Here is a 55,320-nt window from a genome sequence, read left to right as displayed (position 1 = left end):
TGGATCGCTGGGGCATCCAGGAGGTCTACGGCATGCACAACTGGCCGGGCATGCCCGTGGGCAGCTTCGGCATCCGCCCGGGGGCCTTCTTTGCTGCAACGGACCAGTTCGAGATCGACATCGTCGGCCGGGGCGGCCATGCGGCCAAGCCGCAGCAGACCGTCGACCCGATCGTCGCCGCCTCGCAGGTGGTGACCGCGCTGCAGTCCATCGTCAGCCGCAATGCCGATCCGGTCGAGCAGATCGTGGTCTCGGTCACCTCGTTCGAGAGCTCTTCCAAGGCCTTCAACGTGATCCCCGCCAAGGTCACCCTGCGTGGCACGATCCGCACCATGTCCAGGGAAAGCCGGGCCCTTGGCGAAGAGCGTGTGAAGGCCATCGTGCCCTCGGTCGCCGCCGCTTTCGGCGCCAGCGCCGAGATGACCTGGCTGCCGGGCTACCCGGCGATGGTCAACACCCCCGAACAGACCGAGTTCGCCGCCGAGGTCGCCCGGTCGGTGTCGGGCGATTGTGCCGAGGCCGAGATCACCATGGGTGGCGAGGATTTCGCCTATATGCTGGAAGAGCGCCCCGGGGCCTATATCCTGGTCGGCAACGGCGACAGCGCCGACGTCCACAACCCCGAGTACAACTTTAACGACGACGCGATCCCCGCGGGCTGCTCCTGGTGGGCCGAGATCGTCGAAAAGCGCATGCCGGCCTGAGGACTGCTGCCGGGCACGCCTCCGGCGGGAGTATTTTCAGCCTGGTGATGATGCGGGGCGTCCGGCTTTCCGGGCGCCCTTTCGCATGTCTCAGGCCGTGCGGCGGTGGCGCGGCAGCGGCAGCTCGGTCCAGAGCAGGCAGGCGAGGATCAGCCCGACACCCAGCCAGCCGGTCGGGGGCAGGCGCTCTCCGACCACGAGGATCGCTAGCAGGGCGGCGATCACGGGTTCGAACAGCGAGATGGTCGTGGCCTGGCTGCTGGTGATGCGCGACAGGGCCTGGCCGAAGGCGAGGTAGCCGGCGAACATCGGGACCAGCGCCATGTAGGCGCCGACCGCAAGGTTGCCGGGGCTTGCGAGGAAGGGCGCGCCGGTCGCCGCCAGCACCGGCATCAGCAGCAGCCCGCCCAGCCCGAAGGTGGCGCCCATGGCTGCCGGCGCCGCGATGCCCTGCTGCATCAGCCGCCGCGCCGTCCAGGAGTAGAGCGCATAGCTGCCCCCCGCCGCCAGGCCGAGCGCGACGCCCAGGGGCAGGTTCGGCGCCTGTTCGGGTCGGCCGCCCTCGGTCGTTGCCAGCAGCACCATGCCCGAGAGGCCCAAGCCGACGCCGGTTATCCAGCGCGGGCTGAGGCGGCTGCCCTCCAGCCGGGTCTCGATCAGCGCCGCGATGGCCGGGGCCGAGCCGAGGGAGATCACCGTGCCGACCGTCACGCCCGCCAGACGCATCGAGCCGTAGAAGGCCAGCGGAAAGAGCGCCACCGAGAGGGCGCCGATCACCAGCAGGGGCCAGTGGGGGGCCAGCAGGGCGCGTGCTTGAGAGATCCGGCGCAGCGAGATCAGCGCCTGCAGCAGCCCGCCGATGCCCATGGCCGCTGCGCCGATGGCAACGGCGGGCACATCCGGGGCGAAGCTGGCGGCGGTGCCCGTGGTGCCCCATGTCGTGGCGGCGAGCAGGCAGAACAGCACACCGGCGGTGCGGGATGTGGCGGGGGCGCTCATGCGGTCGCCAGCAGGCGGGCGGCGATGGCGCGGGCTTCGGCGACGCGGGCACCGGTGCCGTCCAGACCGGCGCGCGCCATGGCGCCTTCCAGCAGGTAGGTCAGATGGGGAACCAGCGTGGCGGCGCGGGCGGGATCATCGGGCAGCAGCAGGGCGAGGGCCTGCCCCAGCAGGGCGTCGACCTCCTCCTTGTGACGGCGCACGGCGGCGCGCCCCGGATGATCGGCGACCAGTTCCGCGGCGGCATTCAGCAGGCCGCAGCCGCGGAAGCCGCGCCGGTAGGCGGCCTCGGCATGGTCCTGGTAGGCGTCGAAGATGGCCAGCACCCGGTCGGCGGGGCTTTCCGCGCGGGCCGCGCGCTCTGCGTGCAGGGCGAGCCATTCGTCGTGGCGCGCCTCGATATAGGCCGCGACCAGCTCTTCCTTCGAGGCGAAGTTGTTGTAGAGACTCTGTTTCGCCACCCCGGCCCGGCGGGTGATCGTGTCGATTCCCGTCGCCGCCAAGCCCTCGTTGTAGAACAGGTCCGCGGCGGCGCGCAGCAGGCGTTTGCGGGCAGGGCGGGAGGTGGTCTCGGGGCGGGGGCTGTCGGTCGGCATGGGAATCCCTGGGTAGACTGGTCTACCTAGTTATGCGACGCGGCAGCTGTCAAGCCTCGGGGGGCTGCTCGTAGAGTTCCAGTGGCAGCCCGTCGGGATCGGCGAAGAAGGTGAAGCGCGCAGCCGTCAGCGGGTCGGTGCGGATCTCTTCCACCTCGACGCCATGGCGGGCCAGCGCAGCGATTGCGGCGTCGAGGTTTTCGGTGGCGAAGCAGAGATGGCGCAGCCCCTGCGCCTCGGGGCGGGTCGGACGGGGCGGGGCACCGGGGAAGGAGAACAGCTCGATCTGGCCGCCGCCGGGCAGGGCGAGGTCCAGCTTCCAGCTGTCACGCTCGGCGCGATAGGTCTCGGCGATCACCGAGAGGCCCAGCACCCCGGTGTAGAAGGCGCGCGAACGTGGATAGTCGGCGCAGATCAGCGCGACATGGTGGAACCTGGTCAGCATGGCAGCCCCCTTGGCGGCAGGGTAGTGGCAGGCTCAGCCCTCGGACAAGAGGCGGCGATAGATCGCGTTCAGCGCCTCGGCCTCCTGCTCGATCCGGCAGCTTTGCAGCACATGGGCGCGCGCCGCCTGGGCGTAGCCGGCGCGCAGGGTCGCATCGTCCAGCAGCCGGGCGGTGGCCTTGGTCAGGGCGTCGAGGTCCTCGATGTCGACGATGCTGCCGGCGACGCCATCGGGGATGAAGTCCTCGAAGGCGCCGGCGCGGGTGGCAACCACGGGCACGCCGCAGGACATGGCCTCCATCGGGGTCAGTCCGAAGCCCTCCCAGCGTTGCGGCGCGATGTACAGATCGAGGGCGCGGAACCAGCGCGAGATGTCCCAGTGCGGATCCTCGGGCAGGAAGAGTACACGGTCCGAGAGGCCCGCCTGTTCGACCTGGGCCTTCAGCCCGGCGTGGAAGTCCTGGAACTGATCGGTCACGCCGCCCATCATCACCGCCGTGACGCCAGGGCGGTCGGGCAGCAGGCGCAGCATGGACTGGATGAACAGGTCATTGCCCTTCTGCGGGCGGATGCGCCCGAAGCAGCCGACGAGGGTCTGCCCCTCGGGCAGGCCCAGCTCCCGGCGCAGTGCGGCCTTGTCGGTGGCGGGGCAGAACAGCTCTGCGTCGATGCCGTGATGCTGCACCACCGAGGGCACCTCAAGGAAGCTCTGTGAGCGGGCCGAGGTGGCCACCACCGCGTCCATCTGGCGGATCATCCACTTGGTGAAACCCTTGTGGTCGCGCTGCGCCGCCGAGGTGAACATCAGCTTCAGCCGCTTGCCCAGAAGCCGCTTCAGGGCGATCCCGGCCAGCATCTCGTTGTTGCGACGGGCGTGCCAGACCCGGGGGCCCGAGGGGCCGCGCCGGGACATGGTCAGCAGTGCGCGCACCGGCACCTGGGGCACGTCGGCGGGCACTGCGGGGCCACTCGACACGATCGCCATGTCGCGCGCTTGCAACGGCACCAGGCGATAGACCGTCGAGGTCACCCCGGACATGCGTTTCTTGAAGTTCGGCGCGATCACCTCGGTTCGGGCGATATCGGGCTGGGTCATGGAAGGTCTCCCGCTTTGGGGGATACCTATCCCAGCGGGCCGGCGTCGGGAAGGGGGGCGGGGGTGAGCGCGTCCAGCAGCTCTTCGGCGACACGGGTCAGCTGCGAGCCATGGCCGCGCGACAGGGTGGCGGCGGCCTCGGACATCTGCTGCAAGGCGGCCGGGTCCGAGAGCAGGCGCACCACCTCCCGGCCCAGCTCGGAGGCATCGGCGACCTCACGGGCGGCGCCGCTGGCGTCGAAGGTGGCGTAGACTTCCGAGAAGTTCTCGTAGTGGGGGCCGTGCAGCACCGGCGTGGCGAAGCAGGCGGGCTCGTAGGGGGTGTGGCCGCCGACCCTGGCGAAGGAGCCCCCCACGAAGACCAGCGGCGTCAGCTCATACCAGAGCCCCATCTCGCCCAGGGTGTCGGCCAGGTAGACCTCGGCCCCGCGGGGTGCCTCTTTGGCAGAGCGCTGCGCGAGGGAGAGCCCCTCGGCGCGGACCAGCGCGGCGATCTCCGCCGCGCGCGTCGGGTGGCGGGGGATCAGCAGCAGGCGCAGGCCGGGCAGGGCAGCACGGGCCGCGACATGGGCGCGCAGCACTTCGGCTTCTTCGCCCGGATGGGTGGCGGCGGCGGCCCAGAAGGGGCCGTCAAAGGCGGTGCGCAGCTCGGCCAGCGTGGCGGCGTCCACCGGCGGCGGGGCGATCATCGCCTTCAGGTTCGGCCCCTGCGCCACGCTCTGCCGGTCCGCGCCCAGCTCGTTCAGCGCCTCCAGCGTGGCGCGGTCCTGGGTGCGCACCAGCGTGAACTGGCTCAGCAGGAAACGGAAGGTCTCATCGAAGCGCCGCCAGTTCTTCAACGAGCTTTTCGACAGCCGCGCATTGACCAGTGCCAGCCGCATCCCCGAGGCCCGCGCCTGCACGATCATCTGCGGCCAAAGCTCGCTTTCGACGAAGATCCCGGCATCGGGATGCCAGTGGCGGAAGAAGCGGCGCAGGGCGCGTGCGGTGTCCAGTGGTGCGAACTGGTGGATCGCCCGCTTCGGCAGCCGCCCGGCCAGCACCTGCGCAGAGCCGGCGGTGCCGGTGGTGACCAGCGCATGGGCCTCGGGGGCCAGCTCCAGCACCTTCTCGATCAGCGCCAGGGCCGAGACGCTCTCACCGACGCTGGCGGCATGGAACCAGAATAGCTGGCCCTCGGGGCGGGCGCGGGTGGCGCGGCCCATGCGTTCACCCTGCCGTTCGGGGGCGATGCCCTCGGCGGTCAACTTGGCGCGCACGCGCCGCCAGGCCAGCGGCGTGGCCAGCGAGGCGAGGACGGCATAGAGGTGATAGAAGGGCGTCGGTCGCGCCTGGGTCGTCATTTACCCGCCCGTATGGCTCATGTGACGCGAGACCTGCCCGTCGGCACGCTGACGCGAATAGTCGAAGTCGTGACCCTCGGGCTTCAGCCCGATGGCGCGGCGGATGTCCTGTTCCAGCGGGCCGTCGTTGCCCGGATGATTGCGCAGGGCAGGGCGCAGGTCCATCATGTCTTCTTGGCCAAGGCACATGTAAAGCTCGCCCGTGCAGGTCATCCGCACGCGGTTGCAGCTTTCGCAGAAGTTGTGGGACAGCGGCGTGATGAAGCCGATCTTCTGGCCGGTCTCTTCCAGCCGCACGTAGCGGGCCGGGCCGCCGGTGCTTTCGGGCAGATCGGTCAGGGTGTAGCTTTCGGCCAGCCGAGCGCGCAGGTCCTTCATCGACCAGTACTGCCCCACGCGGTCCTCGTTGCCGAGATCGCCCATGGGCATGACCTCGATCCAGGTCAGGTCCATGCCGCGCGTCGCGCAGAACCGGGTCAGGGTCTCGACCTCGTCCTCGTTGAAGCCCTTCAGCGCAACGGCGTTCAGCTTCACCTTCAGGCCCGCCGCCTGCGCCGCATCCAGCCCGCGCAGCACCTGAGGCAGCCGGCCCCAGCGGGTGACGCGGGCGAATTTCTCTTCGTCCAGCGTGTCGAGCGACACGTTCACCCGCCGCACGCCGGCGGCGTAGAGATCGGCGGCGAAGCGCTCGAGCTGGCTGCCGTTGGTGGTCAGCGTCAGCTCGCGCAGGGCGCCGCTGTCCAGATGGCGCGACATGGCCCGGAAGAAGGTCATGATATCGCGCCGCACCAGCGGCTCACCGCCGGTGATGCGCAGTTTCCGCACCCCGAGACGGATGAAGGTCGAACACATGCGGTCCAGCTCTTCCAGCGTCAGAAGCTCCTTCTTGGGCAGGAAGGTCATGTTCTCGGCCATGCAGTAGACACAGCGGAAATCGCAACGGTCGGTGACCGAGACGCGCAGGTAGGTAATGGCGCGCTGGAAGGGATCGACGAGAGGCTGTGTCATGGGCAGAAACTAGGCGCGCGGCGCTCCGCCGACAAGGGATGTTTCGGCGATTGCGCCCTCGGGGGCATGCGATAGGCTGGCGTCATGAAAGTCCTGATCCCGCTTCTGATGATTCCCGCCCTGGCGGCCTGCCAGTCCCCGACCCTGTTCCAGGGGCTGCGCAGCGACCCGCCGGTCGGTGCCGCCGCGCCGGGGGGCGAGAGCTATTCTTCCAGCGGTGAACCCTGGGTGCTGCGGCCTCTGGCCCGTGACGGGTCGGGCGGCGGTGCCGAGGGCGAGGCGGTGCCGACCGCCGCCGCCGCGACACCCGGGGCCACCGGGCTGCTCGGCCGGTCCATCGCCTCGCTGGGGGCCGCGACCGAGCCGGGGCTTTGGGTAAAGACACCCCTGGTCAGCGCCCCGGCGCAGGGGCGGGTGCGGGCGCTGGACACCGGGCGCGAGATCGCGGTCGAGCTGCGCCCCGCCGAAGGCGCCAGCGGTGCCCGGCTTTCGCTGCAGGCGATGCAGGGCCTCGGCCTGCCGCTGACCGCGCTCTCCGAGGTCGAGATCTACGGCGGCTGAGCCTCAGTCGCGCAGGTATTTCCCGGCTTCCTTGCGGGCAAAGCCGCGCATCCCGTCGCCATGGGCATCGAGGAAGGCGCGCACCCGCTCGGCGTCATGCTTGGAGAGATCCCGCAGCCACCAGGCCACCGCCTTCTGGATGAACCAGCGGTCGTCGGCGACATAGTCCGCCGCCCAGCCCAGCACCTTCTCGCGCGCGGCCATCTGCGCCGCATCGGGGTGGTTCAGCCGCGCCAGGCCGAGGGTGATCACCAGCGCCGCGCGCTTGGTCCAGAGGTGGTCGTGGGTGGTCCAGGCGGCGATCTCGTCCAGGCGCGACAGGTCGGCCATGACGCGGCGCTGCCCGGCCATGCAGGCGTGATCGGCAATCGCCCAGGCGTCGAACTCGGGCACCCAGGAACAGATCATCCACCAGGCCTCGGCATCCGAGGGCTTGATCCGCGCCTGGGTCAGCAGCTTGGCCGCCACCACCCGCGCCTCGTGGATGTCGCTCTGCCAGAGCGCCGAGGCCAGCGACAGCCGCTCGGGCAGCGAGAGCGCCCGCCGCCAGTCCTGCGCCAGCTCGTTCAGCACCGGGTTGGCGACGCCGAGGTAGGGCCGCGCGACCTTGTGATAGGCCGCCATGCCGTCGGCCTTCTCGGGCTCGGCATGGGTCTTCAGCAGCTCAAGGGCCGCCTCAAGAGTGGTTGGCGCGCTCATTCCACGGTCACCGATTTCGCCAGGTTGCGGGGCTGGTCGACATCGGTGCCCTTGGCGACGGCGGTGTGATAGGCGATCAGCTGGGCAGGCACCGCATAGAGGATCGGCGCCAGCACCGGGTCCACCTGCGGCATCTCGATGCTCTGCCAGATCCCGTCCTGGGCCGCCGCGATGCCCGCCCGATCCGAGATCAGCAGCACCTGGCCGCCACGCGCCATGACCTCCTGCATGTTCGACACGGTCTTGTCGAAGAGGCCGTCGCGCGGCGCCATGACCACCACCGGAACATGTTTGTCGATCAGCGCAATGGGGCCGTGCTTGAGTTCGCCGGACGCATAAGCTTCGGCGTGGATGTAGCTGATTTCCTTCATCTTCAGAGCGCCTTCCAGCGCCAGGGGATACATCAGCCCCCGGCCCAGGAACAGCACGTCCGTCGCCTCGGCCAGCTGCATCGACAGCGCCTCGGCATGGGCGCCATCGTCCAGCGCACGGCTGATCACGGCCGGCAGGCCCCGCAACGCCGAGGTCAGGTCGGCAAGCCGCTCGGCGCCGATCTGACCCTTCTGGCGCGCCGCTTCCAGCGCCAGCAGCAGCAGCACGGTCAGCTGGCACGAGAAGGCCTTGGTCGAGGCCACGCCGATCTCGGTCCCCGCCAGGATCGGCAGCGCCAGGTCGCTTTCCCGCGCGATCGAGCTTTCGGCGACGTTGACCACCGAGAGCACGTGATCGGCCTTGCCGGCGCAGTAGCGCAGGGCGGCGAGGGTGTCGGCGGTCTCGCCCGACTGGCTGACGAAAAGCGCGGCGGTGCCGGGGGTGATCGGGGGCTCGCGGTAGCGGAACTCAGAGGCCACATCGACCTCGACCGGGATGCGGGCCAGCTGCTCGAACCAGTATTTCGCGGTCAGACAGGCATAGTAGGCGGTGCCGCAGGCCACCAGGGTCAGCCGCTCGATGCCTGTGAAGTCGATCCCGGCGCCGGGCAGGGTGATCTTGCCACCGGCATCGAGATAGTGCCGCAGCGCCTCGCCAAGCACTTGGGGTTGCTCGGCAATTTCCTTGGCCATGAAGTGCTTGTAGCCGGCCTTGTCGACCCGGGCGCTGTCCAGCGTGACCTGCTTCATCGGCCGGTCCACGCGTGCGCCGGCGACGTCGCGGATCTCGATCCGGTCGCGGGTGATGACGGCCCAGTCGCCTTCTTCCAGGTAGGTCAGCTGGTCGGTCAGCGGCGCCAGCGCAATTGCATCCGAGCCGACGAAGTTCTCGCCCTCGCCATGGCCGATGGCCAGCGGAGAGCCCTTGCGGGCCGCGATCATCAGATCCTCTTCGCCGTCGAAGAGGAAGAGCAGCGCGAAGGCGCCTTCCAGCCGGGGCAGGGTGCGTTCGACGGCCTCTTGCGGCGTGAGCCCCTCGGCGACGTATTGCGCGGCCAGCATGGCGACGGTCTCGGTGTCGGTCTCGGTCTCGGCGACAAGGCCCGCCTCGGCCAGCTCGGCGCGCAGTTCGCGGAAGTTCTCGATGATGCCGTTGTGCACCACGGCGACGCTGCCATGGCGATGGGGGTGGGCATTGACCTCGGTCGGAGAGCCATGGGTGGCCCAGCGGGTGTGGCCGATGCCGGATTTGCCCGCCAGCGGGTCATGCACCAGCACGTCCGAGAGATTGACCAGCTTGCCGACCGCGCGGCGACGGTCCAGCTGGCCGGCGTTGACCGTGGCGATGCCGGCGCTGTCGTAGCCGCGATACTCCAGCCGCTTCAGCGCCTCGACGAGGAAGGGCGCGGCCTCGTGTTTGCCCAGATACCCGATGATTCCGCACATTATTCCGCCTCTTTGGCCTGACTGGCCTTCTTGTATTTCAGCATTTCGAACAATTTGCGCGCAAAGCCCGGTTTGTTCACCTGCTTGGCGCGGCCAAGCGCCAGCGCGCCCGGTTCCACGTCCGTGGTGATCACCGAGCCAGAGCCGGTCATTGCGTCATCGCCCACCGAGACCGGCGCCACCAGCATGGTGTTCGAGCCGATGAGGGCCCGCGCGCCGATCCGGGTCTGGTGCTTGAAGACGCCGTCATAGTTGCAGGTGATGGTGCCCGCGCCGATGTTCGTGCCCTCGCCGATCTCGGCATCGCCGATGTAGGAGAGGTGGTTGACCTTGGCGCCGCGATCCAGCCGGGCCTCCTTGATCTCGACGAAATTGCCGATCTTGACGTCCTCGGCCAGCTCGGCGCCGGGGCGCAGGCGGGCATAGGGGCCGATGACGCCGCCGCGCGACACGTGGCAGCCTTCGAGGTGGCTGAAGGCGCGGATCCGCGCGCCGTTCTCGACCGTGACGCCGGGGCCGAAGACCACGTTGGGCTCGATCACCGTGTCGCCGCCGATGAAGGTGTCGAAGGCGAAGTAGACCGTGTCGGGGGCCTGCAGGGTGACGCCGTTCTCCATGGCGTCCGCGCGGGCACGGGCCTGGAACAGCGCCTCGGCGCGGGCCAGTTCAGCGCGGGAGTTCACGCCGAGGGTCTCGGCCTCGTCACACGTGACGACGCCCGAAGAGAGGCCCCGCGCATTGGCCAGCGCCACCACGTCGGGCAGGTAGTATTCCCCGGCGGCATTGTCGTTGCCGACGGCGCTCAGCAACTCGAAGAGCAGCGGGCCGGGGGCGCAGAGAAGGCCGGAATTGCAAAGGGTTATGGCGCGCTCTTCATCGGAAGCGTCCTTGAACTCGACGATGCGGTCAAGGCGGTCCCCGTCCATCACCAGGCGCCCATAGCGGGCCGGATCGGCAGCCTCGAAGCCCAGCACCACCACGTCGTGGCGGGCGCGGGCCTCGCGCATGGCTTCCAGCGTTTCGGGGCGGATGAAGGGGGTGTCGCCGTAAAGGACGATGACGTCGCCCTCGAAGCCATCCAGCACCGAACGCGCCTGCTCGACCGCATGGGCGGTGCCCTTCTGCTCTTCCTGCAGGACGATCTGGGCCAGCGGGCAGGTCTCTTCGGCGGCCTTCGTCACCGCCTCGGCGCCATGGCCGGCGACGACGACCAGCCGCGAGGGATCCAGCGTCAGGCCCGAGGTGATCGCATGGGCCAGCATCGGCGCCCCCGCGATTTCATGCAGGACCTTGGGCAGGTCCGAGTTCATCCGTGTGCCCTTGCCCGCAGCCAGGATCACCAGTGCCGTGCTCATCTTGCCCCCTTGCCCGATCTTTCACCGGGTCAGCTTGCCTGTTGCCATGGCTCCGCGCAGAGAGGCCCGCGCGGCCATCGGCCATTGTTCTTTCTCGGCGCCCGTTTTATCCGAGAACCCAAAGGGCGCAAGGCCACGGGGGTCGGGGCGCGATCAACTTGGGTTTCGCTCCGCAACATTGGCGGCGAAAGCCTGCCGGGCCGGACCCGGGCGGAAGGAGCGCGGATGCGGGCGGTTGTCTTCGATCTGGACGGAACCCTGGCCGATACCAGCGGCGACCTGCTGGCGGCTGCCAATGCCTGTTTCCGCGCCGAAGGGCATGGCGACGTGCTGGGCGCCGCGGATGCCGGCACCGCGCTGCGCGGGGGGCGTGCCATGCTGCGCGCCGGCTTCGAGCGGCTCGGGATCGCCGGGGACGAGGACGAGATCTCGCGCCTCTATCCGCAGTTGCTGGCGGCCTATGCGGCGGATCTCTCGACCCACAGCCGGATCTATCCCGGGGCCATGGAGGCGGTGGAGCGGCTGAAGTCGGATGGTTTCGCGGTGGCGATCTGCACCAACAAGCCCGAGGCCCATGCCCGCCAGCTGTTGCAGGATCTCGGCGTGCTGGCGGAATTCGGTGCGCTGGTCGGGGCGGATACGCTGGCGGTGAAGAAACCCGATCCCGAGCCCCTGCGCGAGGCCGCGCGGCGGGCCGGGGGCGATCCGGGGCGCTGCTGCCTGGTCGGGGATACCGTGACCGACCGCGAGACGGCGCGGGCCGCCGGTGTGCCCTCGATCCTGGTGGAATTCGGTCCTGCGGCTGACCAGATGGCGGCGCTGCAGCCCGAGGGGCTGTTGGCCCATTTCGATGACCTGCCCGGCGTGGTGGCCGGGCTGAACCTGTGAGGGCCAAGGCATGAGCGAGCGTTTCACCGGCAGTTTCACCCAGCAGGAGCCGATCCCCGAAGAGGCGATCGAGGCCGCCGTCCGCGTCATGCGCTCAGGCCGTCTGCACCGCTACAACACCCTGCCTGACGAAGTGGGTGAGGTGGCGCTGCTGGAGAAGGAGTTCGCCGAGCTGACGGGGGCACGGTATGCCTTGGCCACCGGCTCGGGCGGGATCGCGATCACCACGGCGCTGCGTGCGGTCGGGGTGAGGCCGGGCGAGCCGGTGCTGACCAATGCCTTCACCCTGGCCCCGGTGCCGGGCGCCATTGCCGCTGTCGGCGGGCGCCCGGTCTATGTGGAGGTGACCGAGGACCTGGTGATCGACCTCGATGACCTTCAGGCCAAGATCGGCGCGGCGCGGGTGCTGCTGCTGTCGCACATGCGCGGCCATCTCTGCGACATGGACCGGCTGATGGCGATCTGCGACGCGGCGGGCGTCAAGGTGGTCGAGGACTGCGCCCACACCATGGGGGCGGCCTGGAACGGGCAGGCCTCGGGGCGGCAGGGGCTGGTCGGTTGCTACTCGACCCAGACCTACAAGCACATGAACTCGGGTGAGGGCGGTTTCCTGATCACCGATGACGCCGAGGTCGCGGCGCGGGCGATCATCCTGTCGGGCAGCTACATGCTGTACGGGCGCCACCTTGCGGCGCCGGGGCCGGAGGTCTTCGAGCGGGTGAAATACGAGACCCCGAACATCTCGGGGCGGATGGACAACCTGCGCGCGGCGGTGCTGCGCCCGCAGCTGAGGACGCTCGGGGCGCAATGCGCGGCCTGGAACGCGCGCTACGGCGTGGTCGAGGAAGGGCTGCGCGGCACCCCGGGCCTGAAGATCGTCGAGCGGCCCGAGGCCGAGACCTATGTCGGCTCGTCGATCCAGTTCCTGCTGCCCGGCTGGGCCGAGGAGGCGGTGCGCGAGGTCCTGTCGCGTTGCGCCGCGCGGGGGGTCGAGCTGAAATGGTTCGGTGCCGCCGAGCCCCTGGGCTTCACCTCGCGCTACGACAGCTGGCGCTACGCGGAGCATGCGCCGATGCCGCAGACCGACCGGGTGCTCTCGGGGCTGATGGACATGCGCCTGCCGCTGACCTTCAGCCTGAAAGACTGCGCCCAACTGGCGCGGATCATCCGGGCAGAGGTCGGAGCAGTCTACCAGGCCCGGGGCTGAGCGCTTCCTGCCTGACGTTGCGTCCCCTCTGGTCGGGCGTGACCCAGTCGCGCGCCTGCGGCGCAAGCGATCCCATGCGATTTCAGGGTGAAATCGCCGTCAGGCCCGGGGCCGGCGGCGGTCCGCCTGTCCGCGCGCGCCGCTTGACGGCGGGGGCAGGAGCCTCCTAGGGTGAACGAGTGTTCATATGGGAAGGAGGAGCCCGATGTTCACCGCATCGCTCCGCATGGATCTTGGCGAGGACGTGAATGCCCTGCGCGAGGCCGTGCATGACTGGGCCCAGGCCCGGGTGAAACCGCTGGCCGCCGAGATCGACGCCAGCAACGCATTTCCCGCCGCGCTCTGGCGCGAGATGGGGGACATGGGCCTGCTGGGCCTGACCGTCGGGGAAGAGTACGGCGGCACCGGCCTTGGCTACCTGGCCCATGTGGTCGCGGTGGAAGAGATCGCGCGGGCCTCGGCCTCGGTCTCTCTCAGCTATGGCGCCCATTCCAACCTCTGCGTCAACCAGATCAAGCTGAACGGCACCGAAGAACAGAAGCGCCGGTATCTGCCCGGGTTGATCTCGGGCGAACATGTCGGCGCGCTGGCGATGTCGGAACCCGGGGCGGGGTCGGACGTGGTCTCGATGAAGCTGCGGGCCGAGAAGAAGAACGACCGCTATGTGCTGAACGGCAACAAGTACTGGATCACCAACGGCCCCGATGCCGACACGCTGGTGGTCTATGCCAAGACCGACCCCGAGGCGGGCAGCAAGGGCATGACGGCCTTCCTGATCGAGAAGAGCATGGCCGGGTTCAGCACCTCGCCGCATTTCGACAAGCTGGGGATGCGGGGTTCCAACACCGCCGAGCTGATCTTCGACAATGTCGAGGTGCCCTTCGAGAACGTGCTGGGCGAAGAGGGGCGGGGCGTCGCGGTGCTGATGTCGGGCCTCGATTACGAGCGCGTGGTGCTCTCGGGGATCGGCACCGGGATCATGGCGGCCTGCCTCGACGAGGTCATGCCCTATGTCGCCGAGCGCCGCCAGTTCGGCCAGCCGATCGGGAATTTCCAGCTGATGCAGGGCAAGATCGCCGACATGTACGTCAAGCTGAACTCGGCCCGCGCCTATGTCTACGAGGTGGCCCGGGCCTGCGACCGGGGCGAGGTGACGCGCGCCGATGCGGCGGGTTGCGTGCTCTATGCCAGCGAAGAGGCGATGGTGGTGGCCCATCAGGCAGTGCAGGCGCTTGGCGGGGCTGGCTTCCTTGCCGATGCGCCGGTGGCGCGGCTGTTCCGCGATGCCAAGCTGATGGAGATCGGCGCAGGCACCTCGGAGATCCGCCGGATGCTGATCGGGCGCGAGCTGATGGCGGCGATGACATGATCCCTGGAGGCGCCCCTGCCGGTATCGGACGTGGTCGCGCCGCAAGGATCGGCCCCGGGCTGACCGGTCTCGGCGGAGCGGACGGTTCGGACCCGGGGCATGGCGACCCTACCCGGGTCCCACCGGACGGGGCCGCGGCCAGCCCTATATCCGGCTCAGGGCCTTGTCGGGTCGGCGAGGCACGGGCTCTGCCTGTCGCAGGGCGTGGTGACCGGGCAGGTCCGGGCGATGGGATCCGGCACCCCCGGAACCCGGCGCGGCATGTCCCGCGCAAGGAGATGGGAACGAGATGATGAAGACATGGATGATCCTGCTGGCGGCGCTTGCCGTGCCTGCCGGCCCCGCGATGGCGCAGGAGCTGACTTATTCCGACGAGGCGACCGAGTCCTGCCTGGCGCAGGTGGACGAGGGCGGCGACCCGCGCGGCTGTATCGGGCGCTCCGCGGAGCTCTGCATGGAGACCAGCGAGGGGGGGTATTCCACCGTCGGCATGGGGGGCTGCCTTGATCGTGAACGGGACTACTGGGACGGGATCCTGAACGCGCGCTACGGCGCCTTGCGCCAGCGCGCGGGGGACTTCGATGCCGCTGGCGGGCCCGGCGGCACCGAAACCGCCCTGCGCGACATGCAGCGCGCCTGGATCGCCTTCCGCGACGCAACCTGCGCCTTCGAGGGCAGTCAATGGGGCGGCGGCACCGGCGCCGGGCCGGCTGCGGTATCCTGCCTGATGCGGATGACCGGGGAGCAGGCCCTTTATCTCGATACCGCCTGGTCGGAGGGCTGAGGGCAGATGAAACTGGCTTCGCAGATCCTCACCGGCTCGGAGGACTTCCGCGCCAATCTTGCCGCCCATGAAGCCGCGTTGGCCGAGATCCGCGCGGCGGCAGAGCTGGCCGCGGCGGGGGGCGGAGAGAGTGCCCGCGCCCGCCACGCATCCCGCGGCAAGATGTTGCCGCGCGACCGGGTGGCGGGGCTGCTGGACCCGGGCTCTCCTTTCCTCGAAGTTGGCGCGACGGCGGGGCATGATCTTTATGACGGCGCCTCGCCCGGCGGCGGGATCATCGCCGGCATCGGACAGGTCGCCGGGCAGCAGGTCATGGTGCTTTGCAACGACGCGACGGTGAAGGGCGGCACCTATTACCCGATCACGGTGAAGAAGCACCTGCGCGCCCAGGAGATCGCCGAACAGAACCATCTACCCTGCGTCTACCTTGTCGACAGCGGCGGGGCGAACCTGCCCAACCAGGACGAGGTCTTCCCCGACCGCGACCACTTCGGGCGCATCTTCTACAACCAGGCGCGGATGTCCGCCAAGGGGATCGCGCAGATCGCCGTGGTCATGGGCTCCTGCACCGCCGGGGGCGCCTATGTGCCGGCCATGTCGGACGTGACGATCATCGTGCGCGACCAGGGGACGATCTTCCTGGCCGGGCCGCCGCTGGTGAAGGCCGCAACTGGCGAGGTGGTGACCGCCGAGGACCTTGGCGGCGGCGACCTGCACACCCGGCTCTCCGGCGTGGCGGATATCCTGGCCGAGGACGACGCCCACGCCCTCGCTCTGGCCCGCGCCCAGGTGGCGGCGCTGAACAGCGTGGCGCCGCAGGTGACCCGCATCGCCCCTGAGGACCCGGCCTACGACCCGGCAGAGCTTCTGGGCGTCGTTCCGGCGGATCCGAAGATCCCCTATGATGTGCGCGAGGTCATCGCGCGGCTGGTCGACGGGTCCCGCTTCGAGGAATTCAAGGCGCGCTTCGGCGAGACGCTGGTCTGCGGCTTCGCCCATATCGACGGCTGGCCCGTGGGCATCATCGCCAACAACGGCGTGCTGTTCTCCGAAAGCGCCGTGAAGGGTGCGCATTTCGTCGAGCTCTGCTCGATGCGGAAGATCCCGCTGCTGTTCCTGCAGAACATCACCGGCTTCATGGTCGGGCGGAAGTACGAGGCCGAGGGGATTGCCCGGCATGGTGCCAAGCTGGTGGCGGCGGTCTCCTGCACCTCGGTGCCGAAGCTGACCATGGTGGTCGGCGGCTCCTACGGGGCGGGGAACTACGGCATGGCGGGGCGGGCCTACAGCCCCCGCTTCCTGTGGACCTGGCCCAACTCGCGCATCGCCGTCATGGGCGGCGATCAGGCGGCGGGGGTGCTGGCGCAGGTGCGCCGGCAGGCGCTCGAGCGCAAGGGCGTCGACTGGTCCGAGGCCGAGGAGGCCGAGTTCAAGCGCCCCATGCAGGAGCAGTTCGCACGGCAGAGCCATCCGCTCTATGCCTCGGCGCGGCTCTGGGATGACGGGGTGATCGACCCGCGCCGCAGTCGCGACGTGCTGGGGCTGAGCCTTGCGGCGGCGATGAACGCCCCGATCGGGGAGAGCCGCTTTGGCGTGTTCCGCATGTGATGTCGCGCGGGGCGCGCCCGGGGCAGGGGGCGCCGCCCCGGTCAGGCCGCGCGCCCGTCCGACGCAAGCTGACAGGGGCAGGGCGCCGCGCCCGTCCCGGAGGAAGGCAGGATGATCCGCACACGACTGACAGAGAGATTCGGGATCGACCATCCGGTCGTTTCCGCCCCCATGGCCCGGGTGGCGGGGGGGCGGCTGGCGGCGGCGGTCTCGGGCGCCGGGGGGCTTGGGCTGATCGGCGGTGGCTACGGCGAGGCCGACTGGATCCGGCACGAGCTGGCCGAGGCGGGCAATGCGCGCACCGGCATGGGTTTCATCAGCTGGAAGCTGGCGCAGGCCGGCGCCCCGGGCGAGGCCCTGCTGGCCGAGGTGCTGGCGCGCGATCCGGCGGTGCTGTTCCTGTCGTTCGGCGAGATGGCGCGCTTTGCCGCAATGGCGCAGGACGCCGGGGTGCCGGTGATGGCGCAGGTGCAGGACCTGGCGCAGGCGCGCGCCGCGCTCTCCGCCGGGGCGGTGGCGCTGGTCGCCCAGGGCAGCGAGGCCGGTGGCCATGGCGCGCGCCGGGGCACCTTCTCTCTGGTGGCCGAGCTGGCCGACCTGCTGGCCCGCGAGGCGCCCGAGGTACTGCTGCTGGCCCGCCGGTGGCATCGCCGACGGGCGCGGCCTTGCGGCGGCGCTGATGCTGGGGGCTGAGGGTGTGCTTTGCGGCACCGCCTTCTGGGCTTCGGACGAGGCGCTGGTGCCCGAGGGGCAGCGACGGGCGGCCATGGCGGCCTCGGGGGATGCGACTTACCGGTCCCATCTCTGGGACGTGGCGCGGGGGATCGACTGGCCCGAGGGCTTCGACCTGCGCGGCATGCGCACCCCCTTCCAGGAGGACTGGGAGGGGCGGCTTGACGCCCTGGCCGCCGACGCGCAGGCGCTGGCGCGCTGGCGAGCGGCGGCAGCAGAGGGCGATGCGGACATCGCCGGCCCGATCGTCGGCGAGGGCATCGGGCTGCTGCACCGGATCCGCCCGGCGGCAGAGATCCTGACCGGCATGGTCACCGAGGCCGAGGCGCTGCTGGGCGGCGGCTGGCAAAGGACATGAAGGAGGCACGGCATGGCTGAGCGGCTTTTCGACAAGATCCTCGTGGCAAACCGGGGCGAGATCGCCTGCCGGGTCATCGCCTCGGCCCGTGCCATGGGGATTTCCACCGTCGCCGTCTGCTCCGACGCCGACCGGCAGGCGCGGCATGTGGCCATGGCCGACGAGGTGGTCTGCCTCGGCGGCGCGGCTCCGTCCGAAAGCTACCTGCGCATCGACCGCATCGTCGCGGCGGCGCAGGCCACGGGCGCGCAGGCGGTGCATCCGGGCTATGGCTTCCTGTCCGAGAACCCGGATTTCGTCGAGGCGCTGGACGCGGCGGGGATCACCTTCATCGGCCCCTCGGCGCAGGCGATCCGCGCCATGGGCCTGAAGGGCGCCGCCAAGGCGCTGATGGAGGAGGCAGGGGTGCCCGTCGTGCCGGGCTATCACGGCGACAATCAGGATCCTTCCCATCTGGCCGCCGAGGCCGGGCGCATCGGCTATCCCGTCCTGCTGAAGGCCGTGGCCGGGGGCGGCGGCAAGGGGATGCGTCGGGTCGACCGGCCCGAGGATTTCACCTCCGCGCTCGCCGCCGCGCAGGCCGAGGCGCAGGGCGCCTTCGGCAATCCCGCCATGCTGGTCGAGAAGCTGATCCGCGACCCCCGCCATGTCGAGGTGCAGGTCTTCGGGGACGGGATCCGCGCGGTGCATCTCTATGAACGGGACTGTTCGCTTCAGCGCCGCCACCAGAAGGTGATCGAGGAGGCCCCGGCGCCCGACATCCCGCCCGAGACCCGCGCCGCCATGACCAAGGCCGCCTGCCGCGCCGCCGAGGCCATCGGCTATCGCGGTGCCGGCACGGTGGAATTCATCGCCGACGGCTCGGACGGGCTGCGCCCCGACGGCTTCTGGTTCATGGAGATGAACACCCGCCTGCAGGTCGAACATCCCGTTACCGAGGCGGTCACCGGGCTGGACCTGGTGGAATGGCAGATCCGGCTGGCCGCGGGTGAGGGGCTGCCGTTGCAGCAGGACCAGATCGGCCTGTCCGGCCATGCGGTCGAGGCGCGCCTCTATGCCGAGGATGCGGCGGCGGGCTTCCTGCCCGCGACCGGGCGGCTGGAGCGGCTCTCCTTCCCCGAGGGCCTCCGGGTCGATACCGGCGTGCGGGAGGGCGACGAGATCTCGCCGCACTATGATCCGATGATCGCCAAGCTGATCGCCCATGGTCCCACGCGGGAGATCGCCTTCCAGCGCCTGCTCTCGGGGCTGCGGCAGGTCGAGCTGGCGGACTGCACCACCAACCTCGGCTTCCTTCAGGCGCTGCTGGCCGATCCGCAGGTGCGCGCCGGCCAGCTGGATACCGGGCTGATCGAACGCGGCGCGGCGCAGCTCTGTGCCCCCGCGGGTGTGAGTGGTGCCGACCTGGCCTGGGCAGCGCTGATCGCCCTCGGCCTGGCCGGACCGCCCGCAGCCCGGCGCGGCTTCAGCCTCTGGTCCCCCCTGCGCCACCAGGTCCGCCTGCGCGCCGGTGACGACGAGGTGCTGGCCAGCGTCGAGATCCCGGCCCCCGAGTGTCATGTCGTGGCCCTGGGCGAGGCTCGCCACACGCTCAGCTGGGCCGGAGCCTGGCAGATCGCGGGCCACTACGCCCCGGCCTGGCACCTCTCGGGCGACCGCATCACCCTGTTTGACGGCGCGCCGCGCCTTGTCGAGATCCTGCGCCCCGGCGCCGAGGCCGCCGAGGGGCCGGGCGGCGAGATCATCCTTGCCCCGATGCCGGGTCTGTTGCGCCGCCTGTCCGCCGCTGCGGGCGACAGGGTTGCAGCGGGCCAGCCGCTGGCTATCCTCGAGGCCATGAAGATGGAACATGCGCTGAGCGCCCCGCGAGACGGTGTCATCGCCGAGATCCTGCTGCCCGAGGGCAGCCAGGTCGAGGCCGGTGCCGCCCTGATCCGCCTCGAATCCGAGGAGGAGGCCACGGCATGATCACCCTGCACCACTGTGCCGGAACCCGCTCGATGCGGGTCCTCTGGCTGCTCAACGAACTGGGCGAACCCTTCGACATCTCGATCCGTGCCTTCGATGCCTCGCTGCGCCAGCCCGACTACCTGGTGGCTTCGCCCGCGGGTCGCGTGCCGGCGCTGGAACTGGACGGAGAGACGTATTTCGAGAGCCTCGCGATCATCGAGATCCTCTGCGAACGCTTCCCGGCCCGGGGGCTGGGACGGCTGCAGGGCGACCTCGACCGTCCCGACTGGCTGGTCTGGCTGCACTTCGCCGAGACCGTCTCGCAGCATGCGGCGGCGCTGACGCAGCAGCACGTCATCCTCTACGAGGACTGGCAGCGCTCTCCGACCGTGATGAAGATCGAGGTGGCGCGGCTGAAGAAGTGCTTCGCGGCCATCGAGGGGCGCCTGTCGACCCCGGTCGAGAACCGCGACTACCTGCTGACCTCGGGCTTCTCGGCGGCGGATGTCGCGCTTGGCCAGGCGGTCTGGATGGCGCTGCATTTCACCGACCTTCAGGGCTTTCCCGAAACCGCCGCCTGGTTCGCCCGGATCACCGAGCGGCCCGCCTTCCGGGCGTCGCTGCCCGAGCCGGGCACCGGGCTGTATGACCGGGCCTTTTATGACCGGCCCGCCGAGGTGCCGCCCGTTGGCTAGGCCCATCGGTTAGGCCCGTCGGCTGACGTTGTCCCGAAGGAGGAGAAGCGGGCATGGAAAAAGTCGAGATCGTCGAGGTCGGCCCGCGCGACGGGCTGCAGAACGAGGCCCGCGCCATCCCGGTGGCCGAGAAGGTGGCGCTGGTCGACTGCCTGTCCCGGGCCGGGTTCCGCCGCATCGAATGCGCCAGTTTCGTCAGCCCGAAGTGGGTGCCGCAGATGGCCGGCAGCGCCGAGGTGCTGGCCGGGATCACCCGCGCTCCCGGGGTGCTCTATACCGCGCTGACGCCCAACCTGCGCGGGCTTGACGATGCTCTGGCGGCAGGGGCGGGCGAGGTGGCGGTCTTCGGCGCCGCCTCGGAAGGCTTCAGCCGCGCCAATATCAACGCCTCGATCGACGAAAGCCTCGACCGGTTCCGCCCGGTGGTCGAGAGGGCCCGCGCGGCGGGGCTGCGGGTGCGGGGCTATGTCTCCTGCGTGACGGATTGCCCCTATGACGGCCCCGTGGCGCCGGCCGCCGTGGCCCGTGTCGCGGCCGAGCTGTTCGACATGGGCTGCACCGAGATCTCGCTGGGCGAAACCCTGGGCCGGGCGCAGCCCGAGGCGGTGGCGGCGATGCTCTCGGCGGTGCTGCACGAGATCCCGGTCGAGCAGGTGGCGGGCCATTTCCACGACACGGCGGGCCATGCGCTGGCCAATGTCGATGCGGCACTTGCCCAGGGGGTGCGTATTTTCGATGCCTCGGTCGGGGGGCTGGGCGGCTGCCCCTATGCGCCCGGCGCGGCGGGCAATGTCGCCACCGGCGCGCTGGCGGCGCATCTGGAGCGACGCGGCTACGAGACGGGCCTGGACAGCAAGGTGCTGGAAGAGGCGGCGATCATGGCAAGGGGGATGAGGACATGAGCTATCAGACGATCCGGATCGAGCGCGAGGCGCGCGGCGTGGCCTGGCTGTGGCTGGCACGGCCCGAGAAGCACAATGCCATGTCCGCAGAGATGATTGTCGAGCTGACGCAGGCGGCGGAAGAGCTGGGCGGCGACGAGGGCATCCGCGCCGTGGTGCTGGCCGCCGAGGGCGAGACCTTCTGCGCCGGGGGTGACCTCGGCTGGATGCGCGACCAGATGGAGGCCGATGCGCCGACCCGCCGCCGCGAGGCGCGGGCGCTGGCCGGGATGCTGGGCGCGCTGGATGCCCTGCCCAAGCCGCTGATCGGGCGGGTGCAGGGCAATTGCTTCGGCGGCGGGGTGGGGCTGGTGGCCTGCTGCGACCAGGCCTTCGCCGCGACCCCGGTGCAGATGGCCCTGACCGAGACCCGCCTGGGCCTGATCCCCGCCACCATCGGCCCCTATGTCGTCGCCCGTACCGGACCGGCTGGCGCCCGGCGGATCTTCTTCCAGGGGGCCCGTTTCGGCACCGACGAGGCCCTGCGCCTCGACCTGCTGGCCGGCGTGGTGGCGCCTGCGGATCTCGATGCGGCCATCGAGAGTGCCCTTGCACCGATCCTGCAGACCGCCCCCGGGGCTGTCGCCCGCGCAAAGGTGCTTGCCCGAAGGCTGGGCAATCCGCCCTCCGCCGCCGATATCGACCATAGTATCGACGAACTGGTCGCCTGCTGGGAGGGCCGGGAAGCCCGGGAGGGCATCGCCGCCTTCTTCGACCGCCGCAAGCCGCACTGGCAGAGCTGACCGGCGTTCCGGCCCGGGCGGCTTCGGTGGAACGTCGTTCCGCCGGGGGGCGGCCATGTCATTGACCTAAGGTCGGTTTTTCCTCCTGTCCCGGTGGACGGCGGAAATCCGATTGATTCCGTAAGGAATATCCGAGTGATTCCGTTGGGTTTCACCATCCATGCGGCAACGCAGCGTTAACGGTCCCGCGGCTGATCAAATCCATGCTATTCAACTGTTTTTCAACGCTCCTGGGGCTCTCTGCTAACCGTGTAAAACGCGCGGCTTCGGTTGACCCTGCCGGGGGGCAGGCGTAAAACGCGACCTAGCCTTGAGGGTCCCTCAGCGGACCCCCGCCGCCCATGAAAGGAGCCATTCGTGGAAGAGATGCTGCGGGAATATCTTCCCATCCTCATCTTTCTCGCGGTCGCGATCGTCCTTGGCCTGGTCCTGATCCTCGCCGCCCTGATCATTGCCGTCCGCAACCCTGATCCCGAAAAAGTCAGCGCCTACGAATGCGGCTTCAACGCCTTCGATGACGCCCGGATGAAGTTCGACGTCCGCTTCTACCTGGTCTCGATTCTCTTCATCATCTTCGATCTCGAAATCGCGATGCTCTTCCCCTGGGCCGTGGCCTTCAAGGATATCTCCATGGTCGGCTTCTGGTCGATGATGGTCTTCCTCGGCGTGCTGACCATCGGCTTTGCCTACGAATGGAAAAAGGGAGCCCTGGAATGGGAGTGATGACCTCTGCCAACACCGCCGGTGCGGACAAGGAAGTCGCCACCCAGGCGCTGAACCGGGAACTGCAGGACAAGGGCTTCCTGCTGACCTCGGCCGAAGACCTGATCACCTGGGCGCGGACCGGCTCTCTGCACTGGATGACCTTCGGCCTGGCCTGCTGCGCCGTCGAGATGATGCACACCTCGATGCCGCGCTACGACATCGAGCGTTTCGGCACCGCGCCGCGCGCCTCGCCGCGCCAGTCCGACGTGATGATCGTCGCCGGCACGCTGACCAACAAGATGGCCCCCGCGCTGCGCAAGGTCTACGACCAGATGCCCGAGCCGCGCTACGTCATCTCGATGGGCTCCTGCGCCAATGGCGGCGGCTACTATCACTATTCCTATTCCGTGGTGCGCGGCTGCGACCGGATCGTGCCCGTGGACATCTATGTCCCCGGCTGCCCTCCGACCGCCGAGGCGCTGGTCTACGGCATTCTTCAGCTGGCGCGGAAGATCCGCCGCACCGGCACTCTGGTACGCTAAGGGCAGGGGGAAATCATGAGCGAAGCTCTGAAGGAACTGGGTGCCCATATCGAGCTGCGGCGGCCCGATTGCGTCGCCGGCTGGGATATCGCCTTCGGCGAGCTGAACATCGACGTGACGCCCTCGAACATCGTGGGCTTCGTCGAGTTCCTGCGCACCGACAATTCGTGCAAGTTCTCGTCGCTGGTCGACATCACGGCGGTGGACTACCCCGAACGCGCCAAGCGCTTCGACGTGGTCTACCACTTCCTGTCGATGTACACGAACCAGCGCGTCCGCCTGCGTCTCGCGGTGCGTGACGACGAGATGGTGCCCTCGATCACCTCGGTGCACCCCTCGGCCAACTGGTTCGAGCGCGAGGTCTTCGACATGTTCGGCATCGTCTTCTCGGGCCACCCGGACCTGCGCCGCATCCTGACGGACTACGGCTTCCGCGGCCACCCGCTGCGCAAGGACTTCCCGACCACCGGCTATACCGAAGTGCGTTACGACGAAGTGCAGAAGCGCGTCGTCTACGAGCCGGTCAAGCTGGTCCAGGAGTACCGCCAGTTCGATTTCATGTCCCCCTGGGAGGGGGCCGAGTACATTCTTCCCGGGGACGAGAAGCCCGGCGAGAAGAAAGAGGAGGCGAAGTGATGGACGGCTCCAAGGGTTTTGACGACGCTCAGACGGGCGAACAGCAGATCCGCAACTTCAACATCAACTTCGGGCCCCAGCACCCGGCGGCACACGGCGTGCTGCGCCTCGTGCTGGAGCTTGACGGCGAGATCGTCGAGCGTTGCGATCCGCACATCGGCCTGCTGCACCGCGGCACCGAGAAGCTGATGGAAAGCCGCACCTACCTCCAGAACCTGCCCTACATGGACCGGCTGGATTACGTGGCGCCGATGAACCAGGAACATGCCTGGTGCCTCGCCATCGAGAAGCTGACCGGCACCGTGATCCCGCGCCGGGCCTCGCTGATCCGTGTCCTGTTCTGCGAGATCGGGCGGATCCTGAACCACCTGCTGAACGTGACGACCCAGGCGATGGACGTCGGCGCGCTGACCCCGCCGCTCTGGGGCTTCGAGCCGCGTGAAGACCTGTGCATCTTCTACGAACGGGCCTCGGGCGCGCGCTTCCACGCCGCCTACTTCCGGCCCGGCGGCGTCCACCAGGACCTGACCGACAAGCTGATCGACGACATCGAGGAATGGGCGATCGAATTCCCCGCCAAGCTCGACGACATCGACAGCCTGCTGACTGAGAACCGGATCTTCAAGCAGCGCAACGTCGACATCGGCGTGGTGACCGAGCAAGAGATCCTCGACTGGGGCTTCTCGGGCGTCATGGTGCGCGGCTCGGGCCTGCCCTGGGACCTGCGTCGTGCGCAGCCCTACGAATGCTACGACGAGTTCGATTTCAAGATCCCCGTCGGCAAGAACGGCGACTGCTACGACCGCTACCTCTGCCGCATGGCCGAGATGCGCGAGAGCGTGAAGATCATGCGCCAGGCCATCGTCAAGCTGCGCGAGACGCCCGGCGACGTGCTGGCGCGCGGCAAGCTGACCCCGCCCAAGCGCGGTGAGATGAAGACCTCGATGGAGGCGCTCATCCACCACTTCAAGCTCTACACCGAGGGCTTCCACGTCCCGGCGGGTGAGGTCTATGCCGCCGTCGAGGCACCCAAGGGCGAATTCGGCGTCTACCTGGTGGCCGATGGCACCAACAAGCCCTACCGCGCCAAGCTGCGCGCGCCGGGCTTCCTGCACCTGCAGGCGATGGATCACGTCGCATCGGGCCACCAGCTGGCGGATGTCGCGGCCATCATCGGCACCATGGACATCGTCTTCGGCGAGGTCGACCGGTGATGCTGGGCTCAGTGACCATTTCGCTCTGGCAGCTGCTGGTCGGCGCGGTCTGCGGCGTGCTGGCGGTGCTGGGCGCAAGGGGCAGCTCGCGGCTTGTGGTCGGGGCCGTGATCGGCGCTGCCGTGGCCGTGCTGATGGATATTGCGCGGGGGTACCTGTGATGGCGCTGCGGAACCTTCTGCCGATCGCCGCCCTGGCCCTGGCCGGCTGCGCCATGTCGATGCCCGAGAACATGCCGGCGGGCGCCGCCGACAATTTCAACGATGCCGTCGCCTCGGTCGGCTGCGTGCTGCGCACCGAGCGGGACTACCTGCCGGTCGAGCTGCAGACCGGGCTGAACCGCGAGCAGGCCGTCGAGATGGCGCAATACAAGATCGCCACGGGCGAAGCGGTCTCGCTGCCGGATGGCGCGGTCCAGCTCGTGGTCGGAGACTGTGCCGCCTGACACCGGCGGCAGGCGGGGCGGCTGCCCCGCGCGGATGAATGGCCCGAGGGGCCGCGGCGGGTCTGACCCGCGAACAGAGAGTAAAGGACGGGACCTGAGCCGATGCTGAGACGCCTGCACCAAGAACAACCCGAAAGCTTCGCCTTCACCGAGGCGAACCTGAAGTGGGCCGAGGGCCAGATCTCGAAGTACCCCGAGGGCCGTCAGGCTTCGGCGGTGATCCCGCTGCTGTGGCGGGCCCAGGAACAGGAAGGCTGGCTCAGCAAGCCCGCCATCGAATACGTGGCGGACATGCTGGACATGGCCTCGATCCGCGTGCTCGAGGTGGCGACCTTCTATTTCATGTTCCAGCTGCAGCCGGTCGGCTCGGTCGCGCATATCCAGATCTGTGGCACCACGACCTGCATGATCTGCGGCGCCGAGGACCTGATCTCGGTCTGCAAGGACAAGATCAACCCGAAGCCGCATGAGCTGTCGGCGGACGGCAAGTTCTCCTGGGAAGAGGTCGAGTGCCTCGGCGCCTGCGCCAATGCGCCCATGGCCCAGATCGGCAAGGACTACTACGAGGACCTGACCGCCGAGAAGCTGGGCGACCTGCTCGACAGGCTGGCCGCTGGCGAGGTGCCGGTGCCGGGTCCGCAGAACGGCCGGTTCTCTTCGGAACCGCTGGCCGGTCTGGTGGCGCTGACCGAATGGGAAAGCGGCCGCACCCAGTACAACGCCTCGGTGGCCCGCGCGGTCGAGATCGGCGACGGGATCAAGCGCATCGACGGCACCGAAGTGCCGCTGCTCACCCCCTGGCGCGACCAGAAGCCGGAAGGCCCGGCCACCAAGCCGGTGGTCAAGAAGGAACCGAAACCCGCCGCCGACACCCCGGTCTCGAAGGCCGGTGCCACCAAGCAGGAAGCCGAGGCGACGCCCACGGGCAAGCCCGAGGCCGCCGCGCCGGCGGTCTCTGCCGCCGATGTGGAAGCTGCGGGCGCGGGCGAGAAGCCCGAGGCGCTGGACGCCCCCCGCGACGGCAAGGCCGACAACCTCAAGCAGATTTCCGGCGTCGGCCCCAAGCTGGAAGGCGTGCTGAACGGCATCGGGGTCTATCACTTCGACCAGATCGCCGCCTGGAGCGCTGCGCAGGTTGCCTGGGCCGATCAGAACCTGGTGGGCTTCAAGGGCCGTGTCAGCCGCGACGACTGGGTCGGCCAGGCGCGGGCGCTGGCTGCCGGTGAAGAGACCGACTTTGCCAAGCGGGTGAAGGACGGCGGCGTCTACGACGACGAGAAGTAAGGAAACAGGGCGATGGCCGGGATGAGCAATGATCTGTGCAGGACGGTGGGGCTGGCGCTTGGCGCTGCCCTGGCGCTTGTGCTGCTCATCGCGCTGACCGGCCCGTTTGGCTTCCTCGGCGCGCTGCTGGTGGCCCTCGTGGCCGGTGGCCTGCTGGTGATCCTGCTGAACCGCTTCATCTGCGAGGGCGCGGCGGGGCAGGGCCCCGTCCAGGCCTCGGGTCGCGAAACGCGCGAGGCGGTGGCGGCGCCTGCCGGTGAGATGCAGCCGCAGGCCGCGACGCCGGTCGACGGGGCCGAGTCCGGCAACGCCGAGGCACCGCAGCCGAAAACCCCCAAGGCCGGGGCCGCTCTGCCCGAGGCCGTCGTTTCCGGGGAGGCCCCCGAAGCCGCGCCGGAAGTGGCCTCTGCGGTGGCCTCTCCCGCAGCTCAGGAGATCATCGCCCAGGCCTCCGGTCCGGCAGATGACCTGCAGCGGTTGAAGGGTGTGGGGCCGAAACTGGCCCAGGCGCTGGAAGAGGCGGGCATCCGCAGCTTCGCGCAGATCGCCCGCTGGAGCGAGGCCGACGTGGCCTGGGTGGAAGAGAACGTGAAGGGCGCCCGCGGGCGGATCGGCCGGGATGGCTGGATCGCGCAGGCGCAGGACCTCGAAGCCGCCGAACGGGCGGAGTGAGGATGGAGATGGTGGAAGACAGAGCCAGGGAACTGGAACTGGCCCGCAAGGGGCGCATGGTGGCGGTGGTGATCGCCGCGACCATGGTGCTCTGGTTGGGTCTCCAGGTTCTCGGGGGCCAGCTTGGCCTGCCGGAGCGTTTCGTCTTCCTCTTCGATTTTGCCGCCATTGCCGCCTTCGTCTGGGCGCTGGTGGTGGTGGCGCAGATCTGGCGCGCGCGCCGGAATGACAAAGGGTAAGACATGCTCAAGGATCAGGATCGTATCTTTACCAATCTCTACGGCATGAACGACCGCACGCTGAAAGGCGCGCAGGCTCGTGGCCATTGGGATGGCACCGCAGGCATCCTTGCCAACGGGCGCGACTGGATCATCCAGCAGGTGAAGGACAGCGGGCTGCGCGGCCGGGGCGGCGCAGGCTTCCCGACCGGCCTGAAGTGGTCCTTCATGCCGAAGGAAAGCGACGGCCGTCCCGCCTACCTGGTGGTCAATGCCGATGAATCCGAACCCGCGACCTGCAAGGACCGCGAGATCATGCGCCACGACCCGCACACGCTGGTCGAGGGCTGCCTGATCGCCGGTTTCGCGATGAACGCGGTTGCCGCCTACATCTACATCCGCGGCGAATACATCCGCGAGAAGGAGGCCCTGCAGGCCGCCATCGACGAGGCCTATGATGCGGGTCTGATCGGCAAGAACGCCTGCAAGTCCGGCTATTCTTTCGACGTCTTCCTGCACCACGGGGCAGGGGCCTACATCTGCGGCGAAGAGACGGCGCTGATCGAAAGCCTGGAAGGCAAGAAGGGCATGCCCCGGATGAAGCCTCCGTTCCCCGCCGGTGCCGGCCTCTACGGCTGCCCGACCACGGTGAACAACGTCGAATCCATCGCCGTGGTGCCGACCATCCTGCGTCGTGGGCCCGAGTGGTTCAGCTCGTTCGGGCGTCCGAACAACGCCGGTACCAAGCTGATGGCGCTGACCGGCCACGTGAACAACCCCTGCGTCTTCGAAGAGCAGATGTCGCTCTCGGTGCGCGAGATCATCGAGCACCACGGCGGCGGCGTGCGCGGCGGCTGGGACAATCTGAAGGCCATCATCCCCGGCGGCGCCTCCTGCCCGGTGCTGCCCAAGGACAAGCTGGAAGACGCGATCTTCGATTTCGACTGGATGCGTCAGAACCAGTCCAGCTTCGGCACCGGCTGCATGATCGTCATGGACAACTCGGTGGACGTGGTGAAGGCCGTCTGGCGCCTGTCGAAGTTCTTCAAGCACGAGAGCTGCGGCCAGTGCACCCCCTGCCGCGAAGGCACGGGCTGGATGATGCGGGTCATGGACCGCCTGGTCACCGGCCAGGCCGAGCCGGAAGAGATCGACATGCTGCTGGACGTGACCAAGCAGGTCGAGGGCCACACCATCTGCGCGCTCGGCGATGCCGCCGCCTGGCCGATCCAGGGTCTGATCCGTCACTTCCGCGACGAGATCGAGGACCGCATCAAGCGCCAGAAGACCGGCCGCTCGACCACCATCCTGACCGCAGCGGAGTGAGATGCAGATGACCCGGATCCAGACCCCCCTTCGCGTGATCGGCCTTGCCCTCTGCGCTGCGCTGGCCCTGTCGGCCTGCAGCCGTTCCCAGGCGCTGAGCAAGAGCAGCCGGCCGGTCTTCGATGGCCAGTACTTCCGCATGAGCCTGGCGGCGGAGAAGGACACGCCGGCGAATTTCGTCGTCACCGTGCGGGATGCCTCGAAGAGCCTCGCCGGTGCCCGTGACGCGGGCCGCTACGAGGCCGCCAACCACTGCATCGAGCGCTTCGGCTCGTCCCGCATCGACTGGATGAACGGTCCGGATGCCCCGGATGAGGCGCTTCAGTTCTCGGGCGGTGACCTGGTCTTCAGCGGGGTGTGCCGCGGATGGTGACCCGCCCCGGATATCATCTGGCGGAGCTGAACGTGGGCCGCCTTGTCGCCGAGACGGACGACCCGCGCGTGGCCGAGTTCATGGGCGCGCTCGACCGTGTGAACGGTCTGGGCAAGCGCATGCCCGGCTTCGTCTGGATGATGGAGGGGTCGGGGGAACCCGGCACCGGCAACACCGAGAACGCGATCGGCGGGGATCCCCGCTTCGTGGCGAATCTCACCGTCTGGGAAGACCTTCCCAGCCTGGAGCATTTCGTCTGGAACACCGTGCACCGGCAGTTCTACGAGCGCCGGGCCGAGTGGTTCGAGGTGCTGGGACAGATGCATTTCGTCATGTGGTGGGTGCCCGAAGGCCACCAGCCTTCTCTGGACGAGGCGCTGGAGCGGTTGGAGCACCTGCGCGCGAACGGCGCCTCGGATCATGCCTTTAGCTGGGCCTGGCTGCGCGAGCAGGGGCTTTGGCAGAAACACGCCTGCGGCGGGGAGGCGGCATGAGCGTTCCGGCTCTCATCCGAGGCGATGGCGCACGGTTGCTATTGAATAGCAGCCGGGTGATGGCCGCTCTGCGGGGGAAACCTCCCGCGCAGAAAGGACATCCCATGCGTATCGCCACCCTCATCTCCGCCAGCTTCCTCGCCGCCTCGCTGGCCCTGACCGGCACGGCCCGGGCCAATACCGCGGCGCTGCCGCCGCTCAGCGAAGTGCGCGAGATCGACGGCCCGCTCTTCTCGGTGGCGCTGGCGATCGAGATCAGCGACCGCTGCGAGCGGATCGCGCCGCGCAACCTCAAGGGGCTGCTGCTGCTGAACGACCTCAACTCCCGCGCCCGCTCCCTCGGATATTCGAAGGACGAGATCGACGCCTACGTGAATTCTTCCGAAGCGAAGGCACGGATGCGCGCCCGCGGCGAAACCTACGTGAAATCCCAAGGACTGGACCCCGAGAACCCGGTGGATCTGTGCAGTCTCGGCAAGGCCGAGATCGCGCGGAACAGCCAGATCGGCGCCCTCTTGAAAGAAAAGTGAGCACCCATGTCTGACCTTCGCAAGATCATCATCGACGACCAGGAGGTCGAGGTCGATCCGGCCCTGACCCTGATCCAGGCCTGCGAGCAGGCCGGTGTCGAGGTGCCGCGCTTCTGCTACCACGAGCGGCTGTCGATTGCCGGCAACTGCCGGATGTGTCTTGTCGAAGTGGTCGGCGGCCCGCCCAAGCCCGCGGCGTCCTGCGCAATGCAGGTGCGCGACCTGCGGCCCGGGCCGGAAGGTCAGCCGCCGGTGGTGAAGACCAAGTCGCCCATGGTCAAGAAGGCCCGCGAGGGGGTGATGGAGTTCCTCCTGATCAACCACCCCCTCGACTGCCCGATCTGCGACCAGGGCGGCGAATGCGACCTGCAGGACCAGGCGATGGCCTATGGTGTCGACTTCTCGCGCTATCGCGAGGCCAAGCGCGCCACCGATGACCTGAACCTGGGCCCGCTGGTCGAGACCCACATGACGCGCTGCATCTCCTGCACCCGCTGTGTCCGCTTCACCACCGAGGTCGCCGGCATTTCGCAGATGGGCCAGACCGGTCGTGGCGAGGACGCCGAGATCACCAGCTATCTCAACGAGACGCTGAACTCGAACCTGCAGGGCAATATCATCGACCTCTGCCCGGTCGGTGCGCTGGTCTCCAAGCCCTACAGCTTCACGGCCCGTCCGTGGGAACTGTCCAAGACCGAGACCATCGACGTGATGGATGCGCTCGGCTCCAACATCCGGGTCGACACCAAGGGCCGCGAAGTGATGCGCATCCTGCCGCGCAACCATGACGGCGTGAACGAGGAATGGATTTCCGACAAGACGCGCTTCGTCTGGGACGGGCTGCGCCGCCAGCGCCTTGACCGCCCCTATGTGCGCATCGACGGCAAGCTGAAGCCCGCGACCTGGCCCGAGGCCCTGGCCGCCACCGTTTCCGCCGTGAAGGGCGCCAAGAACCTCGCCGCGCTGGTCGGGGATCTGGCCCCGGTCGAGGCCGTCTATGCGCTGAAGGCGCTGATCGAGGGGCAGGGCGGTGTCGTCGAATGCCGCACCGACCGCGCGAAGCTGCCTGCCGACAACCGCTCGGCCTATGTCGGCAACGTGGCGATCGAGGAGATCGACGGCGCGAAGGAGATCGTGCTGATCGGCACCAACCCCGCCGTCGAGGCGCCGGTGCTGAACGCCCGTATCCGCAAGGCCTGGCTGCATGGCGCCAATGTCACGCTGGTCGGCGCCGCCGCCGACCTGACCTATGATCACACCCATGCCGGCACCGGCCGCTCGGCCCTGGCCGATCTGAAGGTCGGTGAGGATGCCATCGTGATCGTGGGCCAGGGCGCGCTGAACGAGGCCGACGGTGCTGCCGTGCTGGCCGCCGCGCAGGCGCTCTCCGGTCGCATGCTGGTGCTGCACACCGCCGCCTCGCGCGTCGGCGCGCTGGACGTGGGCGCCGTGACCGAGCGTGGCCTGGATGCGCTGGACGATGCGGATGTGATCTTCAATCTCGGCGCCGACGAGGTCGAGATCGGCGAGGGGCCCTTCGTGATCTACCAGGGCAGCCATGGCGACCGTGGCGCGATGCGCGCCGACGTGATCCTGCCGGGCGCCGCCTATACCGAGGAGAACGGTCTCTTCGTCAACACCGAGGGCCGCCCGCAGCTGGCGCTGCGTGCCGGTTTCGCCCCCGGCGAGGCGAAAGAGAACTGGGCCATCCTGCGTGCCCTCTCGGCCGAGTTGGGCGCCACGCTGCCCTTCGACAGCCTCGCGCAGCTGCGCAAGGCGCTGATCGCCGAGGTGCCGCACCTGGCGCAGATCGACGAGGTGCCGGAAAACACCTGGACGCCGCTGCCCGCAGCGACTCTGGGCGAGGCCACCTTCCGCCTGCCGATCCGCGACTTCTACCTGACCAACCCGATCGCCCGCGCGTCGGAGGTCATGGCAGAGCTGTCGAAGATTGCGGCAGACCGCGCCGCGGCGCCGATGGCGGCGGAATGAAGCTGCCCCTGATCATAGGCTCCGGCGCCCTGGCGCTGCTGCTTGGCTGCGGGATGCCCTGCGCCGGTGCCGGGGAGGGCTGCGCGCCGCAGCCCGCGACCCGCGCCGCGCTGGTCGCCCCGGCGCCGACCTATGAGGGGATCGAAACCCGCCTGCTGGATGGTGACCTGGTGAATTTCCACGTCTCCATGCGCGGCGCGCGCGGGCCCGAGGATGTCTCGGACTACGCGGAATGTGCGGCAGCGCAATATGCGCTGATCCGCGGTTACGGATTTGCACGACATCTGCGGACAAATGTCGCCCAGGTCTCTGGCCTGTGGGAGGCGGATGCGGTTTATACCGTCTCGCCGGCCCTGCCGGACGGCAAGAGGACGATCGACGCGGAAGTCGTCACGGCGCATTGCGCCGAAAACGGAATACCCACGGTGTGAGGACATATGGCTGAGTTTTTCACCTCCAACCCGCTAGGCATCCTGCTGCTGATAGTCGGCCAGGTCCTTCTGATCGTGGTGCCCCTTCTGGTGTGCCTCGCCTTCCTGCTCTACGCGGACCGGAAGATCTGGGCCGCCGTGCAGCTGCGCCGCGGCCCCAACGTGGTGGGCATCTTCGGCCTGCTGCAGAGCTTCGCGGACTTCGCGAAATACATCACCAAGGAAGTCGTGGTGCCGGCGGGCGCCGACAAGTTCGTCTTCTTCCTGGCGCCGATCCTCAGCTTCGTGCTGGCAATGGTGGCATGGGCGGTGATCCCCTTCAATGACGGCTGGGTCCTGTCGGACATCAACGTCGCGATCCTCTATGTCTTCGCGGTCTCCTCGCTTGAGGTCTACGGCGTGATCATGGGGGGCTGGGCGTCGAACTCGAAGTATCCCTTCCTCGGCTCGCTCCGGTCCGCCGCGCAGATGATCTCCTACGAGGTGTCGCTGGGCCTGATCATCATCGGCATCGTGATCTCGACCGGCTCGATGAACTTCGGCGATATCGTGCATGCCCAGGACGGCGGCTACGGCATCTTCAGCTGGTACTGGCTGCCGCACTTCCCGATGCTGTTCCTGTTCCTGATCTCGGCCCACGCCGAGACCAACCGCCCGCCCTTCGACCTTCCCGAAGCGGAATCCGAACTGGTGGCCGGCTACCAGGTGGAATACAGCTCGACCCCGTTCCTGCTGTTCATGATCGGCGAATACGTGGCCATCGTGCTGATGTGCGCCCTGACCACCACGCTGTTCTTCGGCGGCTGGCTGTCGCCGATCCCGGGCCTGCCCGACGGCTTCCTGTGGTTCTTCGGCAAATGCGTCCTGGTGTTCTTCGTCTTCGCGATGACCAAGTCCGTCGTGCCGCGCTACCGCTACGACCAGTTGATGCGCATCGGCTGGAAGGTCTTCCTGCCGCTGTCGCTCTTCTGGGTCGTGCTGGTGGCATTCCTGGCGAAATTCGAACTCTTCGGCGGTGCCTACGCCCGCTGGATGATTGGAGGCTGATATGGCAAGCGTCGACTACACCCGCGCCGCCAAGTACTTCCTGCTGATGGACATCCTGAAAGGCTTCAGGATGGGCTTCAAATACCTGCTGAAGCCGAAGGCCACGCTGAACTATCCGCATGAGAAGGGGCCGCTGTCGCCCCGCTTCCGCGGCGAGCACGCGCTGCGCCGCTATCCGAACGGGGAAGAGCGCTGCATCGCCTGCAAGCTCTGCGAGGCGATCTGCCCCGCGCAGGCCATCACCATCGACGCCGAACCGCGCGAGGACGGCTCGCGCCGGACCACGCGCTACGACATCGACATGACCAAGTGCATCTACTGCGGCTTCTGCCAGGAAGCCTGCCCGGTGGATGCCATTGTCGAGGGGCCGAACTTCGAGTTCGCCACCGAGACGCGGGAAGAGCTGTTCTACGACAAGGAAAAGCTGCTGGACAACGGCGCCCGCTGGGAAGCCGAGATCGCCCGCAACCTCGAGCTGGATGCACCCTACCGATGAGCGGCGCACCTGGGCATAGGACAGCGGAAAGGGAGCGCCATGACTGACAGCGGCAATCCTTTCGAGATGTTCATCCGGCACGCGCAGGAGATGGCCAAGTCCATGAACCCCGCGCTGGAGAGCTTCACCCCCAAGGGGTTCGAACAGCTCTGGCCGACCATGCCCAAGGAGTGGATGGAGTTTGCCTTCGGCAACACCCTCAACAAGGAGGGGCTGGACGCCAAGACCCGGCTCTTCCTGACCCTCGCGGGTCTGACCATGCAGGGCGCACAGGCCGAGAGCCAGCTGCGCATCACCGTCCGCCACCTTCTGGAAGCGGGCGCGACGAAACAGGAAATCGCCGAGGCCATCGCACAGATGTCGATGTTCGCAGGCATACCCGCCATGACCAAGGCCGCCCAGCTGGCGAAAGAGGTCATGGACGAACACGAGGATGATGAGACATGACCGTCGCCGCCTTCTCCTTCTATCTCTTCGCCCTCTGCCTGCTGGCAGGCGGTCTGTTCACCGTCGTCAGCCGCAACCCGGTGCACTCGGTGCTCTGGCTGATCCTGGCCTTCCTCTCGGCGGCGGGGCTCTTCGTCCTACTGGGGGCCGAGTTCGTGGCCATGCTGCTGATCATCGTCTACGTCGGCGCGGTGGCGGTGCTGTTCCTTTTCGTGGTGATGATGCTGGATGTCGACTTCGCCTCGCTGAAGGCGGAAATGGCGCGCTACATGCCGCTGGCGCTGCTGATCGGGATCGTGCTGCTGATGCAGTTCGCCCTCGCCTATGGCTCGTGGACGGAGGCCGAGACCGCCGAGGCCGCCCGCCTGGCCGTTGCGCCCGAGGGGGTGCAGAACACCGCCGCCCTCGGCCTGCTGATCTATGAACAGTATTTCCTGGTCTTCCAGCTGGCGGGCCTTGTCCTGCTGGTGGCGATGATCGGGGCCATCGTGCTGACCCTGCGCCACCGCCAGGACATCAAGCGCCAGAACGTGCTGCACCAGATGTGGCGCGACCCGGCCAAGGCGATGGAACTGAAGGACGTGAAGCCGGGGCAGGGGCTGTAACCCCGCCGGCCGTGAATTGGCCCCGGCATCGCGCCGGGGTCTTGCAAAACGGGGCCCCCGCAATCGGGGCCTGACACTAACAAGTGACCCCGGAGGGACCGGGGAAAGGAAACGGGACAGCGATGAGCATAGCCAGCTGGACAGCCATCTTCGTCGCGGGTGCAACGGGGCCCGCGATGCTCGGGACCAGGCAGAGCACGCGCAAGGCGCATTCGAAAGGAGACCGCGGATGATCGGTATCGAACATTACCTGACGGTGGCGGCTGCGCTCTTCGTCATCGGCATCTTCGGCATCTTCCTGAACCGGAAGAACGTCATCATCCTGCTGATGAGCATCGAACTGATCCTGCTGTCGGTGAACATCAACCTCGTCGCCTTCTCCAGCTTCCTCGGGGATCTCGCGGGGCAGGTCTTCACGCTCTTCGTTCTGACTGTCGCTGCTGCGGAAGCGGCGATCGGGCTTGCCATCCTCGTCTGCTTCTTCCGCAACCGCGGCACCATCGCCGTGGAAGACGTCAACGTGATGAAAGGCTGAGCCCATGGTCCCCATCATTCTTCTCGCGCCGCTGTTCAGCGCCATCATCGCCGGCTTCGGCTGGCGGCTGATCGGCGTGAAGGGCGCGCAGGTGCTGACCACCGGCGTGCTGTTCCTGGTCTGCCTGCTGAGCTGGATCACCTTCTTCACCACCCCCGACGAGGTGCAGCATATCGAGCTGTTGCGCTGGATCGAGAGCGGCTCTCTCTCGACCTCCTGGGGCATCCGCCTGGATCGTCTGACCTCGATCATGCTGATCGTCGTGACCACCGTCTCGGCGCTGGTCCACCTCTACAGCTTCGGCTACATGGCCCATGACGAGAACTTCAAGCAGGGCGAGGAATACCGCCCCCGGTTCTTCGCCTACCTCAGCTTCTTCACCTTCTCGATGCTGGCGCTGGTGACCTCGGACAACCTGGTGCAGATGTTCTTCGGCTGGGAAGGCGTGGGCGTGGCCTCGTACCTGCTGATCGGCTTCTACTACAAGAAGCCCTCGGCCGGTGCCGCCGCCATGAAGGCCTTCGTCGTGAACCGTGTCGGTGACTTCGGCTTCGCGCTTGGCATCTTCGCGCTGTTCTACCTGACCGACAGCATCAGCCTGGACGTGATCTTTGCCTCCGGCGCGACGCTGGCGGATACCTCGCTGCACTTCCTGTGGCGCGAGTGGAACGCGGCCAACCTGATCGCCTTCCTGCTGTTCATCGGTGCCATGGGCAAATCGGCGCAGCTGTTCCTGCACACCTGGCTGCCGGACGCCATGGAAGGCCCGACCCCGGTGTCGGCGCTGATCCACGCGGCGACCATGGTCACCGCCGGTGTCTTCCTGGTCTGCCGCATGTCGCCGCTGATGGAATACGCCCCCGAGACGATGGCCTTCGTCACCTTCCTCGGTGCCACCACAGCCTTCTTCGCGGCGACGGTGGGCCTGGTGCAGAACGACATCAAGCGCGTCATCGCCTATTCGACCTGTTCGCAGCTCGGCTACATGTTCGTCGCCGCCGGTGTCGGCGTCTACTCGGCCGCCATGTTCCACCTGCTGACGCATGCCTTCTTCAAGGCCATGCTCTTCCTCGGTGCCGGCTCGGTCATCCACGCGATGCACCACGAGCAGGACATGCGGAACTACGGCAACCTGCGCAAGAAGATCCCCTACACCTTCGCGGCCATGATGATCGGCACCCTGGCGATCACCGGCGTCGGCATCCCGCTGACCCATATCGGCTTCGCCGGCTTCCTGTCCAAGGACGCGATCATCGAGAGCGCCTGGGCGGGCACCATGGGCGGCTATGCCTTCTGGATGCTGGTCATCGCGGCGCTGTTCACCAGCTTCTACTCGTGGCGGCTGATCTTCCTGACCTTCTACGGCGAGGCGCGGGGCGACAAGCACACCCATGACCATGCCCATGAAAGCCCGAAAGTCATGCTGATCCCGCTCGGCGTCCTGTCGCTTGGCGCGATCTTCTCGGGCATACTGTGGTACGGCTCGTTCTTCGGCGACCATGACAAGGTGAACGCCTTCTTCGGCATCCCGCATCACGCGGAAGCCGCAGAGCATGGCGAAGAGGGGACCGTTGTCGCCTCCGAGAGCCACGGCGAAGAGGCCGATCACGGCGCAGAGGCTGCGGCGGCTACGGAAGAGGGCGCCGAGGCCGGCCACGCGGTGGCCGAAGCCGGGATGGCACCGCAGGGCGCGATCTTCATGGCCCCCGACAACCACGTCATGGACGAGGCGCACCATGCCCCCACCTGGGTCAAGGTCAGCCCCTTCGTCGCCATGGTGCTGGGCTTCCTGACCGCCTGGGTCATGTACATCAAGCGCCCCGGCATGGCGGCGCGCGTCGCCGAGGTGAACCGTCCGCTCTACCTGTTCCTGCTGAACAAATGGTACTTCGACGAGCTCTACCACGTGATCTTCGTGCGCCCCGCCTTCTGGATCGGACGCCTGTTCTGGAAAGGTGGTGACGGCAAGATCGTCGATGGCGGCATCAACGGGCTGGCCATGGGGATCATCCCCTTCTTCACCCGGCTCGCCGGTCGTGCCCAGTCCGGCTACATCTTCACCTACGCATTTGCCATGGTGATCGGCATCGCGGTCTTCGTGACCTGGATGACGATGACCGGAGGGGCCGAATAATGAGCAATCTTCTCTCCATCGTCACCTTCATGCCCGCGATCGCCGCGGTGATCCTGGGCGTGTTCCTGCGGGGTGAGGACAAGGCAGCTCAGCGCAATGCCAAGTGGGTGGCGCTGATCGCCACCTCGCTGACCTTCCTCGTGTCGCTGTTCATCCTGGCGGGCTTCGATGCCTCGAACACCGGCATGCAGTTCGTCGAGGAACGCGACTGGCTGCTGGGTCTCAAGTACAAGATGGGCGTCGACGGGATCTCGGTTCTCTTCGTGCTGCTCACCACCTTCATCATGCCGCTGACCATCTGGTCGTCCTGGGACGTCAGCAAGCGGGTGAAGGAATACATGATGGCCTTCCTGCTGCTGGAGACGCTGATGCTCGGCGTCTTCATGGCGCTGGACCTGGTGCTGTTCTACCTCTTCTTCGAGGCCTCACTGATCCCGATGTTCCTGATCATCGGCATCTGGGGCGGCAAGAACCGCATCTATGCCAGCTTCAAGTTCTTCCTCTACACCTTCCTCGGCTCGGTGCTGATGCTGGTCGCCATGGTGGCAATGTTCGCCGACGCGGGCACCACCGACATTCCGACGCTGCTGACGCATGACTTCTCCTCGTCGCCGCTGTCGGTGCTGGGCATGACCATCACGGGCGGGATGCAGACTCTGCTCTTCGTGGCCTTCTTCGCCTCCTTCGCGGTGAAGATGCCGATGTGGCCGGTCCACACCTGGCTGCCGGACGCCCACGTGCAGGCGCCGACCGCAGGTTCGGTGATCCTGGCGGCGATCCTGCTGAAGATGGGCGGCTATGGCTTCCTGCGCTTCAGCCTGCCGATGTTCCCCGTGGGCGCGGACGTGATGTCGACCTTCATCCTCGGCATCTCGGCCATCGCGATCGTCTACACCTCGCTGGTGGCGCTGGTGCAGGAAGACATGAAGAAGCTGATCGCCTATTCCTCGGTGGCCCACATGGGCTACGTGACCATGGGCATCTTCTCGGCCAACCAGCAGGGGCTGGACGGCGCGATCTTCCAGATGATCAGCCACGGCTTCATCTCGGGCGCTCTCTTCCTCTGCGTCGGCGTGATCTACGACCGCATGCACACCCGCGACATCGAGGCCTACGGCGGCCTGGTGAACCGGATGCCCGCCTATGCGCTGATCTTCATGTTCTTCACCATGGCCAACGTCGGCCTGCCGGGCACCTCGGGCTTCGTCGGTGAGTTCCTGACCCTGATGGGCGCCTTCCAGGCCAATACCTGGATCGCTCTCTTCGCGACCTCGGGGGTGATCTTCTCGGCGGCCTATGCGCTGTACCTCTACCGTCGGGTCGTCATGGGCGACCTGATCAAGGAGAGCCTGAAGTCGATCACCGACATGACCGCGCGCGAGAAGTGGATCTTCGCCCCGCTCGTCGCCATGACCCTTCTGCTGGGCGTCTATCCCAGCCTCGTGACGGATATCATCGGCCCCTCGGTCGAAGAACTCCTGAGCCACCATGAAACCGCGCTGGCTGCCGCGGATCGCCTCGGCGATCACGGGGCGGTCGTGGCCGCATCGCACTGATCCGGAGGCCGTAAGACAATGCTTCAGGCTGATCTGAACATCATCCTGCCAGAGATTATCCTGGCCATCTTCGCGATGCTCGCGCTGGTTGGCGCGGTCTATACCGGCAAGGACAAGCTGACCGCGCCGCTGACATGGATCACCGCGCTGGTCTTCGTGCTGCTCGCCCTCTGGGTCGGCTCGCGCGAGGTCGGCCAGACCGCCTTCGGCGGCACCTTTAACGCCGACGGCTTCGCCCGTTTCGCCAAGGTGGCGATCCTGCTCTCGGCCGCCGCCGTGCTGGTCATGGGGCAGGAGTACCTGGCCCGTCGTCAGGTCGCCAACTTCGAGTACCCGGTGCTGGTGACCCTCGCGGTCGTGGGCATGATGGTCATGGTCTCGGCCGGGGACCTGATCGTGCTCTACATGGGCCTCGAACTGATGTCGCTTTCCCTCTATGTCGTCGCCTCGCTGCGCCGCGACAGCATCAAGTCGACCGAGTCCGGCCTGAAGTACTTCGTGCTGGGCTCGCTCTCTTCGGGGATGCTGCTCTATGGCGCTTCGCTGGTCTACGGCTTCTCGGGCACCACGCTGTTCTCGGGCATCATCGAAGCCGCGGGTGAGGGTCATGCGCCGCTCGGCCTGCTGTTCGGCCTGGTCTTCATGATCTCGGGCCTGGCCTTCAAGGTCTCGGCCGTGCCGTTCCACATGTGGACCCCGGACGTCTACGAGGGCGCGCCGACCCCGATCACCGCCTTCTTCGCCACCGCGCCGAAGGTGGCCGCCATGGCCCTGTTTGCCCGCGTGGTGCATTCGGCCTTCGGTGGCATCACTGCCGACTGGCAACAGGTGATCGCGCTGATCTCGGTGCTGTCGATGTTCCTCGGCTCGATCGCCGCCATCGGCCAGACCAACATCAAGCGCCTGATGGCCTATTCCTCGATCACCCACATGGGGTTTGCCCTGATGGGTCTGGCCTCGGGCACCGCCTTCGGCGTGCAGGCCATGCTGATCTACATGGCGATCTACATCGTGATGAACCTTGGCGTCTTCGCCTTCATCCTGTCGATGGAGCGCGACGGCCAGCCGGTCACCGACCTGGCGGCGCTGAACATGTACTCGACCGCCTATCCGGGCCGGGCGCTGGCGCTGCTGATCCTGATGTTCTCGCTGGCCGGCGTGCCGCCGCTGGTCGGCTTCTTCGGCAAGTTCTACGTGCTGCGCGCCGCCTATGACGCGGGCCTGGTGTGGCTGGCGGTGCTGGGCGTGATCGCCTCGGTCATCGGTGCCTTCTACTACCTGCGCATCGTCTTCTACATGTACTTCGGCGAGGCGGGCGAGCCGCTCGACAAGCCGCGCAGCCCGCTGCTGTTCGGGTTCCTCATGGCCTCGGCGGCGATCATGCTGCTTGGTGTGGTGAACCTCTTCGGGGTCGAGGGGATCGCTCAGGCGGCCTCGCTGACCCTGGTGAACTGAGACCGCCTTGAGCGCGCCTGACACCTGGCCACCCGGCACCGGCCGGGTGGTGCTGGCAGAGACGGACAGCACCCTGGACGAGGCCAGACGGCGCTTTGCCGATCTGGCCTCTCCGCTGTGGATCCTGGCGCTGCATCAAAGTGCGGCGCGGGGCAGGCGGGGCCGGGCATGGGTGCATCCCGCGGGCAACTTCGCCGCCAACCATGTGGCGCCCATGCAGGCCGATCCGCGCCTGCTGGCGCTGCGCAGCTTCACCACCTCGCTGGCCCTGCATGACGCGCTTGTCGCCCTCACCGGCCGGGCCGAGCCCTTCGCGCTGAAATGGCCCAACGACGTGCTGCTGAACGGCGGCAAGCTGGCCGGCATCCTGCTCGAGACCATGAGCCGGGGCAATCGCGCCGCCGGCCTGTCCATCGGCATCGGCGTGAACCTGGCCCAGGCACCGGGCGCCGAGGCGGTCGAGGCCCGCGCCCTGCGCCCGGTCTCGCTGCTGGACGAGCTGGGCGTGCGTGTCACCCCGGAAGAGCTGCTGGATGCCCTCGCCCCCGCCTTCGCCCACTGGGAGGGCGTGCTGATCCGCGACGGCTTCGCCCCCGTGCGCGCGGCCTGGATGGCCCGGGCGGCACGGATCGGCCAACCGGTCACGGCCCGCTTCGGCACCCATGAGCTGACCGGCATCTTCGAAACCGTGGACGCCGAGGGCCAGCTTGTGCTTTCAGCGGGCGAGACACGTCATGTCATCGCGGCTGCGGATATCCATTTCGGCGCCTGACGCCATCCTGAAGGGGGGGGAGAAACCCATGCTTCTGGCCATCGATTGCGGCAATACAAACACGGTCTTCTCGATCTGGGACGGAGAGAGCTTTCTCTGCACCCTGCGCACCTCGACCGAGCATCAGCGGACCGCTGACCAGTACTATGTCTGGATCTCGACGCTGCTGGCGCATCACAGGATCCCGATGGACATCGACGCGGTGATCATCAGCTCGACCGTGCCGCGGGTGGTGTTCAACCTGCGCGTTCTGGCGGACCGCTACTTCAACTGCCGCCCGCTGGTCGTCGGCAAGCCCGAATGCGCCCTGCCGCGCCAGCCCCGCGTCGACGAGGGCACGCAGGTCGGTCCCGACCGGCTGGTCAATACCGCCGGCGCCTTCGACCGCTACGGCGGTGACCTGATCGTCGTCGATTTCGGCACTGCCACCACCTTCGATGTCGTGGCCGAGGATGGCGCCTACGTCGGCGGAGTGATCGCGCCGGGCGTCAACCTCTCGCTGCAGGCCCTGCACGAGGCCGCCGCCGCGCTGCCCCATGTGGATGTCACCAAGCCGCAGCAGGTGATCGGCACCAATACCGTTGCCTGCATGCAATCCGGCGTCTTCTGGGGCTATGTCGGCCTGGTTCGCGGCATTTGCGACCGTATCAAGGGCGAATATGCACGCCCGATGAAGATTATCTCGACCGGGGGGCTTGCACCGCTGTTCCAGCAGGGCGATACGCTCTTCGACCATTTCGATGAATTCCTGACCATCCATGGCCTCAGGATCATCCACGACCATAACCAGACATTGGAAACCACATGAGCAACGAACGGCTGATCTATCTGCCCCTGGGCGGCGCCGGCGAGATCGGGATGAATGCCTATGTCTACGGCTACGGCAAACCGGGGCAGGAGCGGCTGATCCTCGTCGACATCGGTGTTGCCTTCCCTGACATGGACACCACCCCCGGCGTCGACCTGATCTTTGCCGACATCACCTGGCTGGAGCAGAACCGCGACCGGCTGGAGGCGGTGGTGATCACCCACGCCCACGAGGATCACGTCGGCGCCGTCGGGCACCTCTATGATCGCCTCGGCAAGCCGAAGATCTATTGCCGCGCCTTCACCGCGAATATCGCCCGCCACAAGCTGAACGAATACGGCGTCGGCCCCGAGGCCGTGACCACCGTCTCGGCCTGGCCCGAGACCGTCAAGCTGGGGCCCTTCACCCTGGGCTTCCTGCCGATCTCTCACTCGATCCCCGAAAGCTCGGGGCTGGTGATCGACAGTCCGGCGGGCCGCGTGCTGCATACCGGCGACTTCAAGCTGGACCCGAACCCGCTGGTCGGCGAGGCTTGGGACCCGGATCTCTGGGCCGAGGTCGCCAGGCCCGGCGTCAAGGCACTGGTCTGCGACAGCACGAACGTCTTCAGCCCCAACCCCGGCCGCTCCGAGGCCGAGGTCGGCCCCGAGGTCGAGAAGCTGGTGGCCGAAGCGAAGAACATGGTGATCGCCACCACCTTCGCCTCGAACGTCGCTCGCGTGCGCACCCTGGCCGAGGCCGGGGAGCGGGCAGGGCGCTCGATCTGCCTTCTGGGCCGGGCCATGCGCCGCATGGTCGAAGCCTCGATCGAGACCGGCGTGCTGGCCTCCTTCCCCAAGGTCGTCAGCCCTGAAGAGGCCCGGGACATCCCGCGCGAGAACCTGATGATGATCGTCACCGGCAGCCAGGGCGAACGCCGGGCCGCCTCGGCGCAGCTGGCGCGCGGCAAGCATCACGGCATCTCGCTGCAAGAGGGCGACCTGTTCCTGTTCTCGTCCAAGACCATTCCGGGCAACGAGAAGGGCGTGATCGCGATCATGAACCAGCTCTCCGAGCTGGGCGTGGACGTGGTGGATGACAGTTCGGGCCGTTACCATGTCTCGGGCCACGCCAACCGGCCCGACCTGGAAACCATGCACCAGGTCACCCAGCCGCAGATGGTGATCCCGATGCACGGCGAGCACCGCCACCTGCGCGAACATGCCAAGATCGCCATGGCCGCCGGCCGCGCTGCCGAGGTCTGCGTCAATGGCATGATGCTGGACCTCTCGGGCAATGCCCCGAAGGTGGTCGAGCATATCGAGACCGGGCGCACCTACCTCGACGGGTCGGTCCAGATCGGTTTCCTCGACGGCATCGTGCGCGACCGGATCCGCATGGCGCTGAACGGCCATGTGACCGTCACCGCCGTGCTGGACGAGCAGGACGAGCCCCTGGGAGATCCCTGGTGCGACATCATGGGCCTGCCCGAGGTGGGCCGCTCGAAGGCGCCGCTCAGCGATGTGCTGGAAGGCGACCTGAGCCAGTTCCTCGGCCGTGCCGACGCCAAGACCCTGCGCGACGACGACAAGCTGGAAGAGGCGCTGCGCCGCGTGGTGCGCAACACCGCCAATGACGAGATCGGCAAGAAGCCCGAGGTTACGGTTGTCGTCTCGCGGCTGACCAGCTGAGAGGGAACAGCTGTTTCGGATGCCCCCGGGTGAGAACCCGGGCAAATCCGGCGCTGTCAGCCTCTATTTCCAGGGTGCCGTCCAGCGCGGCCTGCTCAAGCCCTGCCAGAAGTTTCAGAAGCGCCGGTGACCGATGGGCCACCGGCGCAAATTGCATCCCGAGGCGTCGGTCGATGCTCCACCGCAGGTCCGAGCGGAACTGAAGCACGCCGGGGAGCTGAAAACGCAGCCCTTCGAAGCCGCCATAGTTGCTGACGTGCATCGGCAGCTCGACCCCGGCACCGCCAAGCGAGATGTCGACCAGCATGCAGCTGAGCGAGCGGTCGCGGAACGTCAGCGTACAGGGCCGCCGCAGCGGGTAGCGCGCATGCTGGCGCCGGTTGCGCTGGTTTTCCGGGGGTAGGACGATACTCATGCCGGTCACTCCTTCGGGCAGAGTGTGGCGCCTGCGGGTTAGCGAAGGTTGAACGGGGTTCGGTGAGTTGACGCCAATTGGCGGCAATTCGCGCCAGCCCCTGCCAGCGGGGCGCGGCCAGCAGGCTGCACAACAGGGGGCTGCCGCTGCGCGGCGCCGTGCAGAGGAGGTAAGAGGTCGTTGGGGTCATCGTTGCCCGATATGGGCGATCATGACGCTGTCATGACGGAGGGTGCAAACGCAAAAGGCCGCCCATGGGGCGGCCCTTCGCACTCTCTCTCCGCTCGGCCTCAGCTGGCGCGGCGCTGCTCGAAGCTGAGGGCGATGAAGCTGGGCATGTGATCGCCCATGCCCACGACCTTGCTGTCGTTGCTACCGCTGCCACGTTTGCCACGCGAGCTGCTGCGCGAGGACTTGCTGCCCTGATCGCGGTTCTGCTCGGTGCGGCCAGACTCGCGCGCATTGTCGCGACCAGACTCACGGCCAGATTCACGGGCGGCGTCGCGCGACGTCTCCTCGGCCTTCGCGGGGCTCTCCTTGCGGGGCGCGCGCTGGCTGCGGGCGGGCTTTTCGTCGGTGTTGGCGCCCGACTTGGTCTCGGACTTGGTTTCGGACACCTGTGCCTCGGCCTTGGGGCCCTCTGCCTGGGCCTCGACGGTCTCGTCCTTGGGCTTGCGCGACCGGGTGCGCGAGCGCGAACGGGCGGGCTTGGGGGCCTCGTCCTCGACGGCCTCGGCAGCTGCGGGGGCAGGGGACTTCACGCCGGGCAGTTCAAGACGCGGGATCTCTTTCTCGACCAGCTTCTCGATATCGGCCAGGTTCTTCTCGTCGCGGGGCACGCAGATCATCACGGCCTTGCCCTTGCGGCCCGCGCGGCCGGTACGGCCGATGCGGTGCACGTAGTCCTCGGAATGCGAGGGCACGTCGAAGTTGAACACATGGCTGACCGAAGGCACGTCCAGGCCGCGTGCCGCCACGTCCGAGGCCACGAGGATCTTGAGAGAGCCGTCGCGGAAGCCGTCCAGGGTGCGGGTCCGCTGGGACTGGTCCAGGTCACCGTGGATGGGCGCCGCGTCGTAGCCGTATTTCTTCAGCGACTTGGCGGTGACATCCACATCGGTCTTGCGGTTGCAGAAGACGATCGCATTGGTCAGGCTGTCTCCTTCCATGTCGATGATCTGCCGCAAGATGCGCCGCTTCTCGGAGCCTTCGCGATCCTTGCGCGAGGCCTTGTACATCACGACCTGCTGCTGGATGTTCTCGCCGGTGGTGGCCTGGCGGGCAACCTCGATGCGCTCGGGGTTGGAAAGGAAGGTATTGGTGATCCGTTCGATCTCGGGCGCCATGGTGGCCGAGAAGAACAGCGTCTGACGGGTGAAGGGCGTCAGGCTGAAGATGCGTTCGATATCCGGGATGAAGCCCATGTCGAGCATCCGGTCGGCTTCGTCCACCACCATGATCTGCACGCCGGTCAGCAGCAGCTTGCCGCGCTCGAAGTGGTCCAGCAGGCGGCCGGGGGTGGCGATCAGCACGTCGACGCCACGGTCGATCAGCGCTTCCTGCTCCTTGAAGGAGACGCCGCCGATCAGCAGGGCCTTCGTCAGCTTCATGTACTTGGTGTAGGTGTCGAAATTCTCGGCCACCTGCGCCGCCAGCTCGCGCGTCGGGCAGAGCACCAGCGAGCGCGGCATCCGCGCCCGGGCCCGGCCCTTGGCCAGGCGGGTGATCATCGGCAGGGTGAACGAGGCGGTCTTGCCGGTCCCGGTCTGGGCGATGCCGAGGACATCCTTGCCGGCAAGCGCGTGGGGGATGGCCCCGGCCTGGATCGGCGTCGGGGATTCGTAGCCAGCATCTGCAATGGCTTTCAGGACCTTGGGGTCCAGGTCGAGATCAGAGAACTTTGTCATATGTATCCGTTTTGTACGGACACTCTCGGGCCCGCTGCGTCTGTCGTCCCGGGTCGGTCGGACCCGCTGCGCCCGGAAGAGGCGCGACTGTGCCCGGCACATAGCTCAGATTGCTCAAAAGGTCAATCAGCGTGGGCTGTTGAGGCCTGAGCTGACCGGAAACAGAGGGTTTCCCCCGGGATCAGGCCGTCTTCGGGGAGGCCGCTGAGGGGAAATGCTGCATGCGAAGGCGTGCAAGGTCCATGGGAACCTCGTGCAGCAGCCCCTCGGCGGCGAGGGCGCGGCGCAGGGCAGGGGTGTCGGTGCAGACCTCGGTGAAGAAGCGGCGCAGGCCGGCTTCGCCCTCTGTCTCTTCCAGCCGCGACAGCAGGTCGTGCAGGCTGAGGCTGTCCTCGAAAGCCGGGCGCATCGGCTTCAGCTCGGCCCGGTAGGCCCCCCGCGCCAGGCGGAAGCGGTAGTGCCGGTGCCAGCTGTCCCAGTCCGGCGCGTGCAGATGGCCAAGGGGCACCTGCGCCAGCTCTGTCGCTTCTGCCAGTTCGGTGCCCGCGCTCAGTGCCTTGTGGATGCGGAACCGCACCTGCGGCAGCCCGGCGCGCAGGAACAGCTTGCCCGCCACATGGGACAGCATCCCGCCGTTCAGCCAGCGCCCGAACTCGGGGTAGATGCGGTCGGTCTGGGCGTGGCGCCGTGCCAGGGGCAGGGCGAAGGCGCGGAAGCGGGTGACCCCGTCGGGGGTGTCGCCGGGGGCCAGCACCTCCATCGGACGCAGCCGGGCCGAGGTCACGTCCACTGGCAGGGCCGCGAGGATCCGGCCCATGTCGCCCTCGGGGAACAGGAATTCGTCCACGTCGATATGGCCCAGCCAGTCGTGGCTGTTCTTCCTGTTGTAGCAATGGCTTGCATTGGCGACCTGGCGCAGTTGGTGGGTCTGGGGGCGGCCCTTCGGCGCGACCCGGCGCCAGTGGGCGTCATCGCAGCGCACCGCGCGGATGCGGGGGTGGGCCTTCAGGACCGGATAGGCCGGATCCTCGGGATCGTCGAGGTAGATGTGCAGCCGCTTCGCCCCAAGCTCGAGGTGCCAGGCGGCGAAGTCGAGCACCCCTGTCAACGGCGCCTTGATCGTCGAGACGAGGGCCCAGGACGCGCTGCCGCTCATGCCGGCATCTCTTCGGGCAGCCGTCCGAAGACCCGGCGGCAGCGCGCGTCGAGGTCGAGGTCGCGGGTGAACAGCATCCCGTGGCGCTCGAGGCGGGCGCGCAGCGCGGGGCTGTCGGCGCAGACCTCGTCGAACAGCCGGGCCAGCCCGGCGTCGCCCTCGGTCTCGAAGGTGACCTCCAGCACGTCATGCAGGCCGAAGCGCTCCGGGTGCTTGCGGTAGCTGCCCCGCGCCATGCGGAAGGCCATCCGGGCGCGGAAATCCTCGAAGCTGCCGACATGGGCATGGCCGACATAGCCTGCCAGAACGTCCGCCACATTCTGGATCGGCGCGCCGCGCTTGTTGACCCGGTGCAGGTTGACCTTCACGTCGCGCAGCCCGGTGCGGGCCAGGGTCTTGCCGGTGGTGTGACTGATGAACCCGCCCTTCAGGTGCTCTCCGAAGGTCGGGTAGACGGCGGGCAGCGCGTAGGAGCCATGCCCCGCCGCCTCGGCGGTCAGCTTGAAGTGGCGGTCGCTGCCGGCCAGCAGCTCGGCAGAAGGAAAGCGCAGCGCGGCGAGGCGGGGCGGCAGGAAGGCCAGCAGCCATTCCATCGGGCAAGGCGGCATCAGGAACTCGTCCACGTCGACATGGCCGAGGAAATCCAGCCCCGAGGCCTCGTAGCTGCGCTGCGCGTTGTGACACTGGCGCTGGCGGTGATCCTCGGGGCGTGCGATCCCCTCGGCCTGCCAGTAGGCTGCATCGCAGGCGGTGACCCGGAGGCGCGGATCGCCCGCCAGGAAGGCCAGCGCCTGCGGGTCCGGGTCATCGAGGTAGAGATCCAGCTGCGACGCCCCCAGCTCGAGGTGATAAGCGGCGAAGCGGGCAAGCTCGGGCAGCGGCGCGGCGGCGGTGGTGACGAGGCCCCAGCGGATCTTCGCGGGGTCGGTCTGCTTGTCCAGCCGCGAGGTCGAGGCGCGGGTGTCCTCGCGCCGGAAGGGCCGGGCCGAGAGATACCGTCGCGCCTCGCGCTCGGGGTCGGGGCCGGCGGCCTCGCGCATGGCGGCAAACCGGTGGAAGACGTTGCGCTCGTCCCCCTCGAGCTGCACCAGCAGGTCCTGGGCCAGCGGGCGGATCAGCGCATCGCGCTGCGATTCCTCCCAGAGGCGTCCCAGCAGGTTCACGTCCAGTCCGCCGGAGTGGATGGAATAGGCGTCCATCGCCATCGCCAGGCGACGCGGGCGGCGCTGCTTCTCGGGATGCGCCTGCCAGGGCTCCGCACCGGAGTGCAGCCGCTCGGTCTCATAGAGCTTCATCATCGAGAAGAGCATGGTCAGCGACTGGCCAAGGCGGCGCTGCACCTCTGTCGCGCCATGGTCCCCGAAGGTGGTCAGGGCCGAGACCTTCCAGCGGGCATCCAGGTTTTCCAGAAGGAAATCAGCCTCTTCTCGCCACATCCTCAGGAAGAGGGGGGCCGTCTGCACCGGCTGCTTGCGACGGCGCAGGTTGGCGATCAGCAGGCCATGCAGGGCCAGCAGGAGGGGCTGCCCGGCGAAGTCCTCGCACAGCTCGCCCCATTTCTGCAGGTAGGTCGAAGAGGCCAGCGTCGGCTTCTCGGCCAGCGGCGTGACCCGCTCTGACTTCAGCGGGGCAAAGTCCAGATCCTCGGGCGGCAGGGCCTCTCCGGGGCCATAGTGAAGGGGCGCGAGACGCCCCTCCATCTGGGTCACGATCCGGTGGAAGCCGCCATATGTCGAGGTCTCGCTCATGGCGGCAGAATGCCCGGGCCGGGAAGACCCGGCAAGGGTCAGACCATCATCTCTTTCGTCGCCGAGAGGGTGATCTCGGGGTAGTCGCGCGCCACCCGGTCGATGTCCCATTGCAGGCGGGTCAGGTAGACCACGTCGCCGTCGTGGTCGTAGCTGATGTGCTGCTTGTTGGCGTTGACGAACTTGTCCACCGCCAGCCGGTCACCATGCACCCAGCGGGCCGAGGTGAACTGGCTGGGCTCGAAGCGGACCGGCAGGCCGTATTCCAGCTCGATCCGGCTGCCGAGGACCTCGAACTGCAGCGCGCCGACGACGCCGACGATGAAGCCCGACCCGATGGAGGGCTTGAAGACCTTGGCCGCGCCTTCCTCGGCAAATTGCATCAGCGCCTTTTCCAGGTGCTTGGCCTTCATCGGATCACCCGCCCGCACGCCCTGCAGCAGCTCCGGCGCGAAAGAGGGGATGCCGGTGACGCGCAGCGCCTCGCCCTCGGTCAGCGTGTCGCCGATGCGCAGCTGGCCGTGGTTCGGAATGCCGATGATGTCGCCGGCCCAGGCCTCCTCGGCCAGCTCGCGGTCCGAGGCGAGGAAGAGCACCGGGTTCGAGATCGCCATGGGCTTCTTGGTGCGCACATGGGTCAGCTTCATGCCGCGCTTGAAATGCCCCGAGGACATGCGCACGAAGGCGACGCGGTCGCGGTGCTTGGGGTCCATGTTGGCCTGCACCTTGAAGACAAAGCCGCAGACCTTTGTCTCTTCCGGCGCGATCTGGCGCGGCTCGGCAGCGGTCGGTTGCGGCTCGGGGCCGTAGCGGCCGATGCCATCCATCAGTTCCTTGACCCCGAAGGAGTTGATCGCCGAGCCGAACCAGATCGGCGTCAGCGTGCCCTCCAGCAGCGCCTGGCGGTCAAAGGCGGGCAGCAGCTCGCGGGCCATCTCGACCTCTTCGCGCAGCTTCTCCAGCAGGTCGGCGGGCACGTGGTCGGCCAGCTTGGGATCGTCCAGCCCCGCGATCTTGATCGACTCGGCCACCTTGTTGCGGTCGGCACGGTCCATCAGCTCCAGCCGGTCGTGCAGCATGTCGTAGCAGCCGAGGAAATCCCGACCCACGCCGATCGGCCAGGAGGCCGGAGTGACGTCGATCGCCAGGTTTTCCTGGATCTCGTCGATGATGTCGAAGGTGTCGCGGCTCTCGCGGTCCATCTTGTTGCAGAAGGTCAGGATCGGCAGGTCGCGCAGGCGGCAGACCTCGAACAGCTTCTGGGTCTGGCTCTCCACCCCCTTGGCGCCGTCGATCACCATCACCGCCGCATCGACCGCCGTCAGCGTCCGGTAGGTGTCTTCGGAAAAGTCCGAGTGGCCGGGCGTGTCGACGAGATTGAAGCGGAAGGTCTTGAAATCGAAGGACATTGCCGAGGCCGAGACCGAGATGCCCCGGTCCTTTTCCATCTGCATGAAGTCCGACCGCGTGCGCCGCGCCTCACCCTTGGCGCGCACCTGTCCGGCCATCTGGATGGCGCCACCGTAAAGCAGGAACTTTTCGGTCAGGGTCGTCTTGCCGGCGTCCGGGTGCGAGATGATCGCGAAGGTCCGGCGACGGGCAATTTCGGGCGGCAATTCGGGGCGGTTCGAGGGCGTGTCCAGCATGGGGCGCATATATCAGGGATCGGGAAAAGGGCAAGCGCGCGCCGCCTGGGGGCCGGCCTGCCTGCAGGGGGGGCGGGACCTGGCGCCGGAGTGCCCGGAACAGCCCGCCCCGGCGCGGCTGGAGGGGGCGGAAGCCTCCGGCGGCAGTATTTTCAGCCGTCGGATGGATGCAGGGGCAATGTCCTGTTCATCCGACGGCTGGAAATACTGCGGGGGAGTCCGCCCCGGCGGACGGGGGCAGCGCCCCCATCCCCTGTTGAGTTTCAATGCCGCCGGTCGGGCGGAAGCTGCCCCCGGGTCGCCTCGCGCAGCAGCTTCAGCGCATCGGGACGCTCGAGCGTGGTCGGAGCGACCTCGAAGGCCAGCGCGGTTCGGTGGTGCTGGGGCAGGGCGCGGGCCAGGGTGCGGCCCAGCTCGGGGTCGATCTCGGGGGGCAGGGCGGCGATGGTGCGGGTGTCCAGCAGCAGGGTTTCGGCAGCGATGCCCTCGGCATAGATGATCTCGTGCCGGTCGAAGAGCAGCTGGAAGTAATCCACGAAGCCGCCGTCCTGGCGATAGATCGTGTCGCCGTTGACCAGGTGGCGGGCGCGTACCAGCACCTCCTTGCGGCCCAGGCCGAGCGCATCCTGGCGCTGGTAGATGAACAGCCGGTGTTCGGGGCTGACCACCAGGTCGTCGGTATTCGACAGCACCCCGGCGCGGATCACGATGGGGGCGAATTCGCCCGTTGCCCGGTGGGTCATCTGGCCGATCCAGCGGACCTCCTGCGCGCCGTGGTCGCGGGTCAGCACCCGGTCACCGGGTTCCAGCGCCTCGATGGGTTTCTGGGCGCCGGAGGCCATGGTGATCATCGTGCCCCGGGTGAACGAGACACAACCCACCTCAGCGAACTTGCGCGGCGCCGACTGGCGGTCGATGCCGACCAGCCGGTAGTCGTGACGCGGCAGCAGCGGCGCCAGCGGCAGGGCATAGACTTCGTCCACGTCGCCCTCTTCGTCGACAGCCACCAGGACAAGGATCTCGGTCGTGGTGCCGTCGGGCGACATGAAGATCAGGCAGCTGTCCAGGTGCAGCGCCATGCCCGGCACGCCGGCGGGCGAGCCCTCGGCGACGCGCATCTCTCCCGAGCCATGCATCTCGACCATCATCCGGGACTGCGGAGTGCGGGGCGAGAACCAGTAGATGTCGTCGGGCACCAGCTCATCGGCGAACGAGAGGGCGTCCCCCTCGTTGACGCCATGGACGACGGCGAGGGCGGAGGCTAGAAAGACCGGAATTGCGGTGGCCGGCATCGCCGGGGTCTGGCTGGAAAGCGGGCTCATGGCGGGCAGGGTACCTCTCGTCCGTATCGGCTGGAAGAGCTAGAGCTCGATTGTGGCTTCATACGGGCAAGTTACGGATCATTTCGCGGAAAGTTTCCGGATGGTTGACGCCGCCGGAGGCGCCGCAGGGCAGGAGAGAGAAGCATGGATCTGGGAATCAAGGGCAAGCGCGCACTGGTGACGGCCTCGTCGAAGGGACTGGGGCGCGGTTGCGCCCTGGCGCTGGCCGAGGCGGGCGTCGACCTGGTGCTGAACGCCCGCGGGGCCGAGGCGCTGGAGGCGACGGCCGAGGAGATCCGCAGCCGCTATGGTGTCGAGGTGACGGCGATTGCCGCCGATATCGTCAGCGAAGAGGGCCGTGCCGCGGTGCTCGAGGCTGCGGGCCAGGTGGATATCCTGGTGACCAACGCCGGTGGTCCGCCCCCGGGTATGTGGACCGACTGGCAGCGCGAGGATTTCATCAAGGCGCTGGATGCCAACATGCTGACCCCGATCGCGCTGATGAAGGCGCAGCTGCCGGGCATGATCGCCCAGGGCTGGGGCCGGGTGGTCAACATCACCTCGCAGTCGGTGAAATCCCCGATTGGCCAGCTTGGCCTGTCGAACTCGGCCCGCGCCGGGCTGACCGGCTATGTCGCCGGCACCGCGCGCCAGGTGGCGCCGGATGGCGTGGTGATCAACAACCTGCTGCCCGGCATCCATGACACCGACCGTGCGGCCTCGCTGGACGGTGGCGTGGTCAAGGCCCAGGGCATCAGCATGGAAGAGGCCCGCGCCGCGCGCATGGCCGGCATCCCGGCGCGCAGCTACGGCACCGCCGAGGCCTTCGGGCAGACCTGTGCCTTCATGTGCTCGCAGCATGCGGCCTTCATGATCGGACAGAACGTGCTGCTGGACGGTGGCGCCTTCAACTCGACCTTCTGAGGCGAGGGGCCGGGAGGCCCTTCCCGCGGCCCGGCGATTGCGCGGGCCACGGGGGGCTGCTATCCCGGCCCGAGCTTGCAAGCCAGGACGGTTCCCCCAGTGCCCGACCAGATCCCGCGCCTTGAGATTCGCGACCTCTGCCGCTCCTTCGGCGGGGTGCCGGTGGTGCGCGACGTCTCCCTCTCGGTGCAGCCGGGGCAGGTGACCTGCCTGCTGGGGCCTTCGGGCTGCGGCAAATCGACCACGCTGCGGATGATCGCGGGGGTCGAGACCCAGGACAGTGGTGCCATCCTGGTGGATGGAAAGGTGCTGGCGGACGACCGTCACTTCACTCCGCCCGAGGCGCGCCGCATCGGCCTGATGTTCCAGGACTTCGCGCTGTTCCCGCATCTGACGGTGGCCGAGAACGTGGCCTTCGGGCTGGACGGTGCGAAGGCGCAGCAGCGCGCCCGCGTCGAAGAGCTGCTGGCCCGGGTTGACATGTCCCGCCATATCGACAGCTACCCGCATCACCTCTCGGGCGGCGAGCAGCAGCGCGTCGCCCTGGCCCGCGCCCTGGCGCCGCGCCCCCGGGTGATGCTGATGGACGAGCCCTTCAGCGGCCTCGACAACCGGCTGCGCGACGAGATCCGCGACCAGACGCTGGATGTGCTGAAGGATGAGGGCACGGCGGTGTTGCTGGTCACCCATGAGCCGGAAGAGGCCATGCGCATGGCCGACGAGATTGCCCTGATGCGCGGCGGAGAGATCCTGCAGCAGGGCGCGCCCTACAATATCTACAACGCCCCCCGCGACAAGTCGGCGGTGGCGTTCTTCAGCGATATCAACGTGATCCGGGGGCGGGTGCAGGGTGCACTGACAGAAACGCCCTTCGGTCAGTTCCTCGCCCCCGGCGTGCCCGACGGCGCCGAGGTCGAGATCGTCATCCGCCCGCAGCACATCGGCATCGACTTCGACCGCGAGGGGCGCGGCCCCTTGCCGACGCCGCAACAGGGCACCCCGGCGCGCGGCGTGGTGCAGCGTGCCCGTTTCATGGGCAACGAGTCCCTCGTCGAATTCCGCATGGATCACGATGGCTCGATCCTGCGCGCCACGGTGCCCAATGTCTTCCTGCCGCGTCCCGGCAAGCCGCTGTGGCTGTCGATCCGGCGCGACCGCTGTTTCGTCTTTCCCGCCCGCTAGCCCCCGTTTCGCCGGTTTTCGGCCGTGAAACCCCGGCGGATCGCTGGCCGGGCGCCCTTTGCGCGACCTCGGTCGGGGCCCGGCGTCATGGCGGGGCATCGGCGCGCGCGGGCGAACCGGCGTTGCCGCGGCCCTGGCGGGCAGACCTCTGTACTGTCAAAAATCCCGGCACCCTGTGTATTGGTTCTTTCAACCCGCCTCGCGAGTCATTAGATACGCAGGGACCAAGGAGGCATGACCTCCGGATCAGGGGAGAGCTGAAAAATGCTGAACAACATCGGCCCAATGGGCCTGCTGCTCATCGCTGTCGTCGTGCTGGTGCTTTTCGGGCGCGGCAAGATCTCGTCGCTGATGGGCGAAGTCGGCAAGGGCATCACCGCCTTCAAGAAAGGCGTGAACGACAGCACGGCCGAGCTGGAAGACGACAAGTCCGAAAGCGCGCGTGACGTGACGCCGGAAGAAACCAAGGACAAGGTCTGATCCGTCCATGTTCGGTATGGGCGGAACCGAGATCCTGCTGGTCGGGATCGTGGCCTTGATCGTGGTCGGGCCGAAGGAATTGCCGGGGCTGTTCCGCTCTTTCGGGCAATTCGTTGGCAAGGCCCGCGGCATGGCGCGCGAGTTTTCCCGCGCCATGGAGGATGCGGCCAACGAATCCGGCATGAAGGACGCGGGCAAGACCCTGAAGGGCCTCGCCAACCCGTCGAAATACGGCATGGACAAGGTGCGGGAGCCG

58 protein-coding genes are annotated in these 55,320 nt (G+C 67.8%); 43 read left to right on the top strand and 15 right to left on the bottom strand.

Annotated elements, in window-relative coordinates:
- Positions 1-704, top strand: a 704-nt coding sequence (locus OS124_RS0118770; RefSeq protein ID WP_010141433.1) for an amidohydrolase, incomplete at its 5' end; no start/stop codon positions are given.
- A 90-nt stretch (positions 705-794) separates the two neighbouring features.
- Here OS124_RS0118770 and OS124_RS0118765 read toward each other — a convergent pair.
- From OS124_RS0118765 to moaA, 6 genes are read right to left on the bottom strand one after another with little or no spacing between them, the layout of a single operon-like run.
- Positions 795-1,703 carry a DMT family transporter gene (locus tag OS124_RS0118765; RefSeq protein WP_010141432.1) on the bottom strand — a complete coding sequence of 303 codons (909 nt, stop codon included), beginning with the start codon at positions 1,701-1,703 and terminating at the stop codon, positions 795-797.
- On the bottom strand, positions 1,700-2,299 hold the full coding sequence (locus tag OS124_RS0118760) for a TetR/AcrR family transcriptional regulator (RefSeq protein ID WP_010141431.1): 600 nt from the start codon (positions 2,297-2,299) through the stop codon (positions 1,700-1,702). The genes OS124_RS0118765 and OS124_RS0118760 overlap by 4 nt, the downstream gene beginning before the upstream one ends.
- Before the next feature lie 49 nt (positions 2,300-2,348).
- Positions 2,349-2,744: an SMU1112c/YaeR family gloxylase I-like metalloprotein gene (gene gloA2, locus OS124_RS0118755; protein WP_010141430.1), complete on the bottom strand. Its 396-nt coding sequence runs from the start codon at positions 2,742-2,744 to the stop codon at positions 2,349-2,351.
- A gap of 33 nt (positions 2,745-2,777) precedes the next feature.
- Positions 2,778-3,839 (bottom strand): glycosyltransferase family 4 protein, encoded by a 1,062-nt coding sequence (locus OS124_RS0118750; RefSeq protein WP_010141429.1) that lies wholly within the window; start codon positions 3,837-3,839, stop codon positions 2,778-2,780.
- 26 nt (positions 3,840-3,865) lie between these two features.
- Positions 3,866-5,182 (bottom strand): 3-deoxy-D-manno-octulosonic acid transferase, encoded by a 1,317-nt coding sequence (locus OS124_RS0118745; RefSeq protein ID WP_010141428.1) that lies wholly within the window; start codon positions 5,180-5,182, stop codon positions 3,866-3,868.
- Positions 5,183-6,190, bottom strand: coding sequence for a GTP 3',8-cyclase MoaA (moaA, locus tag OS124_RS0118740; RefSeq protein WP_010141427.1), 1,008 nt, complete (start codon positions 6,188-6,190; stop codon positions 5,183-5,185). It lies immediately after the preceding gene.
- 84 nt (positions 6,191-6,274) lie between these two features.
- Between moaA and OS124_RS0118735 the strand changes: the two genes are divergently transcribed.
- A complete protein-coding gene (locus tag OS124_RS0118735) occupies positions 6,275-6,751 on the top strand; it encodes a hypothetical protein (protein WP_010141426.1) in 477 nt (158 codons plus the stop codon).
- 3 nt (positions 6,752-6,754) lie between these two features.
- Here the strand turns inward: OS124_RS0118735 and OS124_RS0118730 are convergent, their stop codons facing one another.
- Genes OS124_RS0118730 through glmU form a run of 3 tightly spaced genes read right to left on the bottom strand, consistent with a single transcriptional unit; the run spans position 6,755 to position 10,622 of the window.
- Positions 6,755-7,450, bottom strand: coding sequence for a DNA alkylation repair protein (locus tag OS124_RS0118730; protein WP_010141425.1), 696 nt, complete (start codon positions 7,448-7,450; stop codon positions 6,755-6,757).
- On the bottom strand, positions 7,447-9,267 hold the full coding sequence (glmS, locus tag OS124_RS0118725) for a glutamine--fructose-6-phosphate transaminase (isomerizing) (protein ID WP_010141424.1): 1,821 nt from the start codon (positions 9,265-9,267) through the stop codon (positions 7,447-7,449). Before glmS ends, OS124_RS0118730 begins: the two co-directional genes overlap by 4 nt.
- Positions 9,267-10,622, bottom strand: a complete 1,356-nt coding sequence (gene glmU, locus OS124_RS0118720; protein WP_010141423.1) for a bifunctional UDP-N-acetylglucosamine diphosphorylase/glucosamine-1-phosphate N-acetyltransferase GlmU — start codon at positions 10,620-10,622, stop codon at positions 9,267-9,269. Before glmU ends, glmS begins: the two co-directional genes overlap by 1 nt.
- A gap of 225 nt (positions 10,623-10,847) precedes the next feature.
- Between glmU and OS124_RS0118715 the strand changes: the two genes are divergently transcribed.
- From OS124_RS0118715 to OS124_RS0118540, 37 genes are all read left to right on the top strand, one after another.
- On the top strand, positions 10,848-11,510 hold the full coding sequence (locus tag OS124_RS0118715; protein WP_010141422.1) for an HAD-IIIA family hydrolase: 663 nt from the start codon (positions 10,848-10,850) through the stop codon (positions 11,508-11,510).
- Positions 11,511-11,520: 10 nt separating this feature from the next.
- Positions 11,521-12,717, top strand: coding sequence for a DegT/DnrJ/EryC1/StrS family aminotransferase (locus tag OS124_RS0118710; protein WP_010141420.1), 1,197 nt, complete (start codon positions 11,521-11,523; stop codon positions 12,715-12,717).
- Positions 12,718-12,922: 205 nt separating this feature from the next.
- A complete protein-coding gene (locus OS124_RS0118705) occupies positions 12,923-14,086 on the top strand; it encodes an isovaleryl-CoA dehydrogenase (RefSeq protein ID WP_010141419.1) in 1,164 nt (387 codons plus the stop codon).
- A 289-nt stretch (positions 14,087-14,375) separates the two neighbouring features.
- On the top strand, positions 14,376-14,870 hold the full coding sequence (locus OS124_RS0118700; RefSeq protein WP_010141418.1) for a lysozyme inhibitor LprI family protein: 495 nt from the start codon (positions 14,376-14,378) through the stop codon (positions 14,868-14,870).
- 6 nt (positions 14,871-14,876) lie between these two features.
- Positions 14,877-16,478, top strand: a complete 1,602-nt coding sequence (locus tag OS124_RS0118695) for a carboxyl transferase domain-containing protein (RefSeq protein ID WP_010141417.1) — start codon at positions 14,877-14,879, stop codon at positions 16,476-16,478.
- Between the two features lie 111 nt (positions 16,479-16,589).
- On the top strand, positions 16,590-17,171 hold the full coding sequence (locus tag OS124_RS28305) for a nitronate monooxygenase (protein ID WP_337459434.1): 582 nt from the start codon (positions 16,590-16,592) through the stop codon (positions 17,169-17,171).
- Positions 17,158-17,568 carry a hypothetical protein gene (locus OS124_RS28300; RefSeq protein ID WP_337459433.1) on the top strand — a complete coding sequence of 137 codons (411 nt, stop codon included), beginning with the start codon at positions 17,158-17,160 and terminating at the stop codon, positions 17,566-17,568. The genes OS124_RS28305 and OS124_RS28300 overlap by 14 nt, the downstream gene beginning before the upstream one ends.
- A 12-nt stretch (positions 17,569-17,580) precedes the next feature.
- Complete coding sequence (locus tag OS124_RS0118685; RefSeq protein WP_010141416.1) at positions 17,581-19,536, top strand: ATP-binding protein; 1,956 nt, start codon at positions 17,581-17,583, stop codon at positions 19,534-19,536.
- Positions 19,533-20,213: a glutathione S-transferase family protein gene (locus OS124_RS0118680; protein WP_010141415.1), complete on the top strand. Its 681-nt coding sequence runs from the start codon at positions 19,533-19,535 to the stop codon at positions 20,211-20,213. The genes OS124_RS0118685 and OS124_RS0118680 overlap by 4 nt, the downstream gene beginning before the upstream one ends.
- 53 nt (positions 20,214-20,266) lie before the next feature.
- Positions 20,267-21,115, top strand: coding sequence for a hydroxymethylglutaryl-CoA lyase (locus OS124_RS0118675; RefSeq protein WP_010141414.1), 849 nt, complete (start codon positions 20,267-20,269; stop codon positions 21,113-21,115).
- Positions 21,112-21,897: a crotonase/enoyl-CoA hydratase family protein gene (locus tag OS124_RS0118670; RefSeq protein WP_010141413.1), complete on the top strand. Its 786-nt coding sequence runs from the start codon at positions 21,112-21,114 to the stop codon at positions 21,895-21,897. The genes OS124_RS0118675 and OS124_RS0118670 overlap by 4 nt, the downstream gene beginning before the upstream one ends.
- Positions 21,898-22,254: 357 nt before the next feature.
- Positions 22,255-22,620, top strand: a complete 366-nt coding sequence (locus tag OS124_RS0118665; RefSeq protein WP_010141412.1) for an NADH-quinone oxidoreductase subunit A — start codon at positions 22,255-22,257, stop codon at positions 22,618-22,620.
- On the top strand, positions 22,620-23,144 hold the full coding sequence (locus OS124_RS0118660) for a NuoB/complex I 20 kDa subunit family protein (RefSeq protein ID WP_029375571.1): 525 nt from the start codon (positions 22,620-22,622) through the stop codon (positions 23,142-23,144). Before OS124_RS0118665 ends, OS124_RS0118660 begins: the two co-directional genes overlap by 1 nt.
- Positions 23,145-23,159: 15 nt before the next feature.
- On the top strand, positions 23,160-23,780 hold the full coding sequence (locus OS124_RS0118655; protein ID WP_010141409.1) for an NADH-quinone oxidoreductase subunit C: 621 nt from the start codon (positions 23,160-23,162) through the stop codon (positions 23,778-23,780).
- A complete protein-coding gene (locus tag OS124_RS0118650) occupies positions 23,780-24,994 on the top strand; it encodes an NADH-quinone oxidoreductase subunit D (RefSeq protein WP_010141408.1) in 1,215 nt (404 codons plus the stop codon). Before OS124_RS0118655 ends, OS124_RS0118650 begins: the two co-directional genes overlap by 1 nt.
- Entirely contained in the window at positions 24,994-25,155 is a 162-nt protein-coding gene (locus tag OS124_RS27595; protein WP_168161493.1) for a hypothetical protein, read from the top strand. Before OS124_RS0118650 ends, OS124_RS27595 begins: the two co-directional genes overlap by 1 nt.
- A complete protein-coding gene (locus tag OS124_RS0118640; protein ID WP_010141407.1) occupies positions 25,155-25,439 on the top strand; it encodes a hypothetical protein in 285 nt (94 codons plus the stop codon). The genes OS124_RS27595 and OS124_RS0118640 overlap by 1 nt, the downstream gene beginning before the upstream one ends.
- Positions 25,440-25,541: 102 nt before the next feature.
- Positions 25,542-26,723, top strand: a complete 1,182-nt coding sequence (locus OS124_RS0118635) for an NADH-quinone oxidoreductase subunit E (RefSeq protein WP_010141406.1) — start codon at positions 25,542-25,544, stop codon at positions 26,721-26,723.
- 12 nt (positions 26,724-26,735) lie between these two features.
- A complete protein-coding gene (locus OS124_RS26225) occupies positions 26,736-27,395 on the top strand; it encodes a helix-hairpin-helix domain-containing protein (RefSeq protein ID WP_010141405.1) in 660 nt (219 codons plus the stop codon).
- A gap of 2 nt (positions 27,396-27,397) precedes the next feature.
- Complete coding sequence (locus OS124_RS0118625; protein ID WP_010141404.1) at positions 27,398-27,634, top strand: DUF5337 domain-containing protein; 237 nt, start codon at positions 27,398-27,400, stop codon at positions 27,632-27,634.
- A gap of 3 nt (positions 27,635-27,637) precedes the next feature.
- Positions 27,638-28,939, top strand: a complete 1,302-nt coding sequence (nuoF, locus tag OS124_RS0118620) for an NADH-quinone oxidoreductase subunit NuoF (RefSeq protein WP_010141403.1) — start codon at positions 27,638-27,640, stop codon at positions 28,937-28,939.
- Between the two features lie 7 nt (positions 28,940-28,946).
- Positions 28,947-29,312 carry a hypothetical protein gene (locus OS124_RS0118615; RefSeq protein ID WP_040607554.1) on the top strand — a complete coding sequence of 122 codons (366 nt, stop codon included), beginning with the start codon at positions 28,947-28,949 and terminating at the stop codon, positions 29,310-29,312.
- Positions 29,306-29,806: a DUF3291 domain-containing protein gene (locus tag OS124_RS0118610; protein WP_010141401.1), complete on the top strand. Its 501-nt coding sequence runs from the start codon at positions 29,306-29,308 to the stop codon at positions 29,804-29,806. The genes OS124_RS0118615 and OS124_RS0118610 overlap by 7 nt, the downstream gene beginning before the upstream one ends.
- 104 nt (positions 29,807-29,910) lie before the next feature.
- On the top strand, positions 29,911-30,336 hold the full coding sequence (locus OS124_RS0118605; RefSeq protein ID WP_010141399.1) for a DUF5333 domain-containing protein: 426 nt from the start codon (positions 29,911-29,913) through the stop codon (positions 30,334-30,336).
- 6 nt (positions 30,337-30,342) lie between these two features.
- Complete coding sequence (nuoG, locus tag OS124_RS0118600; protein WP_010141398.1) at positions 30,343-32,328, top strand: NADH-quinone oxidoreductase subunit NuoG; 1,986 nt, start codon at positions 30,343-30,345, stop codon at positions 32,326-32,328.
- Positions 32,325-32,759: a hypothetical protein gene (locus OS124_RS25205; protein ID WP_010141397.1), complete on the top strand. Its 435-nt coding sequence runs from the start codon at positions 32,325-32,327 to the stop codon at positions 32,757-32,759. Before nuoG ends, OS124_RS25205 begins: the two co-directional genes overlap by 4 nt.
- Positions 32,760-32,765: 6 nt before the next feature.
- Positions 32,766-33,806, top strand: coding sequence for an NADH-quinone oxidoreductase subunit NuoH (nuoH, locus tag OS124_RS0118590; protein ID WP_010141396.1), 1,041 nt, complete (start codon positions 32,766-32,768; stop codon positions 33,804-33,806).
- Between the two features lies 1 nt (position 33,807).
- Positions 33,808-34,302: an NADH-quinone oxidoreductase subunit NuoI gene (gene nuoI / locus OS124_RS0118585; RefSeq protein WP_010141395.1), complete on the top strand. Its 495-nt coding sequence runs from the start codon at positions 33,808-33,810 to the stop codon at positions 34,300-34,302.
- Between the two features lie 39 nt (positions 34,303-34,341).
- Positions 34,342-34,749, top strand: coding sequence for a carboxymuconolactone decarboxylase family protein (locus tag OS124_RS0118580; protein ID WP_010141394.1), 408 nt, complete (start codon positions 34,342-34,344; stop codon positions 34,747-34,749).
- Positions 34,746-35,354, top strand: coding sequence for an NADH-quinone oxidoreductase subunit J (locus OS124_RS0118575; RefSeq protein WP_010141393.1), 609 nt, complete (start codon positions 34,746-34,748; stop codon positions 35,352-35,354). The genes OS124_RS0118580 and OS124_RS0118575 overlap by 4 nt, the downstream gene beginning before the upstream one ends.
- A gap of 229 nt (positions 35,355-35,583) precedes the next feature.
- On the top strand, positions 35,584-35,889 hold the full coding sequence (nuoK, locus tag OS124_RS0118570) for an NADH-quinone oxidoreductase subunit NuoK (RefSeq protein ID WP_010141392.1): 306 nt from the start codon (positions 35,584-35,586) through the stop codon (positions 35,887-35,889).
- A gap of 4 nt (positions 35,890-35,893) precedes the next feature.
- Positions 35,894-38,023, top strand: a complete 2,130-nt coding sequence (gene nuoL / locus OS124_RS0118565) for an NADH-quinone oxidoreductase subunit L (protein WP_010141391.1) — start codon at positions 35,894-35,896, stop codon at positions 38,021-38,023.
- Entirely contained in the window at positions 38,023-39,579 is a 1,557-nt protein-coding gene (locus OS124_RS0118560) for an NADH-quinone oxidoreductase subunit M (RefSeq protein ID WP_010141390.1), read from the top strand. The genes nuoL and OS124_RS0118560 overlap by 1 nt, the downstream gene beginning before the upstream one ends.
- Positions 39,580-39,597: 18 nt before the next feature.
- A complete protein-coding gene (gene nuoN / locus OS124_RS0118555; RefSeq protein WP_010141388.1) occupies positions 39,598-41,034 on the top strand; it encodes an NADH-quinone oxidoreductase subunit NuoN in 1,437 nt (478 codons plus the stop codon).
- 7 nt (positions 41,035-41,041) lie between these two features.
- Positions 41,042-41,806, top strand: coding sequence for a biotin--[acetyl-CoA-carboxylase] ligase (locus OS124_RS0118550; RefSeq protein ID WP_010141387.1), 765 nt, complete (start codon positions 41,042-41,044; stop codon positions 41,804-41,806).
- Between the two features lie 28 nt (positions 41,807-41,834).
- The gene (locus tag OS124_RS0118545) at positions 41,835-42,614 is read left to right on the top strand and encodes a type III pantothenate kinase (RefSeq protein ID WP_010141386.1); all 780 of its coding nucleotides are present in this window, start codon (positions 41,835-41,837) and stop codon (positions 42,612-42,614) included.
- Positions 42,611-44,284 (top strand): ribonuclease J, encoded by a 1,674-nt coding sequence (locus tag OS124_RS0118540; protein WP_010141385.1) that lies wholly within the window; start codon positions 42,611-42,613, stop codon positions 44,282-44,284. Before OS124_RS0118545 ends, OS124_RS0118540 begins: the two co-directional genes overlap by 4 nt.
- Here OS124_RS0118540 and OS124_RS26220 read toward each other — a convergent pair.
- The 6 genes from OS124_RS26220 to OS124_RS0118510 all read right to left on the bottom strand — a co-directional run bounded on the left by OS124_RS26220 (position 44,253) and on the right by OS124_RS0118510 (position 52,478).
- On the bottom strand, positions 44,253-44,699 hold the full coding sequence (locus OS124_RS26220; protein ID WP_010141384.1) for a PilZ domain-containing protein: 447 nt from the start codon (positions 44,697-44,699) through the stop codon (positions 44,253-44,255). The genes OS124_RS0118540 and OS124_RS26220 overlap by 32 nt on opposite strands.
- A gap of 290 nt (positions 44,700-44,989) precedes the next feature.
- On the bottom strand, positions 44,990-46,606 hold the full coding sequence (locus tag OS124_RS0118530) for a DEAD/DEAH box helicase (protein ID WP_010141382.1): 1,617 nt from the start codon (positions 46,604-46,606) through the stop codon (positions 44,990-44,992).
- Positions 46,607-46,787: 181 nt separating this feature from the next.
- Positions 46,788-47,762 carry a glycosyltransferase family 2 protein gene (locus OS124_RS0118525; protein WP_010141381.1) on the bottom strand — a complete coding sequence of 325 codons (975 nt, stop codon included), beginning with the start codon at positions 47,760-47,762 and terminating at the stop codon, positions 46,788-46,790.
- Positions 47,759-49,510 carry a glycosyltransferase family 2 protein gene (locus OS124_RS0118520; protein WP_010141380.1) on the bottom strand — a complete coding sequence of 584 codons (1,752 nt, stop codon included), beginning with the start codon at positions 49,508-49,510 and terminating at the stop codon, positions 47,759-47,761. The genes OS124_RS0118525 and OS124_RS0118520 overlap by 4 nt, the downstream gene beginning before the upstream one ends.
- 38 nt (positions 49,511-49,548) lie before the next feature.
- Positions 49,549-51,156, bottom strand: coding sequence for a peptide chain release factor 3 (locus tag OS124_RS0118515; protein ID WP_010141379.1), 1,608 nt, complete (start codon positions 51,154-51,156; stop codon positions 49,549-49,551).
- A 263-nt stretch (positions 51,157-51,419) separates the two neighbouring features.
- Positions 51,420-52,478, bottom strand: coding sequence for a Hint domain-containing protein (locus OS124_RS0118510; RefSeq protein WP_010141378.1), 1,059 nt, complete (start codon positions 52,476-52,478; stop codon positions 51,420-51,422).
- 144 nt (positions 52,479-52,622) lie between these two features.
- On the opposite strand from OS124_RS0118510, the gene OS124_RS0118505 reads away from it, so the two are divergent.
- From OS124_RS0118505 to tatB, 4 genes are all read left to right on the top strand, one after another.
- A complete protein-coding gene (locus OS124_RS0118505; RefSeq protein ID WP_010141377.1) occupies positions 52,623-53,402 on the top strand; it encodes an SDR family oxidoreductase in 780 nt (259 codons plus the stop codon).
- 99 nt (positions 53,403-53,501) lie between these two features.
- Complete coding sequence (locus OS124_RS0118500) at positions 53,502-54,584, top strand: ABC transporter ATP-binding protein (protein ID WP_010141376.1); 1,083 nt, start codon at positions 53,502-53,504, stop codon at positions 54,582-54,584.
- A 264-nt stretch (positions 54,585-54,848) separates the two neighbouring features.
- A complete protein-coding gene (tatA, locus tag OS124_RS0118495; protein WP_010141375.1) occupies positions 54,849-55,064 on the top strand; it encodes a twin-arginine translocase TatA/TatE family subunit in 216 nt (71 codons plus the stop codon).
- 7 nt (positions 55,065-55,071) lie between these two features.
- A partial coding sequence (tatB, locus tag OS124_RS0118490; RefSeq protein ID WP_010141374.1) for a Sec-independent protein translocase protein TatB occupies positions 55,072-55,320 on the top strand: 249 nt, incomplete at its 3' end.

Origin of the sequence: Oceanicola sp. S124, assembly GCF_000220565.1 — a bacterium.
Taxonomy (GTDB): Bacteria; Pseudomonadota; Alphaproteobacteria; order Rhodobacterales; family Rhodobacteraceae; genus Pseudooceanicola.
Note: the sequence above shows the minus strand (reverse complement) of the source record. Positions and strands in the feature narration are given on the sequence as shown.

Excerpts from the sequence above, each read along its gene's own strand:
- nuoI (WP_010141395.1), top strand. The coding sequence starts at position 33,808 with ATGGCAAGCGTCGACTACACCCGCGCCGCCAAGTACTTCCTGCTGATG.
- OS124_RS0118545 (WP_010141386.1), top strand. The coding sequence starts at position 41,835 with ATGCTTCTGGCCATCGATTGCGGCAATACAAACACGGTCTTCTCGATC.
- nuoN (WP_010141388.1), top strand. The coding sequence starts at position 39,598 with ATGCTTCAGGCTGATCTGAACATCATCCTGCCAGAGATTATCCTGGCC.
- OS124_RS0118745 (WP_010141428.1), bottom strand. The coding sequence starts at position 5,182 with ATGACGACCCAGGCGCGACCGACGCCCTTCTATCACCTCTATGCCGTC.
- OS124_RS0118685 (WP_010141416.1), top strand. The coding sequence starts at position 17,581 with ATGGCTGAGCGGCTTTTCGACAAGATCCTCGTGGCAAACCGGGGCGAG.
- nuoG (WP_010141398.1), top strand. The coding sequence starts at position 30,343 with ATGTCTGACCTTCGCAAGATCATCATCGACGACCAGGAGGTCGAGGTC.
- OS124_RS26220 (WP_010141384.1), bottom strand. The coding sequence starts at position 44,699 with ATGAGTATCGTCCTACCCCCGGAAAACCAGCGCAACCGGCGCCAGCAT.
- OS124_RS25205 (WP_010141397.1), top strand. The coding sequence starts at position 32,325 with ATGAAGCTGCCCCTGATCATAGGCTCCGGCGCCCTGGCGCTGCTGCTT.
- OS124_RS0118760 (WP_010141431.1), bottom strand. The coding sequence starts at position 2,299 with ATGCCGACCGACAGCCCCCGCCCCGAGACCACCTCCCGCCCTGCCCGC.
- nuoL (WP_010141391.1), top strand. The coding sequence starts at position 35,894 with ATGGTCCCCATCATTCTTCTCGCGCCGCTGTTCAGCGCCATCATCGCC.
- OS124_RS0118525 (WP_010141381.1), bottom strand. The coding sequence starts at position 47,762 with ATGAGCGGCAGCGCGTCCTGGGCCCTCGTCTCGACGATCAAGGCGCCG.
- tatA (WP_010141375.1), top strand. The coding sequence starts at position 54,849 with ATGCTGAACAACATCGGCCCAATGGGCCTGCTGCTCATCGCTGTCGTC.
- OS124_RS0118520 (WP_010141380.1), bottom strand. The coding sequence starts at position 49,510 with ATGAGCGAGACCTCGACATATGGCGGCTTCCACCGGATCGTGACCCAG.
- OS124_RS0118610 (WP_010141401.1), top strand. The coding sequence starts at position 29,306 with ATGGTGACCCGCCCCGGATATCATCTGGCGGAGCTGAACGTGGGCCGC.
- OS124_RS0118765 (WP_010141432.1), bottom strand. The coding sequence starts at position 1,703 with ATGAGCGCCCCCGCCACATCCCGCACCGCCGGTGTGCTGTTCTGCCTG.
- moaA (WP_010141427.1), bottom strand. The coding sequence starts at position 6,190 with ATGACACAGCCTCTCGTCGATCCCTTCCAGCGCGCCATTACCTACCTG.
- OS124_RS0118560 (WP_010141390.1), top strand. The coding sequence starts at position 38,023 with ATGAGCAATCTTCTCTCCATCGTCACCTTCATGCCCGCGATCGCCGCG.
- OS124_RS0118515 (WP_010141379.1), bottom strand. The coding sequence starts at position 51,156 with ATGCTGGACACGCCCTCGAACCGCCCCGAATTGCCGCCCGAAATTGCC.
- nuoF (WP_010141403.1), top strand. The coding sequence starts at position 27,638 with ATGCTCAAGGATCAGGATCGTATCTTTACCAATCTCTACGGCATGAAC.
- OS124_RS28300 (WP_337459433.1), top strand. The coding sequence starts at position 17,158 with ATGCTGGGGGCTGAGGGTGTGCTTTGCGGCACCGCCTTCTGGGCTTCG.
- OS124_RS0118670 (WP_010141413.1), top strand. The coding sequence starts at position 21,112 with ATGAGCTATCAGACGATCCGGATCGAGCGCGAGGCGCGCGGCGTGGCC.
- OS124_RS0118605 (WP_010141399.1), top strand. The coding sequence starts at position 29,911 with ATGCGTATCGCCACCCTCATCTCCGCCAGCTTCCTCGCCGCCTCGCTG.
- OS124_RS27595 (WP_168161493.1), top strand. The coding sequence starts at position 24,994 with ATGCTGGGCTCAGTGACCATTTCGCTCTGGCAGCTGCTGGTCGGCGCG.
- OS124_RS0118730 (WP_010141425.1), bottom strand. The coding sequence starts at position 7,450 with ATGAGCGCGCCAACCACTCTTGAGGCGGCCCTTGAGCTGCTGAAGACC.
- OS124_RS0118705 (WP_010141419.1), top strand. The coding sequence starts at position 12,923 with ATGTTCACCGCATCGCTCCGCATGGATCTTGGCGAGGACGTGAATGCC.
- OS124_RS0118510 (WP_010141378.1), bottom strand. The coding sequence starts at position 52,478 with ATGAGCCCGCTTTCCAGCCAGACCCCGGCGATGCCGGCCACCGCAATT.
- nuoH (WP_010141396.1), top strand. The coding sequence starts at position 32,766 with ATGGCTGAGTTTTTCACCTCCAACCCGCTAGGCATCCTGCTGCTGATA.
- OS124_RS28305 (WP_337459434.1), top strand. The coding sequence starts at position 16,590 with ATGATCCGCACACGACTGACAGAGAGATTCGGGATCGACCATCCGGTC.
- OS124_RS0118575 (WP_010141393.1), top strand. The coding sequence starts at position 34,746 with ATGACCGTCGCCGCCTTCTCCTTCTATCTCTTCGCCCTCTGCCTGCTG.
- OS124_RS0118700 (WP_010141418.1), top strand. The coding sequence starts at position 14,376 with ATGATGAAGACATGGATGATCCTGCTGGCGGCGCTTGCCGTGCCTGCC.
- OS124_RS0118505 (WP_010141377.1), top strand. The coding sequence starts at position 52,623 with ATGGATCTGGGAATCAAGGGCAAGCGCGCACTGGTGACGGCCTCGTCG.
- OS124_RS0118530 (WP_010141382.1), bottom strand. The coding sequence starts at position 46,606 with ATGACAAAGTTCTCTGATCTCGACCTGGACCCCAAGGTCCTGAAAGCC.
- nuoK (WP_010141392.1), top strand. The coding sequence starts at position 35,584 with ATGATCGGTATCGAACATTACCTGACGGTGGCGGCTGCGCTCTTCGTC.
- OS124_RS0118540 (WP_010141385.1), top strand. The coding sequence starts at position 42,611 with ATGAGCAACGAACGGCTGATCTATCTGCCCCTGGGCGGCGCCGGCGAG.
- OS124_RS0118635 (WP_010141406.1), top strand. The coding sequence starts at position 25,542 with ATGCTGAGACGCCTGCACCAAGAACAACCCGAAAGCTTCGCCTTCACC.
- OS124_RS0118615 (WP_040607554.1), top strand. The coding sequence starts at position 28,947 with ATGACCCGGATCCAGACCCCCCTTCGCGTGATCGGCCTTGCCCTCTGC.
- gloA2 (WP_010141430.1), bottom strand. The coding sequence starts at position 2,744 with ATGCTGACCAGGTTCCACCATGTCGCGCTGATCTGCGCCGACTATCCA.
- OS124_RS0118650 (WP_010141408.1), top strand. The coding sequence starts at position 23,780 with ATGGACGGCTCCAAGGGTTTTGACGACGCTCAGACGGGCGAACAGCAG.
- OS124_RS0118660 (WP_029375571.1), top strand. The coding sequence starts at position 22,620 with ATGACCTCTGCCAACACCGCCGGTGCGGACAAGGAAGTCGCCACCCAG.
- OS124_RS0118710 (WP_010141420.1), top strand. The coding sequence starts at position 11,521 with ATGAGCGAGCGTTTCACCGGCAGTTTCACCCAGCAGGAGCCGATCCCC.
- OS124_RS0118735 (WP_010141426.1), top strand. The coding sequence starts at position 6,275 with ATGAAAGTCCTGATCCCGCTTCTGATGATTCCCGCCCTGGCGGCCTGC.
- OS124_RS0118655 (WP_010141409.1), top strand. The coding sequence starts at position 23,160 with ATGAGCGAAGCTCTGAAGGAACTGGGTGCCCATATCGAGCTGCGGCGG.
- glmS (WP_010141424.1), bottom strand. The coding sequence starts at position 9,267 with ATGTGCGGAATCATCGGGTATCTGGGCAAACACGAGGCCGCGCCCTTC.
- glmU (WP_010141423.1), bottom strand. The coding sequence starts at position 10,622 with ATGAGCACGGCACTGGTGATCCTGGCTGCGGGCAAGGGCACACGGATG.
- OS124_RS0118580 (WP_010141394.1), top strand. The coding sequence starts at position 34,342 with ATGACTGACAGCGGCAATCCTTTCGAGATGTTCATCCGGCACGCGCAG.
- OS124_RS0118695 (WP_010141417.1), top strand. The coding sequence starts at position 14,877 with ATGAAACTGGCTTCGCAGATCCTCACCGGCTCGGAGGACTTCCGCGCC.
- OS124_RS0118640 (WP_010141407.1), top strand. The coding sequence starts at position 25,155 with ATGGCGCTGCGGAACCTTCTGCCGATCGCCGCCCTGGCCCTGGCCGGC.
- OS124_RS0118715 (WP_010141422.1), top strand. The coding sequence starts at position 10,848 with ATGCGGGCGGTTGTCTTCGATCTGGACGGAACCCTGGCCGATACCAGC.
- OS124_RS26225 (WP_010141405.1), top strand. The coding sequence starts at position 26,736 with ATGGCCGGGATGAGCAATGATCTGTGCAGGACGGTGGGGCTGGCGCTT.
- OS124_RS0118625 (WP_010141404.1), top strand. The coding sequence starts at position 27,398 with ATGGAGATGGTGGAAGACAGAGCCAGGGAACTGGAACTGGCCCGCAAG.
- OS124_RS0118675 (WP_010141414.1), top strand. The coding sequence starts at position 20,267 with ATGGAAAAAGTCGAGATCGTCGAGGTCGGCCCGCGCGACGGGCTGCAG.
- OS124_RS0118680 (WP_010141415.1), top strand. The coding sequence starts at position 19,533 with ATGATCACCCTGCACCACTGTGCCGGAACCCGCTCGATGCGGGTCCTC.
- OS124_RS0118750 (WP_010141429.1), bottom strand. The coding sequence starts at position 3,839 with ATGACCCAGCCCGATATCGCCCGAACCGAGGTGATCGCGCCGAACTTC.